At 33.2% G+C, this 57,671-nt stretch carries 59 protein-coding genes (2 of these 59 cut by a window edge); 27 read left to right on the top strand and 32 right to left on the bottom strand.

The genetic code is table 11. The annotated features are described in order from the left end of the window. From AC6CH4_RS08205 to AC6CH4_RS08195, 3 genes are all read left to right on the top strand, one after another. On the top strand, positions 1-319 hold the 3' portion of the coding sequence (locus AC6CH4_RS08205; RefSeq protein WP_498101936.1) for a SusD/RagB family nutrient-binding outer membrane lipoprotein. It extends 1,127 nt beyond the left edge of the window; only the last 319 of its 1,446 coding nucleotides appear in the window; the start codon falls outside the window, past its left edge; it ends in the stop codon at positions 317-319. Positions 320-405: 86 nt separating this feature from the next. Continuing rightward, positions 406-1,140 carry a 23S rRNA (guanosine(2251)-2'-O)-methyltransferase RlmB gene (rlmB, locus tag AC6CH4_RS08200; RefSeq protein ID WP_072974815.1) on the top strand — a complete coding sequence of 245 codons (735 nt, stop codon included), beginning with the start codon at positions 406-408 and terminating at the stop codon, positions 1,138-1,140. Positions 1,141-1,189: 49 nt separating this feature from the next. Then, positions 1,190-1,993, top strand: coding sequence for a DUF2490 domain-containing protein (locus AC6CH4_RS08195; protein ID WP_498101934.1), 804 nt, complete (start codon positions 1,190-1,192; stop codon positions 1,991-1,993). Here the strand turns inward: AC6CH4_RS08195 and AC6CH4_RS08190 are convergent. Together AC6CH4_RS08190 and AC6CH4_RS08185 are read right to left on the bottom strand one after the other, a co-directional pair. Then, positions 1,990-2,502, bottom strand: coding sequence for a hypothetical protein (locus AC6CH4_RS08190; protein ID WP_498101932.1), 513 nt, complete (start codon positions 2,500-2,502; stop codon positions 1,990-1,992). The two genes, AC6CH4_RS08195 and AC6CH4_RS08190, sit on opposite strands and share 4 nt — an antisense overlap. A gap of 71 nt (positions 2,503-2,573) precedes the next feature. After that, positions 2,574-3,338, bottom strand: a complete 765-nt coding sequence (locus AC6CH4_RS08185; RefSeq protein ID WP_498101930.1) for a rhomboid family intramembrane serine protease — start codon at positions 3,336-3,338, stop codon at positions 2,574-2,576. Between the two features lie 154 nt (positions 3,339-3,492). Here AC6CH4_RS08185 and AC6CH4_RS08180 point away from each other — a divergent pair, with 154 nt between their 5' ends. Then, positions 3,493-4,770, top strand: a complete 1,278-nt coding sequence (locus AC6CH4_RS08180; protein WP_498101928.1) for a replication-associated recombination protein A — start codon at positions 3,493-3,495, stop codon at positions 4,768-4,770. Between the two features lie 16 nt (positions 4,771-4,786). Here AC6CH4_RS08180 and AC6CH4_RS08175 read toward each other — a convergent pair whose 3' ends face one another. From AC6CH4_RS08175 to AC6CH4_RS08160, 4 genes are read right to left on the bottom strand one after another with little or no spacing between them, the layout of a single operon-like run. Beyond that, positions 4,787-5,569: a hypothetical protein gene (locus tag AC6CH4_RS08175; RefSeq protein ID WP_498101926.1), complete on the bottom strand. Its 783-nt coding sequence runs from the start codon at positions 5,567-5,569 to the stop codon at positions 4,787-4,789. A 2-nt stretch (positions 5,570-5,571) separates the two neighbouring features. Then, complete coding sequence (locus AC6CH4_RS08170; protein WP_498101924.1) at positions 5,572-6,258, bottom strand: YjjG family noncanonical pyrimidine nucleotidase; 687 nt, start codon at positions 6,256-6,258, stop codon at positions 5,572-5,574. Positions 6,259-6,261: 3 nt separating this feature from the next. After that, entirely contained in the window at positions 6,262-6,951 is a 690-nt protein-coding gene (radC, locus tag AC6CH4_RS08165; protein WP_498101922.1) for a RadC family protein, read from the bottom strand. A gap of 4 nt (positions 6,952-6,955) precedes the next feature. Then, entirely contained in the window at positions 6,956-7,420 is a 465-nt protein-coding gene (locus AC6CH4_RS08160; RefSeq protein WP_498101920.1) for a GNAT family N-acetyltransferase, read from the bottom strand. Positions 7,421-7,521: 101 nt separating this feature from the next. Here AC6CH4_RS08160 and AC6CH4_RS08155 point away from each other — a divergent pair, with 101 nt between their 5' ends. After that, positions 7,522-8,148 (top strand): DUF1287 domain-containing protein, encoded by a 627-nt coding sequence (locus AC6CH4_RS08155; protein WP_498101918.1) that lies wholly within the window; start codon positions 7,522-7,524, stop codon positions 8,146-8,148. 85 nt (positions 8,149-8,233) lie between these two features. Here AC6CH4_RS08155 and AC6CH4_RS08150 read toward each other — a convergent pair whose 3' ends face one another. Both AC6CH4_RS08150 and AC6CH4_RS08145 read right to left on the bottom strand, forming a co-directional pair. Then, complete coding sequence (locus AC6CH4_RS08150) at positions 8,234-9,589, bottom strand: UDP-N-acetylmuramate--L-alanine ligase (RefSeq protein ID WP_498101916.1); 1,356 nt, start codon at positions 9,587-9,589, stop codon at positions 8,234-8,236. A 66-nt stretch (positions 9,590-9,655) separates the two neighbouring features. Then, positions 9,656-10,342, bottom strand: a complete 687-nt coding sequence (locus AC6CH4_RS08145) for a tetratricopeptide repeat protein (protein WP_498101914.1) — start codon at positions 10,340-10,342, stop codon at positions 9,656-9,658. 130 nt (positions 10,343-10,472) lie between these two features. Here AC6CH4_RS08145 and AC6CH4_RS08140 point away from each other — a divergent pair, with 130 nt between their 5' ends. Next, complete coding sequence (locus tag AC6CH4_RS08140) at positions 10,473-16,856, top strand: alpha-2-macroglobulin family protein (protein WP_498101912.1); 6,384 nt, start codon at positions 10,473-10,475, stop codon at positions 16,854-16,856. Positions 16,857-16,979: 123 nt separating this feature from the next. Here AC6CH4_RS08140 and AC6CH4_RS08135 read toward each other — a convergent pair whose 3' ends face one another. The 5 genes from AC6CH4_RS08135 to AC6CH4_RS08115 all read right to left on the bottom strand — a co-directional run bounded on the left by AC6CH4_RS08135 (position 16,980) and on the right by AC6CH4_RS08115 (position 23,001). Then, positions 16,980-19,124, bottom strand: a complete 2,145-nt coding sequence (locus AC6CH4_RS08135; protein ID WP_498101910.1) for a S46 family peptidase — start codon at positions 19,122-19,124, stop codon at positions 16,980-16,982. A gap of 175 nt (positions 19,125-19,299) precedes the next feature. Continuing rightward, on the bottom strand, positions 19,300-20,301 hold the full coding sequence (gene obgE, locus AC6CH4_RS08130; protein WP_375033727.1) for a GTPase ObgE: 1,002 nt from the start codon (positions 20,299-20,301) through the stop codon (positions 19,300-19,302). Positions 20,302-20,450: 149 nt separating this feature from the next. Continuing rightward, the gene (locus AC6CH4_RS08125; protein ID WP_498101908.1) at positions 20,451-21,725 is read right to left on the bottom strand and encodes a hemolysin family protein; all 1,275 of its coding nucleotides are present in this window, start codon (positions 21,723-21,725) and stop codon (positions 20,451-20,453) included. 97 nt (positions 21,726-21,822) lie between these two features. Beyond that, positions 21,823-22,395, bottom strand: coding sequence for an adenylate kinase (locus AC6CH4_RS08120; RefSeq protein ID WP_026982979.1), 573 nt, complete (start codon positions 22,393-22,395; stop codon positions 21,823-21,825). Positions 22,396-22,470: 75 nt separating this feature from the next. Further along, complete coding sequence (locus AC6CH4_RS08115) at positions 22,471-23,001, bottom strand: phosphoribosyltransferase (RefSeq protein ID WP_498101906.1); 531 nt, start codon at positions 22,999-23,001, stop codon at positions 22,471-22,473. A 185-nt stretch (positions 23,002-23,186) separates the two neighbouring features. On the opposite strand from AC6CH4_RS08115, the gene AC6CH4_RS08110 reads away from it, so the two are divergent. From AC6CH4_RS08110 to purE, 7 genes are all read left to right on the top strand, one after another. Then, a complete protein-coding gene (locus tag AC6CH4_RS08110) occupies positions 23,187-24,461 on the top strand; it encodes a PQQ-dependent sugar dehydrogenase (RefSeq protein WP_498101904.1) in 1,275 nt (424 codons plus the stop codon). Between the two features lie 213 nt (positions 24,462-24,674). Further along, positions 24,675-26,771 carry a TonB-dependent receptor gene (locus tag AC6CH4_RS08105; protein ID WP_498101902.1) on the top strand — a complete coding sequence of 699 codons (2,097 nt, stop codon included), beginning with the start codon at positions 24,675-24,677 and terminating at the stop codon, positions 26,769-26,771. Between the two features lie 22 nt (positions 26,772-26,793). Further along, a complete protein-coding gene (locus AC6CH4_RS08100) occupies positions 26,794-27,345 on the top strand; it encodes a HEAT-like fold family protein (RefSeq protein WP_498101900.1) in 552 nt (183 codons plus the stop codon). 180 nt (positions 27,346-27,525) lie between these two features. Beyond that, a complete protein-coding gene (locus AC6CH4_RS08095) occupies positions 27,526-27,774 on the top strand; it encodes a DUF6364 family protein (protein ID WP_498101898.1) in 249 nt (82 codons plus the stop codon). After that, positions 27,764-28,183: a type II toxin-antitoxin system VapC family toxin gene (locus AC6CH4_RS08090; RefSeq protein ID WP_498101896.1), complete on the top strand. Its 420-nt coding sequence runs from the start codon at positions 27,764-27,766 to the stop codon at positions 28,181-28,183. The genes AC6CH4_RS08095 and AC6CH4_RS08090 overlap by 11 nt, the downstream gene beginning before the upstream one ends. A 5-nt stretch (positions 28,184-28,188) precedes the next feature. After that, entirely contained in the window at positions 28,189-29,343 is a 1,155-nt protein-coding gene (locus tag AC6CH4_RS08085; RefSeq protein WP_498101894.1) for a 5-(carboxyamino)imidazole ribonucleotide synthase, read from the top strand. A gap of 119 nt (positions 29,344-29,462) precedes the next feature. Continuing rightward, entirely contained in the window at positions 29,463-29,945 is a 483-nt protein-coding gene (purE, locus tag AC6CH4_RS08080) for a 5-(carboxyamino)imidazole ribonucleotide mutase (protein ID WP_057114953.1), read from the top strand. 65 nt (positions 29,946-30,010) lie between these two features. Here the strand turns inward: purE and AC6CH4_RS08075 are convergent, their stop codons facing one another. Next, positions 30,011-30,679 (bottom strand): hypothetical protein, encoded by a 669-nt coding sequence (locus AC6CH4_RS08075; RefSeq protein WP_498101891.1) that lies wholly within the window; start codon positions 30,677-30,679, stop codon positions 30,011-30,013. A 219-nt stretch (positions 30,680-30,898) separates the two neighbouring features. Here AC6CH4_RS08075 and AC6CH4_RS08070 point away from each other — a divergent pair, with 219 nt between their 5' ends. After that, complete coding sequence (locus AC6CH4_RS08070) at positions 30,899-32,926, top strand: M3 family metallopeptidase (protein ID WP_498101889.1); 2,028 nt, start codon at positions 30,899-30,901, stop codon at positions 32,924-32,926. Between the two features lie 121 nt (positions 32,927-33,047). On the opposite strand, the gene AC6CH4_RS08065 is transcribed toward AC6CH4_RS08070, so the two are convergent. The 3 genes from AC6CH4_RS08065 to AC6CH4_RS08055 form a co-directional block, all read right to left on the bottom strand. Next, positions 33,048-33,773, bottom strand: coding sequence for a hypothetical protein (locus tag AC6CH4_RS08065; protein WP_498101887.1), 726 nt, complete (start codon positions 33,771-33,773; stop codon positions 33,048-33,050). A gap of 84 nt (positions 33,774-33,857) precedes the next feature. Then, positions 33,858-34,574: a hypothetical protein gene (locus tag AC6CH4_RS08060; RefSeq protein WP_498101885.1), complete on the bottom strand. Its 717-nt coding sequence runs from the start codon at positions 34,572-34,574 to the stop codon at positions 33,858-33,860. Between the two features lie 113 nt (positions 34,575-34,687). Next, positions 34,688-34,909 carry a hypothetical protein gene (locus AC6CH4_RS08055; protein ID WP_498101883.1) on the bottom strand — a complete coding sequence of 74 codons (222 nt, stop codon included), beginning with the start codon at positions 34,907-34,909 and terminating at the stop codon, positions 34,688-34,690. 566 nt (positions 34,910-35,475) lie between these two features. On the opposite strand from AC6CH4_RS08055, the gene AC6CH4_RS08050 reads away from it, so the two are divergent. The 7 genes from AC6CH4_RS08050 to AC6CH4_RS08020 all read left to right on the top strand — a co-directional run bounded on the left by AC6CH4_RS08050 (position 35,476) and on the right by AC6CH4_RS08020 (position 39,719). Then, on the top strand, positions 35,476-35,979 hold the full coding sequence (locus AC6CH4_RS08050) for a GbsR/MarR family transcriptional regulator (protein ID WP_498101881.1): 504 nt from the start codon (positions 35,476-35,478) through the stop codon (positions 35,977-35,979). 202 nt (positions 35,980-36,181) lie between these two features. Next, entirely contained in the window at positions 36,182-37,120 is a 939-nt protein-coding gene (locus AC6CH4_RS08045) for a YqjF family protein (RefSeq protein WP_498101879.1), read from the top strand. A gap of 18 nt (positions 37,121-37,138) precedes the next feature. Next, positions 37,139-37,486: a hypothetical protein gene (locus tag AC6CH4_RS08040; RefSeq protein ID WP_375033741.1), complete on the top strand. Its 348-nt coding sequence runs from the start codon at positions 37,139-37,141 to the stop codon at positions 37,484-37,486. A gap of 18 nt (positions 37,487-37,504) precedes the next feature. Beyond that, complete coding sequence (locus AC6CH4_RS08035; protein WP_056189128.1) at positions 37,505-37,891, top strand: hypothetical protein; 387 nt, start codon at positions 37,505-37,507, stop codon at positions 37,889-37,891. Between the two features lie 60 nt (positions 37,892-37,951). Then, a complete protein-coding gene (locus tag AC6CH4_RS08030) occupies positions 37,952-38,863 on the top strand; it encodes a TIGR01777 family oxidoreductase (RefSeq protein ID WP_498101877.1) in 912 nt (303 codons plus the stop codon). Then, the gene (locus AC6CH4_RS08025; RefSeq protein ID WP_498101875.1) at positions 38,860-39,264 is read left to right on the top strand and encodes a hypothetical protein; all 405 of its coding nucleotides are present in this window, start codon (positions 38,860-38,862) and stop codon (positions 39,262-39,264) included. The genes AC6CH4_RS08030 and AC6CH4_RS08025 overlap by 4 nt, the downstream gene beginning before the upstream one ends. Next, positions 39,261-39,719, top strand: coding sequence for an SRPBCC family protein (locus tag AC6CH4_RS08020; RefSeq protein ID WP_498101873.1), 459 nt, complete (start codon positions 39,261-39,263; stop codon positions 39,717-39,719). Before AC6CH4_RS08025 ends, AC6CH4_RS08020 begins: the two co-directional genes overlap by 4 nt. Here AC6CH4_RS08020 and AC6CH4_RS08015 read toward each other — a convergent pair. Both AC6CH4_RS08015 and AC6CH4_RS08010 read right to left on the bottom strand, forming a co-directional pair. Continuing rightward, on the bottom strand, positions 39,716-40,141 hold the full coding sequence (locus AC6CH4_RS08015) for a hypothetical protein (protein WP_498101871.1): 426 nt from the start codon (positions 40,139-40,141) through the stop codon (positions 39,716-39,718). The genes AC6CH4_RS08020 and AC6CH4_RS08015 overlap by 4 nt on opposite strands. A gap of 37 nt (positions 40,142-40,178) precedes the next feature. Beyond that, the gene (locus AC6CH4_RS08010) at positions 40,179-40,985 is read right to left on the bottom strand and encodes a UbiA prenyltransferase family protein (protein ID WP_498101869.1); all 807 of its coding nucleotides are present in this window, start codon (positions 40,983-40,985) and stop codon (positions 40,179-40,181) included. A gap of 216 nt (positions 40,986-41,201) precedes the next feature. On the opposite strand from AC6CH4_RS08010, the gene gcvP reads away from it, so the two are divergent. The 6 genes from gcvP (at position 41,202) to AC6CH4_RS07980 (ending at position 49,035) form a co-directional block, all read left to right on the top strand. Further along, positions 41,202-44,051 (top strand): aminomethyl-transferring glycine dehydrogenase, encoded by a 2,850-nt coding sequence (gcvP, locus tag AC6CH4_RS08005; RefSeq protein WP_498101867.1) that lies wholly within the window; start codon positions 41,202-41,204, stop codon positions 44,049-44,051. 700 nt (positions 44,052-44,751) lie between these two features. Then, positions 44,752-45,810: a 3-oxoacyl-ACP synthase III family protein gene (locus tag AC6CH4_RS08000; RefSeq protein WP_498101865.1), complete on the top strand. Its 1,059-nt coding sequence runs from the start codon at positions 44,752-44,754 to the stop codon at positions 45,808-45,810. 167 nt (positions 45,811-45,977) lie between these two features. Continuing rightward, positions 45,978-46,499: a class I SAM-dependent methyltransferase gene (locus tag AC6CH4_RS07995; protein ID WP_498101863.1), complete on the top strand. Its 522-nt coding sequence runs from the start codon at positions 45,978-45,980 to the stop codon at positions 46,497-46,499. Positions 46,500-46,598: 99 nt separating this feature from the next. Further along, entirely contained in the window at positions 46,599-47,447 is an 849-nt protein-coding gene (locus tag AC6CH4_RS07990; protein ID WP_498101861.1) for a glycosyltransferase family 2 protein, read from the top strand. Positions 47,448-47,527: 80 nt separating this feature from the next. Further along, complete coding sequence (locus AC6CH4_RS07985) at positions 47,528-48,274, top strand: MlaE family ABC transporter permease (RefSeq protein WP_072974880.1); 747 nt, start codon at positions 47,528-47,530, stop codon at positions 48,272-48,274. Beyond that, positions 48,274-49,035: an ABC transporter ATP-binding protein gene (locus AC6CH4_RS07980; protein WP_192187038.1), complete on the top strand. Its 762-nt coding sequence runs from the start codon at positions 48,274-48,276 to the stop codon at positions 49,033-49,035. Before AC6CH4_RS07985 ends, AC6CH4_RS07980 begins: the two co-directional genes overlap by 1 nt. Positions 49,036-49,123: 88 nt before the next feature. Here AC6CH4_RS07980 and AC6CH4_RS07975 read toward each other — a convergent pair whose 3' ends face one another. The 13 genes from AC6CH4_RS07975 to AC6CH4_RS07915 form a co-directional block, all read right to left on the bottom strand. After that, positions 49,124-49,849 carry a hypothetical protein gene (locus AC6CH4_RS07975; protein WP_498101859.1) on the bottom strand — a complete coding sequence of 242 codons (726 nt, stop codon included), beginning with the start codon at positions 49,847-49,849 and terminating at the stop codon, positions 49,124-49,126. A 145-nt stretch (positions 49,850-49,994) separates the two neighbouring features. Beyond that, entirely contained in the window at positions 49,995-50,597 is a 603-nt protein-coding gene (locus AC6CH4_RS07970; RefSeq protein ID WP_498101857.1) for a SprT-like domain-containing protein, read from the bottom strand. A gap of 12 nt (positions 50,598-50,609) precedes the next feature. Beyond that, positions 50,610-50,978 carry a four helix bundle protein gene (locus AC6CH4_RS07965; RefSeq protein WP_498101855.1) on the bottom strand — a complete coding sequence of 123 codons (369 nt, stop codon included), beginning with the start codon at positions 50,976-50,978 and terminating at the stop codon, positions 50,610-50,612. A 27-nt stretch (positions 50,979-51,005) separates the two neighbouring features. Further along, positions 51,006-51,683 carry an SDR family NAD(P)-dependent oxidoreductase gene (locus AC6CH4_RS07960; protein ID WP_498101853.1) on the bottom strand — a complete coding sequence of 226 codons (678 nt, stop codon included), beginning with the start codon at positions 51,681-51,683 and terminating at the stop codon, positions 51,006-51,008. A gap of 122 nt (positions 51,684-51,805) precedes the next feature. Beyond that, on the bottom strand, positions 51,806-52,783 hold the full coding sequence (locus AC6CH4_RS07955) for a M20/M25/M40 family metallo-hydrolase (RefSeq protein ID WP_498101851.1): 978 nt from the start codon (positions 52,781-52,783) through the stop codon (positions 51,806-51,808). Between the two features lie 25 nt (positions 52,784-52,808). Continuing rightward, a complete protein-coding gene (locus AC6CH4_RS07950; RefSeq protein ID WP_498101849.1) occupies positions 52,809-53,465 on the bottom strand; it encodes a hypothetical protein in 657 nt (218 codons plus the stop codon). 2 nt (positions 53,466-53,467) lie between these two features. Next, complete coding sequence (locus AC6CH4_RS07945) at positions 53,468-54,502, bottom strand: D-alanine--D-alanine ligase (RefSeq protein ID WP_498101847.1); 1,035 nt, start codon at positions 54,500-54,502, stop codon at positions 53,468-53,470. An 11-nt stretch (positions 54,503-54,513) separates the two neighbouring features. Then, on the bottom strand, positions 54,514-55,224 hold the full coding sequence (locus AC6CH4_RS07940) for an NRDE family protein (protein ID WP_498101845.1): 711 nt from the start codon (positions 55,222-55,224) through the stop codon (positions 54,514-54,516). Further along, complete coding sequence (locus AC6CH4_RS07935) at positions 55,212-55,700, bottom strand: DinB family protein (RefSeq protein WP_498101843.1); 489 nt, start codon at positions 55,698-55,700, stop codon at positions 55,212-55,214. The genes AC6CH4_RS07940 and AC6CH4_RS07935 overlap by 13 nt, the downstream gene beginning before the upstream one ends. Positions 55,701-55,702: 2 nt before the next feature. Further along, positions 55,703-56,089 (bottom strand): DoxX family protein, encoded by a 387-nt coding sequence (locus AC6CH4_RS07930; RefSeq protein ID WP_498101841.1) that lies wholly within the window; start codon positions 56,087-56,089, stop codon positions 55,703-55,705. A gap of 6 nt (positions 56,090-56,095) precedes the next feature. Continuing rightward, on the bottom strand, positions 56,096-56,554 hold the full coding sequence (locus tag AC6CH4_RS07925; protein ID WP_498101839.1) for a YHS domain-containing (seleno)protein: 459 nt from the start codon (positions 56,552-56,554) through the stop codon (positions 56,096-56,098). A gap of 6 nt (positions 56,555-56,560) precedes the next feature. Further along, positions 56,561-57,157 (bottom strand): peroxiredoxin-like family protein, encoded by a 597-nt coding sequence (locus AC6CH4_RS07920; protein ID WP_498101837.1) that lies wholly within the window; start codon positions 57,155-57,157, stop codon positions 56,561-56,563. 91 nt (positions 57,158-57,248) lie between these two features. Continuing rightward, a protein-coding gene (locus AC6CH4_RS07915; protein ID WP_498101835.1) for a Crp/Fnr family transcriptional regulator crosses the window boundary here: on the bottom strand, positions 57,249-57,671 show its 3' portion. It continues 255 nt past the right edge of the window; only the last 423 of its 678 coding nucleotides appear in the window; the start codon falls outside the window, past its right edge — the gene reads right to left on this strand; it ends in the stop codon at positions 57,249-57,251.

The following is a 57,671-nucleotide window of genomic DNA, read 5'->3' as shown; positions in this document are numbered from 1 at the left end:
GGGTGGTACAGCAACAGAAGCTACAGCTTATCTTTTGACGAAACCATACGACGCAATTAATTGGAAAAAATCAATTGGAGAGCAAGCTTGGGTAGCGATGTATAATCAAGCTTTAACTTCTTGGAATTTCTGGAGAAGATTAGATTTCCCAGTTCTATTGGCACCTCCTACAGCTATTAATAATGCTGGCGGTAAAGTTCCTGTAAGAATGACTTACCCAGTTCTTGAACAACAAACAAATAGTACAAACTGGAAAGCTGCTTCAACGGCTATCGGTGGAGATTTATTGACAACAAAACTTTTCTGGGATAAAAATTAATTTATACTAGAAAAATAAATACTAAAGCCACTCTGTTCATTCAGAGTGGCTTTTTTTTATATAAACATTATACCTATATTTGCCGTATGGAAAAAGAACATCAAATATTTGGAATTAGAGCCATTATTGAAGCAATACAGGCAGGAAAAGAAGTTGACAAAGTATTTATACAAAAGGAAATTTCTGGTGAGTTAATGAAAGATTTAATGAAGGTGATGAAACGTGCCAACATAAATTTTTCCTACGTACCTGTTGAAAAATTAAATCGTCTAACACCAAATAATCATCAGGGTGCAGTTGCAACAATCTCTCCTATTGGTTTTATCGATTTAGAACATTTAGTTGAATCAACTATTGCATCCGGATCTAAACCATTATTTTTAATATTAGATCAGATTTCTGATGCCAGAAACTTTGGCGCCATTATCAGAACCGCAGAATGTACCGGAGTAAACGGAATTATTGTTCAAAAAGCAGGTTCCGCTCCTGTAAACGGAGACACAGTAAAGACTTCTGCCGGAGCTGTATTTAACGTTCCTATTTGTAAAGTTGAGCATATTAAAGATGCTATATTTTATTTGCAAGGATCTGGAATAAAAACTGTTGCTGCTACTGAAAAAACAGATCAAAACATATATGACATAGCTTTAAATGAACCTGTTGCAATTATCATGGGATCAGAAGACAGAGGTATCAATCCTTCAGTTCTTAAGATTGTAGATGAAAAAGCAAAGTTGCCAATGTTTGGAACAATAGGATCATTAAATGTTTCTGTGGCTTGTGGAGCATTCTTATACGAAACTGTTCGTCAAAGAAGTTAAATATCTTTGAGAATTAAGATGACGAAATAAATATTCTAATTATGAATTGATGTCTTCCAAATCTGCTCAAAACATATCATTCAAAAAGAACTGTTGTATACTTGCAATATTTACAATTGCAGGCATTAGTCATGCACAAACTAAAAAATATGGACAGTTCTGGAATGAAATACAATTTAACAGAACTATAAATGAAAAATGGTCAACTGAATTAGATCTGGCCGCCAGCTATAGTAGTACTGAATCTTCTTCAAATATTTTTCATAAAAACATTCAACGATCATTCAGAGGGTGGGGACATTATTATCTTTCACCTCGATGGAAGCTTTCTTCATTTGTGGCTTACTTCAACAATAAAGATGTTCCTGAGATAGGGCAATTCGAATCTCCCGAATGGAGATTTGCATTACAAAGTATTTATTATTTTCATAAAACCGGATATACTTTAAGTACCAGAATGAGAATGGAACTTAGACATATGAAAAATCAAGATGATGATTATGAAAATGTACTTAGATATCGTCAACAAATTAAGTACATAAAACCAATTAACAGTAAAATTTTACGAGCGAAGGTAGTCTATGCAATTGCCTCAGACGAATTATATTTTAAATCAGGAACAAAAGTAACCGGCGAAAGTTTTTTTGATCGTAATAGATTAAACCTTGGTGGCGGTTATTTATTTACAGATGATCTTCAGGTTGAATTGACCTATGCAAATGAATTTCTTCCAAGAAATAGTGGAAATCAAGTTGTAAATGCTGCCTCCCTGACTATTACATTTAATAATCTCTTCGATAATCTCAGTAAAAAGTTTCTCCACAAAAATGAGGAAGTGATAAACGAAGACTAGTCCTTACTTTCTTCTTCCTTTTTCAAAAAACAATTCAACTGATCTATTATAGCGTTTTTATGTAATTTGAAGTTATAATCACGTATAAATTCTGTTCCCTCCATATTAATTTCGGCGACGATGGCTTCAAACTTAGAAAAAGCATCTATATCTTTTTCATCCATCAAATATAAAACCTGCATGATAGAATCATTACGCATATATTGTGTATCATAATGCGTTAATTTGTATGACTTATGATCAGCCAAACGAACAATTAAATCGTCTTTTATTTTCTTGCCATCTTTTTTATCAGGAAATGGTATAGGCTGTAAAGCAATGAAATAATGTTCTTTATCGGTTACTATATTAATTTTTAGTGATTTTAATTTTGTTGTATAAAAAACAGCGGGATCAAAATAATACACCATTGTTCCATCAGCCAGCAATTTGTTCTTTATATCACATTGAGCAACCATTTTGGAACTAATTACTAATAAAATAACAACCAAAAAACTTATCTTTTTCATAGCAAATTAAGATAAAATTAGAATGTGTATAGCAAAAATAATCTTTTTAAGTCACACCAAAATATTCACACCTACCTTTTATCATCTGATTCTGATTTCGTTACAGAGTAATTAACTAATTGATCAGAACTAAAATAAAGTGAAATAAATTCTATCTCCTCTTCTTGTTTCTCTACAGGAGCAAAATTTCCATTTTCATCAAAATGCTTCATAAAAGGATCTTCTTCGGGATTAAAATCTGGTTTTTGCCAATCATAAACTATTGCTTTTTTGTATTCCGGAGTTTTATATAACAATGTCAATACAAATCCGGTGATAAAACCTGCCAGATGACCTTCCCATGAAATTGTGGCATCTACGTCTGGAAAAACATACCAAATCATTCCTCCATAAAGTAATATTACCGATAACGAAAGAGCAACTAATCTATAATAACCTGTTTGAATTCCTTTAAAGAAAATAAAACTGACTAAAACATAAATCAGACCACTTGCCCCAATATGATAATTTGCCCTGCCAATAACCCAGGTTATTAAACCAGAAAAAAGGATTCCATATAAAATAACCGAAACACACTGCTTGGGATAGAAATATTGCAATGCAGCGAGCAAGACCAAAAGAGGAATCGAATTGTTATACAAATGCCCTAAATTCTCATGAATAAAAGGACTAAACAAAACACCTTGTAAACCAGAAAAATCGCGAGGATAAATTCCGTTTTGATAAAAATCAAAATCAAATCTAATTTGAAACCAATATATTATCCATAAAAAAAGGACAAAAAATACCGGAAGACCAATAACAGCATTTGAAAATTTAAAATGGTTGTCGTTCATGTTTTTAGAATCTATAACTGAATGAACATCAAAAAACTATCCAAATACAATTTACTGATAATTTGTCAGTTACTTTATTTAATATGAACATGTTTTTATGAGTAATTAACTTTTAAAAATTTATAATTAAAATTGAAAATAGTAATTTTACAAAATGGAAGCACCGTTAGCCGAGCGTATTCGCCCACAGAAATTAGAAGATTATATTAGTCAAAGCCATTTGGTTGGACCAAACGGATCCCTGACGCAACAAATTTCGAAAGGAATTATTCCATCTCTGATTTTCTGGGGACCTCCGGGAACCGGTAAAACCACTTTGGCACAAATTATTGCACAAGAATCTAAACGTCCATTTTATATTTTAAGTGCCATAAATTCAGGTGTAAAAGATATTCGTGATGTAATTGATAAAGCCAAACAAAGTGGAGGATTATTTACAGCTAAAAACCCAATTTTATTTATTGATGAGATTCATCGATTCAGCAAATCACAACAAGATTCCCTATTGGCAGCAGTAGAAAAAGGCTGGATCACCTTAATTGGGGCTACAACTGAAAATCCGAGTTTTGAAGTTATTCCCGCACTATTGTCTCGTTGCCAGGTTTATGTATTAAACGCTTTTACAAAAGCAGATCTCGAAGCCTTATTACATCGTGCGATGAAAACTGACACCGAATTAGCTTCGAAAAATATTATATTAAAAGAAACAGAGGCTTTATTACGACTTTCTGGCGGAGACGGCCGAAAGCTTCTTAACATATTCGAATTAGTTGTCAATGCTTCTGCAGATGATGAAATCATTATTACAAACGATCGCGTTTTTGAATTGGTTCAACAAAATACGGTTCTATATGACAAAAGCGGCGAACAGCATTATGACATCGTTTCTGCTTTTATAAAATCTATTCGCGGAAGTGATCCTAACGGAGCAGTCTATTGGTTAGCCCGAATGATTGAAGGCGGTGAAGATGTAAAATTTATTGCAAGAAGAATGCTTATTTTATCAAGTGAAGATATTGGAAATGCGAATCCAACTGCCTTTATTATGGCTAATAATACCTTTCAGGCTGTCACCACTATCGGCTATCCTGAAAGTCGCATTATTTTGAGTCAATGTGCTATTTACCTTGCTACTTCTCCAAAAAGTAATGCTTCATATATGGCCATCGGAAATGCGCAACAACTAGTTAAGCAGACTGGAGATTTACCCGTGCCAATTCATTTAAGAAACGCACCAACCAAACTTATGAAGGAATTGGGGTATGGTGATGATTATAAGTATTCGCACGATTATGCCAATAATTTTGCAGAACAGGAATTTTTACCCGATGCCATAAAAAAAACGGTTCTTTATAATCCTGGAAACAATTCTAGAGAGAACAGTAACCGCGAATTTTTAAAGAACCGTTGGAAAGATAAATATGGTTATTAAAACCTTATTTTATGTTTTAGAATTTAACTACAACTTTTTCAGATACTAATTTATCATTTTGATAATATTCAAAAAACCATTGATTGTCTTTTGCATTCAATGTACCCTGTACCCCATCTTTTATAGCTATAAATGAATCTGGACGAGATGTTTTTAGCAATTTCATTACCACTTTTGGTGTTTTGTCAATCAATTGATATCCATTTTCTGTTGGCTGAGCATATAACAAATTTGGATCAGAAACATCTGCAACCGGAGTAGCAACTGTTGCTGTAGGTGTTACTACTGATGCTGTTGTTGCCGGAGTCATAACTGCTACTGCTGCCGGGTTCATAGCTCCGGTTCCAACTCTGTTACCAGTTGGTGAAACAGTTTTACCGCTGTATTTGTAATGTAAAGCCGTTACAGATATAAATGCCATATTAAGGCTTTCTCTGTATGCAGCTTCATAATCTTTTTCTTTGCTTTTTCCGACTTCAGAAGTATAAACCACTTTTCCATAACAATCTTTAAACTCTATAAAAAGTTTCGTTACCAAAAAAGCATTATCTTTTTTTACATCAATATACAAAAGCTGACAACGATCGCTAAATTCAGCAGGGATATCTTCATTTGCATAAAAGGCTTGAAAGCCAGCTTTATTTAAATTAGATTTAGTGACTGTAGCCATTCTATATTGATTTTCAGATTTTAGAAAATCGTACTTCAAAGGCACAATAACAGCTTTATAATCATTAATAGATTGTGCAAATCCTATAACCGAGCAAAAAAGTGTAACTAATAATAATTTAATTTTCATCTCTACAAATATTTTTTAAGTTCTAATAAATGGTTTATTTGTTTAATATTATCCGGAGCTTCTATTTTCTTTTCATTAAAAAAAATAGCATCCAAACCTGCATTCAGTGCTCCATTAACATCAGCATCAAGACAGTCTCCAATCATAATACTATTTTCTTTTGAAGCCTTAGCCGAATTAACAGCATAATCAAAGATAATACTATTTGGCTTTTTTACACCCGCCAATTCTGAATTTGTTATTGTATTGAAATAACCTGCAAGCAAAGCATTATTAATCTTTCTTTCCTGAACATTCGCAAAACCGTTGGTAATAATGTGGAGTTTATACTTTGGTTTTAGATATTCTAATACTTCGATTGCGCCATCAAAAAGATGATTGTTATCCGTTAAATATTCGATATAATCATTTGCAATTTCATTGATATTTTCATCTGAGATTTCAACATTTAAAGCATCAAAAGAAAACTTTAATCTGTTGTAGCGAAGTTCTATGTGTGTTATCTGATCATTTTGATATAGCTTCCAGCAAGCTTGATTGATCGGAGCATATTTCTCAATAAAATCTTCGATTCTAATTTCTGGAAATTTACTTTTAAAAATTCGATCAAAAGCCATTTCTGAATTTTTATCAAAATCCCAAAGTGTATGATCTAAATCGAAAAAAACGTCTGTAATTGTGGTATTCATAATCTAAAAAATTCCTTCATCTACAAAACTATAATATTTTGTTTCAGTAATAATCAAATGGTCCAAAACTTTAACATCTAAACTATCACCTGCCTGTTTGATTTTTTTAGTAATTTTTCGATCAGCTTCACTTGGCTGTAAATTTCCTGAAGGATGATTATGACACAAAATCAAGCTAGTAGCTCCGTTTTCAAGAGCCAATTTAAAAACCAGCCTAACATCGACAATCGTTCCGACAATCCCACCTTTGCTTAGTTGTGATTTAGAAATTACTTTGTTAGAATTATTCAGAAAAAGTACCCAAAATTCCTCATGAGCTAATTCACCAATTATAGGCTGCATGATCTCGAATACTAATTTACTCGATGTAATTTTAATCAGTTCAACAGCCTCTTCTGCTCTTCGGCGGCGGCCAAGTTCTAAAGCCGAAATAATAGTAATTGCCTTGGCCTCCCCTATTCCTTTAAAATTCATTAACTGCGAAATGGACATTTTTCCTAAAACATTTAAATTATCTGCGCTGGCTAAAATTCTTTTACTTAAATCTACAGCAGATTCGTTTCGGCTTCCTGAGCCAATCAAGATTGCGATCAATTCTGCATCGCTTAAAGCACTTTTGCCTTTGAGCATTAATTTTTCACGTGGACGATCGTCTTCAGACCAGTTCGTAATGGGAAAATGAGTAGTTTCCATAATTCTAAATAATAGATTTACGCATACAGACACTATTTGTAAAACCTATATAAGGTTCGTAGTTTTCTACAATTTCAAAACCAACTTTTTGATAAAGATTAATTGCTTCGTTTTGTTTGTATAATGTTTCTAAAATCATCGTTTTAAAACCTTGCTTTCTTGCTTCGGTTTCTAATTCTTTAATAACCAACTGCGCCAATCCAAAGCCTCTTGCTTCTGGAGAGACAAACATACGTTTTAACTCCACAGCCCATTTGTCATATTTTTTGAAACAGCCGCATGCAGAGGCTTTCCCGTCCAGATAAACAAGGAAAACATTATCATTAAAAACTTCAATTATGTTATTACTCCAATACTCTTGTTTTAATTCTGGATAACGATCCCATAAATATGCATCAAAAGTTTCTATTAAAAGTAAAAAGTCGGGATTTCTGTTAGTTGTTTTTACAACTTCTAATTTTGCATTCATATAAAATATCTATCTGGCTAAACTACACAAAAAACAAGAAAAATCATTCAAAAAAAAATCAATTCTTATTGAAAAATATATTCTAAATTTAAAGAAAAAAGATGAAATATATTTCTCTTCTATTGCTTGTGCTATTATCCTATTCTTGCCAGGAAAAAGGCAGAAAGGGAATTGCTACGTTTTCAGCCAGTCAAATCTCAAAAACCTTTGAAGAAAAATTATCAGATGCGGCGATTTCAATTATTGATCCATCAATAGATTATGATCCTGCTTATTTTTCAATTAAATATCCAAATGGTGATATTCCAAAAAATAAAGGGGTTTGTACCGATGTGATCATTCGTTCTTATCGAAAATTAGGTATTGATTTACAGAAAGAAGTTCATGAAGATATGATTTCCAACTTCTCTCAATATCCGAATTTAGAAAAATGGGGCATGACGAAAACTGATACTAATATTGACCACAGAAGAGTTCCGAATTTAGAAGTGTTTTTTGAAAGAAAAGGAACCAAACTGCCCGTAACACAAAATGCAAAAGATTATAAAACTGGCGAAATGGTAACCTGGATGATTAATAATAAATTGCCTCACATCGGAATTATTACCAATAAAAAATCAAAAGACGGACAACGAAATTTGATCGTACATAATGTTGGAGGCGGACAAGTTCTTGAAGATTGTTTATTCGAATATAAAATCGTCGGACATTATAGTTATACAAATTAAATTAGATAATTAGATAATTTTAAAAAAAATGCCGACTGCATAAACGCAATCGGCACATTATCTAATTTTCTAATTGACACATTATCTAATTAATCAAGCCTTTAACTTCATCAAAATTCAAACCTCCATAATTTCCTGAACTCATCAATAAAAGTGCAGAATTTTCAAGGTCTAAATTAAATAAATATTCTTTGAATTCATTTGGATTCGTGTAAATAATCAGATCTTCTCTATTGAAAGAATTAGCGATTTGTTCGTACGTTACTTCTTCCAATTGTTTAATTTTTACAGCATCCGGAGAATAGAAAACTACAGCAACATCTGCATATTCTAACGCACCTTCATATTCCTTTAAAAATTCGGCATTTAAACTGCTATACGTATGCAACTCTAAACAGGCTACTAAAGTCCTATTTGGATATTGTTCTTTTACTGCTTTTGTTGTGGCTGCAACTTTACTTGGCGAATGCGCAAAGTCTTTATAAGCTACTTTCCCTTTTCCTTCTGCAATTTTTTCTAATCGTTTTGAAGCTCCTTTAAAACTTGCAATTGCTTCATAAAAATCGGCTTCGTCAACGCCCATATTTTGGCAGATCCATTTAGCTCCAGCTAAATTATTTAAGTTATGCGCTCCAAAAACTTCGATTGGCATATCGCCTTCGGGAGTTTTTAATAAGGTCACACCATCACTTACTGTATATTCGGGAGTATGATAAGATAATTTACGAATCGGATTTGTTGCTGCTTCGGCAACACGTTTAACTTCAGGATCATTTTCGTTATAAACTAGAATTCCGCCATTCGTAATTTTTTGAATGAAAATTTCAAATTGCTCTACATAATTTTCATACGTTGGGAACACATTAATATGATCCCATGCAATTCCTGAAATTAAAGCAATGTTAGGCTGATACAAATGAAATTTTGGTCGTCTGTCGATCGGAGAAGATAAGTATTCATCACCTTCCAAAACCATGAAATCATTTTCTTCTGTAAGATGTACCATGGTATCAAAACCTTCTAACTGTGCTCCTACCATATAATCAACTTCAATATTATGATAATGCATTACGTGCAAAATCATCGAAGTAATTGTTGTTTTTCCGTGTGATCCTCCAATTACAACACGTGTTTTATTTTTAGACTGCTCATACAAAAATTCCGGATACGAATAAATTTTCAATCCTAATTCTTGTGCTTTTAATAATTCCGGATTATCCGCTTTAGCGTGCATTCCAAGAATTACAGCTTCAATATCAGCAGTAATTTTTTCAGGAAACCAACCCAATTCAGCCGGTAAAATTCCTTTTTTTTCTAATCTTGATTTTGAAGGTTCAAAAATAGCGTCGTCACTTCCTGTAACCTTATATCCTTTGTTATGCAATGCCAATGCTAAGTTGTGCATGGCACTTCCGCCTATAGCGATGAAATGTGTTTTCATTTAAAATTCCAATTTTTTAAGTTCCAAATTCCAAATTTAGATGGAATTTAATTTTGAAGTTTTCAATTATGCTTCAAATTTTCGTTTCAATTCCTGTGCTTTTTTAGCATCTTTTAATTTGTTCAAATATAAATTATATAATTTTTGAAAAGTGACTTTTGATTTACCAATTTCATTTGCTTTTATATAATTTTTTTCCGCTGATGCATATCTTTTAAAGTATTCGTCAATTCTTCCTTTTGACATATATCCATCAACTGGAGAAATTTGCATTAATTCATTAGAATATCCAATTGCCTTCGATTCACTTCCACCCAAAATTCCCGGCAATTGTAAGTAGATCTCAATCAAAGCCCATCTTGCGGGAATGTGTTTTGGATTTAGAATTATTGCTTTTTCGAATGCCTGTTTCATGTCGTCTACCATTCCGAAAGCTTTTAATTTGTTCACTTCCATGGCTCGCATTGCCAGACAACCTCCATATTTATAAAAATAATCTGCTTCTGTATGTTTTAGCTCTTTCAGTTTTTTGTAATATTCTGCTCCTTTTACCCAGGCTTTTTGATGCGCGGCAATGTCTCCTAAATATTCGAGTGTTTTTATATCTGAAGGCTTGGCTTTTAAAACTCCTTCAAAAATAACTTGTGCCTCGTCATATTTTTTAGCGTGAAATAATTTTTCGCCTTTCTCAAAATTCGATTGTGACCAAATTAAAATTGGTGTGAATAAAAAAAGAAACAGGAGCTTTTTCATATTTCAAAAATAGCGAAATATAAAATGCATTATTTGGTTTTAGAGATAAATTAGTAATTTGTACGAAAATTATTTAAACACTTTCCCAACCTTTACTAAAAAACAATACTCTATATACCAAAACTGACTTATGAAAAATATCTTATTTGTTTTCTTATTGTTCACCACAGCCTTATTTGCACAACAAACGGACAAGAAATGGGCTAAAGTTGCATCCTATGAAAATGACGGTAAAATAAAATCGGCTAGCAAGATTGTTGACCAAATTTACAAGAAAGCAGTAAATAGAAAAGACGAAGTGCTAATGATAAAATGCTTTTTTTATCAATCAAAATATCTTCAGGTTGTTGATGAAAATGCAAAGAAAAAAATCTTAACCAATTTAAAAACTGATATCAATCGGGTTTCAATTCCATCAAAAGCAATTTTGAATTTAGTTTATGCAAAATGTCTGAATAATTATTCTAATTATGATTATGATTACGCTGTTATGGTTGTAGATAGTGCAGCCGCAGTTGTGGACGAAGCTGCGTATATGGCGTCGGATAGTGTCGAAGTTCCTTCGTCTGAGGATTTTAAAATTAATCCACCAAGTGAAATTACTCATGAAGAGGAAGTCATTGCCGTTTTCGAAAAAACATTAGAAAATGAAGCAATTCTAAAAGCAACGCCTTTAACAAACTATCAATCTATATTCGAATTTTTAAGTATAATAAAACTACAAAACGAAAACTTATATGATTATCTGCTAAAAGAAAATATCGAGTTTTTTACCCAAAAAATACAGAGATGGCAAATTCAAAATAGTGAAATAACGGTACATAAAAAAGAACTTTTAGGAAGTTCAGAAGCATTTTTGAAACTTGACTTAAGTTTTATAAAAGATGAAAATCTTAGAAAAGTTATTTCTCTATATCAAAAGTTAGAGATAAGTAATCCTTCTTTAGAAAATCAATTTAACCGAATTATATTTTGCAGTGATTTTATACCAGAACCTAATGATGATTTAATGAAGTACTTAAATGAACTTCAACAACAGACCAATGAAACAATTCTAACTCAAAAAATTCTGCTAAAAAAAGCTGAACTTCTTCTTACTCAAGCTTCAAAGGAATTACATCCCGATTATAAAATTGAGGCTGTAAAAATATATGACCAAATTATCAAGATCAACGATAAAACCAATGCAGCTCAAAGCGCTTTACAGAAAAAACAAAACGTTGTTTCTAAATCAGTAGGTGTTCGCCTTCAAAAATACAGTTATAATAAAGAAAACACCAGAGCTTTTATCAATTATAAAAATATAGATAACTTAAAAATATCATTTTACAAAATATATCAAAAAACACTCAGAAAATTTTCAGACTCAGAATTAATCTATAAACAAGATAGTTTAACTGCCATAGTTGTAAAAACCCGGAGTAAAATTGCCACTAAAGATTATCAGCTTCAAAATAAAAATGATCATTTTGAATATACAACAGAGGTTTTGCTGCCACAGTTAGAAACAGGAAGTTATTTAGTTTATTTTGAAAGCGATTCGGGATTAAAAGACAAAAAAGCTTTTGCATATGAAACTATGACAGTTTCTAACTTAAGTATTCTGGCATCTCAAGGCGACAATAGAGAAAACTTTCAAATTCTTGATCGAAAAACAGGTAAACCTCTTGAAAATGTATCCATAAAATCATCCAATTATACAATTAAAACAGATTCAAACGGATTAGCCTCTTATGTTGGAAGCAAAAACCATTCTTATAATGATCACATTGAGTTTTCTTTAGAGAATGACACTATTTCACCAAACCGAAATTATATTCGCTATACTCAGCCATATACTGCCAACGAAAACAAAACCTTAAACGCTAAAGTCGAATTTTATTTGGATCGGGCTATATATCGTCCGGGACAAACTGTTTATTACAAAGGAATTGCATTTCAAAAGCAAGAAAATAAAACAAGCATTGTTGCCAATACTTCTTTCAAAATAATAGTTAAAGATGCTAATTCTCAAAATTTCAAAGAATTTGAAGTTACCTCAAATGAATTTGGTTCATTTTCAGGAGAATTCGTTTTGCCAAAAAATGGCGTAACTGGCACTTTCTATATTTTTGCAGGAAAACCTGAAGATTATACAAAAGGAGATATTTACATAAAAAAGAAACCAAATGAATCATTCTGGAAAGCTGCAATACTTGAATTTCATGAAACTTATTTTAGAGTTGAAGAATACAAACGCCCAAAATTTAAAGTAGATTTTGATCCTAAAAAAGAAAGCTTTCAGGTAAATCAGTCGATTAAAGTAAAAGGAACAGCAAAAGCATTTGCAGGAAGCAATATTTCTGACGTAAAAGTGACTTACACCGTTAATCGATTCACAAGTTATTTTAGAAATTATTACGGACAGGAACAAAATGAAACTATTGCAACAGGCGAAACCAAAACAGATGCCTCAGGGAAATTTGCAATTGAATTTCTAGCCGAACCTTCAAAAAATGCAATAAAAGAACAATTGCCTGTTTTTAATTACAGAATAACGGCTGATGTTACAGATATCAATGGAGAAACCCACACCTCAGAAACAATCATAAAAGTAGGTTATCATGATTTGATTATCAATGCAAGTATTCCCAATCGTATTGAAACTAAAAACAAGAATGAAATCACCCTCACAAGTTCCAACTTAAACGGAGAATTTTTAGCTGCTAAAGGCGAAATTAAATTGTATTTCGTTGCTCCATTTAGGAATAAATTCAAAGAGCAAGTTTGGCCAAAACCAGAAATCGAAACTATTTCTGACCCTGATTTTGAACGATTGTTTCCTTATGAAATCCGAGAAATTAAAACTAATAAAACAAATGAAACTTTATTATTTTCAAAGAAAATAGATACTGAAAAAGATAAAAAAATCACTTTAGATTTTATTTCAAATTATAAATCCGGAAATTATAAAATTGTTTTTTCTGCAAAAGATACTTTTAATAACCCTATAGAATCTGTTTCAACTTTTGAAATCAAACAGAGTAAAGACAAGTTTGATCCAGGTAAATTATTTACTGCAGAACAAATTAATAGTGATCCTAAAAAAGACGGTTTTGTCGAAGTCAAACTTTCTTCCGTAATTCCAGATCTTTATATCACTACAAACGGAAACTATGGGAATCAAATCTATTTTGAAAATACGTATCATTTACAAAACAATGAAATAACAGTCAAAATTCCGCTAAAAAAAGAATTTGAAAAATCGGTACGTTTGGGATTTCAAAGCATTTTTGAGAATGAAGTTTTTAATGATGAAATAGATGTTCCTTTAAAAACAACGGAATCTAAACTAGAGTTGATTGTTGAAAGTTTTAGAAGTAAGATAGAACCTGGAAGTAAAGAAAATTGGTCATTTACACTAAAATCAATCAACGCAAAAATTGAGGCCGAAGTGTTAGCCTCTATGTATGACAGTTCTTTAGATCAGTTTACAAAAAGAGATTGGAATATTTTAAATATAAATAATTATCGTTACAACTCCTCCAATCTTAAATCTGGTTTAGGTTTTGAAAAAATAAATACTACATTGGAAGACCTGAATGAAGAACTGCCAATTGGTAAATTCTATAAAGAAGAAACAAAATTAAATTGGTTTGGTTTCGACTTTTACAATAGCCGATATGGAGATTCACTTGGTTTAACAATAACTGAAATTAAAGATAAAAAATTAGGAAGTGAAACTATTAAAGGAGATCCTGATGCTGTTTTAACTGTTGACAGTCCCGTTGGCGCTGGAACTGCCGCTGCAGTAGTTGAGGAAGATAATCAAGTTTATAATACGGCAGCAGCACCCAAAGCAGACAGTGTTCGATTTGTAAAACCTGTGGTAGCCAAAGCTTCAGAAACTACAGATGATCCTGAATACTATTTCCAAACCAATAAAGTAAAATTTATCCCTGGGAAGAAAATTATAAGCGGCATGACCTCAATGGTAGTTGATGGATCAACTCTATATATAATTGATGGAGAAATATCCTCTGAAAGTAATTTCAAAAAGATAAATCCTGATGATCTTGTAGACATAGAATTTTTAACTGGAGTTAAAGCCACAGCACTTTATGGAAGCAGAGCAGCAAACGGTGTAATAATCATTACAACCAAAAAATCCTTAGAAGCCTTAACCCAGGTAAAAGCGAGAAAAAACCTTTCTGAAACTGCTTTCTTTTTACCTAATTTAAAAACCGATGCCACCGGAAAAGTAAGCTTCAATTTTACTTCTCCAGAAGCTTTAACCGCCTGGAAACTTCGTTTATTGGCACACAACAAAGATGCTGTTTCAGGTTATTTGGAAAAAAGCGTTGTAACTCAAAAAGAATTGATGGTATTACCGAATTTCCCACGTTTCTTAAGAGAAAAAGACACCATTGTTATCTCGGCTAAGATTTCAAATATTACCGATAAAGCCAAAACCGGAATCGCCATTTTACAATTCTTTGATGCCACAACAATGCAGCCAATTGATGCAAAAATGCTGAACACAAAAAATATTCGAAATTTTAATGTTGGCGCTTTCGGAAATACAACCGCAACCTGGACCATTTCAATTCCCGAAGGTTTGCAAGGCGTTCAATATAAAATTTTAGCAAAGTCCGGTAATTTCTCTGATGGGGAAGAAAACATACTTCCGGTATTAACAAACAATATGTTGGTTACAGAAAGTATTCCGATTTGGGTTCGTGAGAATTCAACGAAAGAGTATACGTTTGAGAATCTAAAAAACAATACTTCTTCGACTTTAAAAAACCATCAATTTACATTGGAGTATACTTCCAATCCCACCTGGATTGCGATTCAGTCTTTGCCTTATTTAATGGAATACGAACATGAATGCGCTGAACAAACTTTTGCTCGTTTTTATGCCAATGCTTTGGCTTCAGAAATTATTTCGAGTAATCCGAAGATTGCAACTGTTTTTGAAGATTGGAGAAAAAATGGAAAACTGAATTCTAAATTAGAAGAAAACGAAGAATTAAAATCGATTATTCTGGCAGAAACACCTTGGCTAAATGACGCACAAAGTGAGGACGAAAAGAAAAAGAATTTGGCCCTTTTATTTGATTTGGAGAAAATGAAAACTTCGCGAGAAGCTACTTTCGAAAAATTGAAACAAAAGCAAAAAACATCCGGAGGTTTCGCGTGGTTTAACGGAGGCGACGAAAACGAATACATAACCCGACATATCCTGGCTGGATTCGGTCATTTATCCAAACTGAATAAAACGGAAGATACCAACACAAAAATTGATGCAATTGCCAAAACGGGAATTCCATTTTTGGATAATAAATTCCTGGAATATTATAAAGGTCAAACTAAAAACTTAAAAACAACTGATAAACTAATATGGATCAATCCGTATTCTGATTTGCATTATTTATATACTAGAAGCTTCTATTTAGACCGATATCCGCTCTCAGATACTTTAAAAAAGGCAACTAAATTGTATTTAGAGACAACTAAAAAAGATTGGTTAACGTATTCTCTTTACGAAAAAGGATTAGCTGCATTAGCTTTAAATCGTTTTGGAGAAAATGAATTGGCAAAGAAAATTATAGAAAGTTTAAAAGAAACTTCATCCAATAATGAAGATTGGGGAATGTACTGGATTGCGAACAAATCTGGCTGGTATTGGTATCAGGCGCCAATTGAAACTCAGGCTTTATTGATTGAGGCTTTCGCCGAAGTGACGCACGATACCAAATCGGTTGATGCGATGAAAGTCTGGTTGTTAAAAAACAAACAGACCAAAAACTGGCCTACTACAAAATCAACCACGGAAGCCATTTATGCTTTATTAATGCAAGGCAACGATTGGCTTTCTGTAAAAGACAATACAATCATTAAAATAGGAGATGAAAAAATCCTAACCAAAAAGTTATCTGAAAACCAAAAAGAAGCCGAAACCGGTTACATCAAAATGAACTGGAAAGCTGATGAAGTTAAAAAAGAAATGGCCAATATTTCGATTCAGAACAAATCTAAAGTTCCGGGTTTTGGCGGTGTTTATTGGCAGTATTTTGAAGATTTGGATAAAATCAAAACGAATTCTGGAGCTGTTTTATCTGTTTCGAAAGAATTATATCTAAAAAAGAATTCTATGAAAGGGGATCAGTTAGAAAGAATCACCTCTAAAAATCCATTAAAAACTGGAGATTTAGTTACCGTTCGATTGATTATTACTTCTAAAGAAGATACCGAATATGTTCACTTAAAAGATATGAGAGCTTCTTGTTTTGAACCTGTAAATGTACTTTCAGAATATCAACACAAAGATCGATTGGGTTATTATATGAGTACAAAAGATGCTGCAACACATTTCTTTTTTGACCGAATCAACAAAGGAACTTATGTTTTAGAATATGATATTAGAGTAAACAACAGCGGGGAATTCTCAAACGGAATCACAACAATTGAAAGTATGTATGCACCGGAATTTTCAAGTCATACTAAAGGGATTCGAGTAAAGGTTCAATAACAACTTTATATAAAATTCCCATAAAGAAATTCCAAATTCCAAAATATACCTTTAGATTTTCTGCCATAAAAAAACCCGATAGATTAAAAATCTATCAGGTTTACTTTTATAAATAAATTGAGATTATTTTACAATCGTCATTTCATCAATAATGTTTTTTGCTCCTGCGTATTTGTCAATAATCCAAAGTACATAACGAATATCTACGTTGATTGTTCTTTGTAATTTAGGATCAAAAATAACATCTCCGGCCATAGCTTCGATGTTTCCATCAAAAGCAATTCCGATTAATTCTCCCTTTCCGTTAAGAACCGGAGAACCTGAATTTCCACCTGTAATGTCATTATCTGTCAAGAAGTTTACTGGCATGTATCCTGCTTTATCTGCATATTGACCATAATCTTTTGCTTTGTTTAATTCTAACAAACGCGCTGGTAAATCAAATTCCTGATCTCCGGCTTTATACTTTTTAACCATACTTTCCATGGTTGTATAATTGTTGATTGTAGCATCGTTACGTGGGTCTGTTGGCAATGCACGAACTTTTCCGTAAGTCAGTCTCAAAGTAGAGTTTGCGTCAGGATATTTTATTGCATTTAATTTAGATTCTCTCAAACCTTCAACTAATTTGCGGTACGCCACTGCAAAACCATCATCAGCTTTTGCCTGATCATCTGTTTTAGCACGGTATTTTGTCATCAAATCATTAGAAATAATATACAAAGGATCATGTACAATTGCTAATGGTTTTGGATTAGCCATAAATGCCAATACTTTTTCTTTAGAAGTAAAATAACTTATTTCAGTTGCTTTTGCTACATCTGAAGTGAAGTCACCATTATTTGCTGTTTTCATTTTAGCAATTTGTGGAGCCAAACCATATTCTGCAGCTTTAGCAGCGTATAAATTCAATTGCGCAGTTAACACGTCTTTTTCCAACGGCGCATAAAATTCACCATAAATGTTATCGATCATAGCGTTGATCTTAGGTAACATTTCTGCTTTTTTAGCATCGTTTTCATTGTAGTAAGCAATTAATGCATTTCCTAAATTTGCTGGTCCGGTTGCATAACTTGACGTACGTAAAACCTGAGATAAATAATTATCGTGACGCGCTTTTAAATTCGTTTCCTTGTAATAATCGTTAATCGTCGGAATTACATTTTCGTACTTTTCTTTGTTAGCTGGTTTAGCTGCCCATTCGTAGAATTTATCTTCCTGTTCAGATTTAGCAGCTGCAGTTCCGGCTTTCGTCAAAGCATCAATCATTCCCTGACGGTTTTTCCAGTAATTGGCTGTAGAAGCATATTTAGATGCATATTGCAAACGAACTGTTGCATCTTTGTCCATATACTTTTTCATTTGGTCCATTCCGGTTTTTGCACCTTCAACCCACGCAGGATAAGCAAATTTTACGTTTTGCTCGATTCCGCCCGCTGGCATCCAACGGTTGGTTCTTCCTGGATAACCCAAAATCATTGCGAAATCATTTTCTTTAACTCCTTTGATGCTTACAGGCAAATAGTGTTTTGGCTGTAAAGGCACATTCTCTTTTGAGTATGTTGCAGGGTTTCCAGCTTTATCAGCATATACTCTAAACATTGAGAAATCTCCCGTTTGACGAGGCCATTCCCAGTTATCAGTATCTCCGCCAAATTTACCGACACTTTCCGGTGGTGTTCCAACTAAACGAACGTCTGTGTAATCCTGATATACGAAATAGTAATATTCATTTCCCTGAAAGAAAGGACGAACAGAAACCGTATATTTTCCACCTTCGTTATTTTCCTTTTCAATCAAAGCAATTTCCTGCTGAATGATTTTGTTTCTTTCTGTTTCTGTCATTGCATCATTTACTTTTGACAAAATTCTTTTAGAAACATCGTCCATACGAACGAAAAAACGAACATATAAAGATTTTGGTTTCATTTCGGCACTTCTTTCTTTTGCCCAAAAACCATCTTTCAGGTAATTTTGTTCTGCAGTAGAAAGTTCAGCAATTGCGTTATAACCACAATGGTGATTGGTTAAAACTAATCCGTCTTTCGAAACGATTTCGGCAGTACATCCTCCATTGAACTGTACAATTGCATCTTTTAAACTATGATGATTGATACTGTAAATTTCTTCGGCTGTTAATTGCAAGCCCATTTTTTCCATATCTCTATGGTTCAATCTTTCGATAAACATCAAAAACCACATTCCTTCGTCAGCTCTTGCAGGAAAAGCCATTAAGCACATGGTAAAGAATAAAACTATTTTTTTCATATTATTTTGTTTAAGTCATGCGAATATAACGCATTTTCGCAATTATTATATCTTATAAACTCTTAAAATAAAATATACTGTTTCTTTTTTATTGTTTTTTTACGAATTTAACATTCGCACTAATAAAAAAGGCGTCCGCTGCAGCGGACGCCTTTTAAAAATATTTTTAAGCATTTTAATCGTTAAGCATTTTCCAAAGTTTGTCTTTCAATTCTGTCAAACCCTGTTGCGCAACCGATGAAATAAACATATACGGAACATCTTTGAAAGCGACATCAAGTTCAACTTTCAATTCTGCCTTCAATTCGTCATCCAACATATCGCATTTTGAGATCACCAAAAGACGCTCTTTATCTAACATTTCAGGATTGTATTTAGTCAATTCATTAACCAAAATATCATATTCTCCTTTAATATCCGGAGTATCAACAGGAACTAAAAACAACAAAGTTGAGTTACGCTCAATATGACGTAAGAAATAATGTCCTAGCCCTTTTCCTTCAGCGGCACCTTCAATAATTCCGGGAATGTCAGCAATTACAAACGATTGATAATCTCTGTAAGCAACGATTCCTAAGTTTGGTTTTAAAGTTGTAAAAGGATAATCGGCAATTTTTGGTTTTGCAGACGTCAATACAGACAACAAAGTTGATTTCCCGGCATTTGGAAAACCTACCAATCCAACGTCAGCCAAAACTTTAAGTTCCAGAATCACATCCATTTCTACACCTGGTAAACCTGGCTGTGCATAACGTGGTGTTTGATTGGTTGAGCTTCTAAAGTGCCAGTTTCCTAATCCACCTTTTCCTCCTTTTGAAAGAATTTGTTTTTCACCATCTTCAGTAATTTCGAATAAGGTTTCTCCGGTTTCTTTATCTTTTACGACAGTTCCTAAAGGTACTTCGATAAATTTATCATCTCCATCAGCACCGGTACTACGGTCTCCTCCTCCATCTCCACCATGTCCGGCTTTAATGTGACGCGCAAATTTTAAGTGAAATAATGTCCACAAACCTTTATTTCCCACCAAATATACGTGTCCACCACGACCACCATCACCACCGTCCGGGCCTCCTTTTTCAATAAATTTCTCTCTATGTAAATGCGTAGATCCTTTTCCTCCTTTTCCGGATGAAACATATATCTTAACGTAATCTACAAAATTTCCTTCTGTCATTGTTTTTAGTATTCAGTCGCAGTCGCATTTTTCAGTGCAAACCGCGACTGAAAACTGTGACTGGAAACTATTTTATTTTTAGTATTCTAGTCCAGTCGCAGTTTACAGTGCAAACTGCGACTGAAAACTGTGACTGAAAACTATTTTATTTACTCTTTTAGTGCTTTTACCAACACTTTGTCAATCTTTACACCGTCCATGTCCAGCACTTCAAGCACAAATTTTTGCCAATATAATTTTTCGCCTTCTTTTGGAATATGCGAAAGCTCGGTCATAATCATTCCGCTTACGGTGTTTACTTCGTAATCGTTTGTCAATTCGTCTAACTCAAAATAAGTTAAGAAATCGTGCAATGAATAATGTCCGTCAACTAACCATGAACCATCTTCTCTTTCGATTAACTGGAATTCATCTTTATAAAAATCAGATGCATCTCCAACTAAAGCTTCCAGAATGTCATTCAAAGTAATAATCCCCTGAAAAACGCCATATTCATCAGAAACCAAAGCATAATGAACTCCTGTTCTCTTGAAATTTTCCAAAGCTTTGTAAGCCGTCGTCTGTTCCATTAAATAAGGAGGATCTGTCATAATTGCTGACAAATCAAAATGCTCGCTTTCGATGTTTGCGAATATATTTTTAAGCGTTACGATTCCGACAATATCATCATAGTTGTCATTATAAACCGGATAAACGGTATGTAAATCTTCTAAAACCAATGTTTTGATTTTGTCTTTATCTGCGTTTAACGGCAACATATCTACCGATTTACGGTGTGTCATTAACGAATTTACTTTTCGGTCGCCAATATGAAAAACACGCTCCACGATATCTTGCTCAATTTCCTGAACTTCTCCGCCTTCGGTTCCTTCTTTTATAATGGCTTTAATTTCTTCTTCGGTTACTTTTCCGTCAGCTGAAGGTTTTATCTGTAAAACATTCAGTAAAAAATCAGTTGATGATGTTAACAACCAAATAAATGGAGCTGTCACAATCGAAACTATTTTCATCGGCAGGGCTACCGCCTTTGCAATTGCTTCAGGATAATTTAAACCGATTCGTTTTGGCAATAATTCTCCTAAGACTAAAGAAAAAAACGTTAAAACTACTACCACAATTCCCACGGCAACTGAATGTGCATAGGGTTTTAAAATAGTAAACCCCGCAACAAAAGTCTCAACATCCATTGTTATTTTATCTCCACTATAAATACCTGTCAAAATTCCGATTAAGGTAATTCCGATTTGTACTGTGGATAAAAACTTGTTTGGAGAATTGGCTAAATCCAATGCAATTTTTGCGCTTTTATTTCCTTTTTTTGCAGCAGTTTCCAATCTGTTTTTTCTAGCCGAAATCAATGCGATCTCTGACATCGAGAAAACTCCGTTTAATAGTATTAGAAAAAATATTATTAGTATTTCCATTTTTAAGTTTAAAGTTAAAAGTCAAAAGTTAAATGTTTTTCAGAACTTATTTCAAATTTCCTTCTAACATTTAACTTTTAACTTCAAACAAGTTTTATTACAAATTATCTATAACTGACGTTAATCGTTCTGTAATTTCTTCGATAGTTCCGATACCATTTACGGCGTGAAACTTATTTTGTGCTTTATAATATCCAATCAATGGAGCTGTTTTTTCGTTGTATTCCTGATATCTTACACGAATTTTTTCTTCGTCCTGATCATCCACTCTTCCGCTTGTTTTTCCTCTTTCAAGCAAACGAGCTACCAAAATCTCATCATCAGCTTCTAATGCGATAGTTGCTGTAACACTTGATCCGATTGTTGGTAAAAATTTATCTAAAGCCTCAGCCTGATCTAAAGTTCTTGGATAACCGTCGAACAAAAATCCGTTTGAATCTAAATGTTTGTTCACCTCATCAATTAACATTGCAGTTGTAACTTCGCAAGGAACCAATTCGCCATTGTCCATAAAAACTCTTGCTCTTTTACCTAAATCTGTATCATTTTTTAAATTAAAACGAAAAATATCCCCTGTTGAAAGATGTGTTAATTTGTATTTCTCTTTTAAAAATTCTGCCTGAGTTCCTTTTCCTGCTCCTGGCTTTCCAAATAAAACGATGTTAATCATAATGTGAGTGTTACTTGACTTCTTGATTTTATCTAAGAAGTTTAAAATGAATATATAGTTGTGTTTTGTTTAATGTTATTCGGCTAACTTATATACTTCGGTTAAATTTCTTCCTAAACCATCGTAGTCTAAACCGTAACCAACGATAAATTTATTTGGAATCCTGATTCCTATGTAATCAATTTTAATATCTTTTTTATACGCTTCAGGTTTAAAAAACAAAGTCGCAATTTTAAAATGCTTTACATTTTGTTGTTTAAACAAATGTTTTAATTCCTCGATTGTATTTCCGGTGTCAATAATATCTTCAATTATGACCACGCTTCTGCCTGAAAGATCCTGATTAATTCCGATTAATTCTTTAACAACATTAGTCGTTTCTGTACCTTCGTAAGATGCCATTTTGATAAATGAAACCTCGCACGGTTTTTTGTATTTTTTCAGAAAATCGCTTACAACCATAAACGCACCATTCAAAACGCCAATAAAAATTGGGGTATCATCTCCAAAATCATCTTCTACTTGTGCAACTATTTTGGTTAAAGCAAAATCAATTTCCTTAGCCGAAATAAACGGAACAAATTGTTTATCGTGAAGTTGTATCATTATTTTTGATTTTAAAATAATGCGCAAAGATACAGAATTACAACCAAATTGTTCGTATCAAATTATATGGATACGATGACTTTTTTAAGAATGTTAAATATCACTTAATATTTACAAATCTTTTGTTAAGGTCATTTTTAATTTTATTAAATTGTTGTCTATTAAAATTTTAACTCAAAAACATAATGAAAACTACAATAAAATTATTATCCCTGTCGTTATTAACCGTAATGACGGCCTGTCAAGGACAAGTAAAAAAAGAAGAAAAAGAAGCCCTGGCAAAACAACCGCCAACTGTTGTAAAAACTGCAATTGGAGACCTGACCTTGCCTCCGCCTTTTGCAACGGAATCTACATCTAAAAATAGCAAAGTAATAGGATGGCCAGAAGGCAAAACGCCAACAGCGCCAGAAGGTTTCACCGTTACGAAATTTGCAGATGGCTTCGAAAACCCGCGTTGGACTTACATCGCACCAAACAATGACATTTTTGTTGTGGAAAGCGGAACAAGAACAAGTAAAAATCAAATTACCGTGCTTCGAGATAAAGACAAAGATGGAAAATTTGAAACCCGTGAAGTTTTTATAAAAGACTTAAACAAGCCTTTTGGAATGCTGGTTTTAAAAGACTTTTTCTATATCGCCAACACTGATGGTTTATACAGATATCCGTATAAAAATAATCCGCTGAAATTAGATACTAAAGGTGTAAAGATTCTTGAACTTCCTGCCGGAGGATACAACAATCACTGGACAAGAAATATAATTTCAAACACAGACGGATCTAAAATTTATGTTTCCGTTGGTTCCGGAAGTAATGTTGCCGAGCACGGAATTGACAAAGAAGTTCGCCGTGCCGATATTCTGGAAATTAATCCTGATGGAACTGGTGAAAAAATATATGCATCCGGACTTAGAAATCCGGTTGGGATGGATTGGAATCCGGTAAATAAAGAACTTTGGACCGCTGTTAACGAGCGTGATGAATTGGGAGATGACTTAGTTCCTGATTACATTACAAGTGTCAAAAGAGATGGTTTTTATGGTTGGCCGTATTCTTATTTCGGAAATATTTTAGATCCGAGAATGAAAGGCGAACGCAAAGATCTGGCAGCAAAAGCAATTGTTCCCGATGTTCCGGTTGGCGCGCATACGGCTTCGTTGGGATTGGCATTTTATACTAAAGATAAATTTCCGGCAAAATATAAAAATGGCGCTTTCGTTGGCCAGCATGGTTCGTGGAATCGTGCCAATATTTCTGGTTATAAAGTAATTTTTGTTCCTTTTGCGAATGGAAAACCTTCCGGAAAACCTGAGGATTTTTTAACTGGTTTTATTTCTGATGCCGACAAAGCTCAGGTTTACGGACGTCCGGTAGCGGTTACCGTTATGAATGACGGATCGCTTTTGGTAAATGATGATAGCGGAAATACGATTTGGAAAGTAACTGCTAATAAATAAAATTCCATTTTTTTTAAAATTCCAAATTCCAAACTTTATGCTAATTTTTTAAACACATAGAATCATAGTATTCTGGAAACTAAAAAAGAGGTGTTTCACTTGTTTTAAAACACATAGCTATGTGTCTTGTAGCAAGTGAAACGGCTTTATACACAATCCAAAACTATGTTTCTATGTGTTTAAAATTAAGGCCTAAAACTAAACTGTCTTTTTATGCTTTTAAAAAAATATTGCTTTTTTCTTCTTGTTCTAATTGTTTCTCAAAACACTTTTGCACAAGAAGAAAAAAACAAATCTATTGATTCTGTGAAAACAGAAAAACTCGAAGAAGTTATTATCAGTTCCTTTCATATTAATGACAGTTTGCAGAATGCACCGGCTTCGATTGGAATTTTATCCAAAAAAGAACTGACGCAAAATAATACTACAGATGTTACGACTGTTGTCAATACGATTCCGGGAGTTTTTATGCAATCTTCCAATTTTACAACCACCCGAATTTCGATTCGCGGTATTGGTGCGCGAACACCTTATGGAACCAATAAAATAAGGGCTTTTTACGGCAGTATTCCGTTAACTTCTGGAAATAGCGAAACGGTTATTGATGATATTGATTTGGAAAACCTCAACCAGATTGAAATTATTAAGGGACCACTTTCGAGTATTTACGGTGCAGGTCTGGGCGGAGCGATTTTGATTTCGTCTCAACTTTCTAAAAGTAAAGGACAGACTGCAGGAATAAGTTCTACTTTTGGTTCTTTTGGATTATTGAAAAATACTTTGAATTATAGTTTAGATGAGAAAGATGCAAGCTTGAATTTAAGTTATCACAATCTGAAATCAGATGGCTGGCGCGAAAACAGTTCTTATAAACGAGAAGGAGTCACGATTGCCGGCGAATTATTCAGAAGACGAAACAGCAAACTGACTTATTTTACCAATTATACTTATCTAAAAGCTTTTATTCCGAGTTCGATTAGCAAGGAAGTTTACGATTCAAATCCGCAATTGGGTGCGCCAACTTGGGTGGCTTCAAAGGGATTTAAAGAATACAAATCGACTTTAGCAGGATTGGCTTATGATTTTAAGATTACTGACAATCTGAATAATTCAACATCTGTTTTTATCAATTATAAAGACAGTAACGAACCACGACCTTTTGATATTTTGCGTCAATATACTTTTGCGACTGGAGCGAGAACGCAATTTTCAGGGAATTTCGAAATTGGAAAACTGAAGAATCAATTCATTTTCGGAATGGAATATTTTACCGATAATTACAATGGAAATACTTTTGAAAATTTATACAAACAAAACAACGGACAAGGCAGTTTACAAGGAAATCAATTGACAGAAAGCGATCAAAAAAGGCATTTTTATAATCTATTTTCGCAAATCAGATCGTTGCTTTCTGAAAAATTCGAACTTCAATTTGGTTTAAATTATAATGAAACGCATTTTGAACTAACGAACTTTCTTCCTCAAAAAACGGCGACTGAAAAATACAGCTATGATGGCATTTTTTCGCCTCAACTTTCTTTATTATTCAAACCAAATCAACAACAAACGATCTATTTTTCAGCAAGCCGCGGATTTTCATTACCAGCAACCGAAGAAACTTTAACCAGCAATGGAACTATCAATCCGGATATTAAACCTGAAAATGGTTATAATTTTGAATTGGGCGGAAAATTCTATTTCTTCAACAAAAATCTTTATACAGAAATTGCCTTGTACCGAATGGAAATTAAAGATTTATTGGTGGCCAAAAGAATCGGCGATGATCAATACGAAGGTGTGAATGCCGGAAAAACATTGCATGAAGGAATTGAAATTACGCTGAAACACAATTGGCAAATTAATCGATTTTTTAATCTGAATTCTTATATCGGAATTTCCATCGGTAAATATGAATTTAAAGAATTCGTTGATAGCGGAAATGATTATTCGGGAAATAAATTAACCGGAGTTCCGGCGAATAAATTCAATGCCGGATTAATTTTAAATACCCGTTTTGGAATTTATTTGAATGCCGATTATCAATTTGTGGATGAAATTTCGATGAACGATGCTAACTCGGCCTTCTCTGATTCTTATAATATTGTAAACTTAAAAACCGGTTATCGTTTTGAAATTCTTCATAATCTCAATACCAATTTAGCTTTTGGAATTAATAATGTGACGAATGAAAAATATGCTTCTTTAATTCTACCAAATGCGCTTCCGGCTGGCACTTCATCTCCAAGATATTATTATCCAGGTCTTCCTGTAAACTACTACGGAAATATCTCATTAAATTACTTATTTTAGTCGCAGAATTAAATCGATTAAGATGATATCTGAACTACAAAAGAAACTTGAATACGTTAATGCTTATAGAGAAAACCGTCTGAAAGTGGCGCAGGACATTTTAGAAAATCCCAGCTTATTTGACGAATTAGTTTCGATTTGCCTTTCTCCATCGGACAAAAACAACCATAAAGCCTGTTGGATTTTAGAATTTGTGTCTTACGAAGAATTGATTTGGCTTCAGCCTCATCTTGATTTTTTCTTCTCCAATTTAAAGAATTTAAAAGATGAAAGTTCGATTCGGCCCATTGCAAAAGTGACGCAGCTTTTAGTAAAATCACATTATAAAAAAGATGAAAACTGCATAATTCTATCCGAAGAAAATCTTCAGGATTGCATCGAAGCCTCTTTTGACTGGCTGATAAACGATGTGAAAGTAGCTACAAAAGCCTATTCGATAAGAACTTTATATGTTTTAGGAAACCATTACGACTGGATTCATCCTGAACTAAAAATTATTCTAGATAAAGATTATGGCGATCATTCTGCTGCGTATAAAGCGGTTGCACGCGAAGTTTTGAAGAAAATAAAATAGTTTTTAGTTTGCCACGAATTTTCTCAAATTAAATTTTTAAAATACTTAGATATATTAGTCTATTTAACAACAAAAGAATTAATGGAAATTCGTGTAATTCGTGGCAAACGAAAATCAAATATTTTATACAAAATTTTCTAAAATAATTATTTTACGTACATTTGTAAAAACTTTACGTACATGAATACTAAACTCACTTTATCGTTAGAAAAAGAAGTCATCGAGCAAGCGAAATTGTATGCAAAAAAAACAGGCAGAAGCTTATCTGAGCTGGTAGAAAGCTATTTTAAAAATTTGACTGAGAAAACAGAAACTTACGATGACATTCATCCAAAAGTAAAAAAGCTGATTGGAAGAATTACGCTTCCGCCAGATTTTGACCAAGAAAAAGTAAAAGAAGAACATTACAGAGAAAAGTATGGATTTTAAACATATCTTTCTAGACACCAATATATTAGTCGATATTGTTGCGAATAGATTTCCGTTTTCAAAAAATGCAATTTCAATTTTCGATTACTGTCAACGCCATAAAATCAAAATGTATTCGTCGTCACATTCAATTGCTACAATGCATTATATTGCAAAAAAAGTGGTTGATGAGAAAGAATTACGATCTATTATTGAGGATTTATTAGATACTATTTCAATAATTGCCGTAACAGAATCTATTTTAAAGAAAAGTTTAAAATCCAATCATAAAGATTTTGAAGATGCGATTCAAATTACATCGGCTCAATCAATAAATTCAATGGACTGCATTATTACTAGAGATATAAAAGATTTTAAATTCTCAGAAATAAATGTATTCACACCAGATGAATTCTTAAATACACTATAAAGACAATGAATTATTTTTCTTCTGATTTTAAATTAGGAATATTGGGCGGTGGACAATTAGGCAAAATGCTTTTGTTTGACACCCGAAAATTTGACATACAAACTTACGTTTTAGATCCGAGCGATGAAGCTCCGAGCAAAATTGCCTGCAACAAATTCTTTCAGGGCGATTTAATGGATTATGACACGGTTTATAATTTTGGAAAACAAGTTGATGTTTTGACTTTCGAAATTGAATTGGTTAATCTTGAAGCTTTAACACAATTAGAAAACGAAGGCGTAAAAGTGTATCCTTCTCCAAAAACCTTAAAAGGAATTCAGAATAAAGGAATTCAAAAACAATTTTACGCAGACAGCAATATTCCAACAGCATCATTTTTACGATTTGATTCGCCAGAACATTTACAAAAATCAGTCGGAAATAATGAAATAACAATTCCATTTGTATGGAAATGTACGGAGTTTGGATATGACGGAAATGGCGTAAAAGTAATTCGTCAGATTTCTGATATGGATGATTTACCAAATGTGGAATGTATTGCAGAAACGATGGTTCCGTTCAAAAATGAATTGGCCGTTATCGTTTGCAGAAATCCATCAGGAGAAATAAAAACATATCCGGTTGTTGAAATGGAATTCCATCCAGAAGCTAATCAGGTAGAATATGTAATTTGCCCGGCAAGAATCGACGAAAAAGTAGCTGAAAAAGCCAGAGCAATTGCTTTGAATGTTTCAGAGAAATTCAATCACGTTGGACTTTTGGCAGTTGAAATGTTCCAAACCAACGACGATGAAATCTTAGTAAACGAGGTTGCTCCTCGCCCACACAATTCAGGACATTATTCTATTGAAGCCAGTTATACGTCACAATTCGAAAATCATTTACGTGCTATTTTAGATCTTCCATTAGGAAACACAGACAGCAAAGTTGCCGGAGTTATGGTAAACTTAGTTGGTGCGGAAGGTTTTTCAGGAGATGTAGTGTACGAAAATATCGAAACCATTTTAGGATGGAACGGCGTTACACCACATATTTACGGTAAAAAGCAAACAAGACCTTTCAGAAAAATGGGTCACGTTACTATTGTAAATGAAGATATGCAGGAAGCGAGAAGAATTGCGGAAGAGGTTAAGAATACTATTAGAGTAATTAGTGCTTAGTTATTAGTCCTTAGTTCTCACAACTAAAATAAATAATAGTTTTCAGTCACAGCAAAACCTGAAACCTGACACGAGGCTTTAGCCGAATTGGCGAAGCAAACAAAATAAACAAAAAACAAATGAGCAAAGTAGCCATCATAATGGGAAGTATCTCTGACATGCCAGTCATGCAGGATGCCATCGACATCTTAAAACAATTTAATGTTGAAGTTGAAGTAGATATCGTTTCGGCACACAGAACGCCGGAAAAATTATTCGATTTCAGTAAAAATGCACATACTCGCGGTATTTCGGTAATTATTGCCGGAGCTGGTGGCGCTGCGCATTTACCAGGAATGGTTGCTTCAATGTCACCGCTTCCTGTAATTGGGGTTCCGGTAAAATCAAGCAATTCAATTGATGGCTGGGATTCGGTTTTATCGATCCTTCAAATGCCAGGCGGAGTTCCAGTTGCAACAGTTGCTTTGAACGGAGCAAAAAATGCTGGAATTTTAGCTGCTCAAATTATTGGAAGCCATGATAAAAAAGTACTTGACACTATTATCTCCTATAAAGAAGAATTGAAGGCTGCGGTTAATAAAGCGGCTGAAGGATTGAAATAGTTTTCAGTTTTCAGTCACAGTTTTCAGTGTAAACTGTGACTGAAAACCGTGACTGAAAACTAAAATTAAGCCTCATCTTCAACCTCTTCCAAAATAGATTCAAATTCAGATGCTGTTACATCATCCTTATTTATCCAATTCTCTGAAGTAACCAAGTTATAATTTACATCATCTTCTGTTGTCAATTCCCAAATAATACTTTCTGCTTCAGGAAACGGAATATTTTGAGACATTTGATCTTCAAATAATCTTTTAATAAGATTTCTGTCAGACAAACCTTTATTCAATAATTTCAATATATTTTCGGCTGTCAGTTTTTGTACTTCACCATTAGTTGGTGTCATAGAAAAATGAACAACAGACGCTTTTGCATTTGGAAATTTCCCATTGTAAGCTTTAAAAAGCAATTGATTGACATGAAATAATCTGCCTTGCATGTGTATTTCCGGATATTCCTCACAAACTTTGTCTATCAGCATATTGTTTGATATCTGCTCAATTTGTCCTGCACTTAATTCATCTCCCAATTTATATTCTAATACAATCTGTGCGGCTTCGTTAGGCTCGTAATCCGAAATGGCCATCTCTAGTAATTCCGGCAAACTGCTTTTCTCTGCTGTAGCCCCATCCGGATAATTGAATTTTTGCAATAACACAACCAAATCTTCATCTGACCAATATCCTTCAACTTCATTAACTGTGTCAATATTCTTTATTACAATTTGATAATTCATAGTGTTTTATTTAATTATGATTAGTGACTTATAATTCTAATCGTATTTTTTCAATTTACGCTTTTAATATTTCCTACAGCAATAAATAACATATCTATAACACAATTTAAGAGGATTTTATGCCAAGAATCAATTCCATATAGCCGATTAAACTTTTATAAATTGTTATCTTTGAAATTCAAAAATTAGACTTCAATTAATAAAAAATAATATATCATAATGAGCATTTTACTTTCAAAATTTACTACCAAACATAATACAGCACCTTTTTCGCAAATTAAGATAGAAGATTACATTCCTGCTTTTAAAGAGGGAATTGCTCTGGCTAAAGCCGAAATCGATGCCATTGTAAATAATTCTGAAGCACCAACTTTTGAAAACACAGTTGTAGCAATGGATTTTTCCGGAGATATTTTAGATCGTTTGTCTAGTATTTTCTTTAATTTAAATTCGGCTGAAACGAGTGACGAAATGCAAAAAATTGCTCAGGAAGTTTCGCCTTTATTATCTGAATTCGGAAATGACATTACTTTAAACGCTGCTCTGTTTGCAAAAATAAAAGCCGTTTATGAGCAAAAAGGAAGTTTGAATTTAACTCCAGAACAGACAACACTTTTAGATAAAAAATATAAGAGTTTTTCCAGAAACGGTGCTAATTTACCCGAAGACAAAAAAGATCAGCTTAGAGAAATCGACAAAGAATTATCAAAATTGAGTCTTCAGTTTGGCGAAAATGTTTTAGCAGAAACCAATGCTTTCGAATTAAATTTGACTAACGAAAGTGATTTAGCAGGATTACCGGAAGGGACAATCGAAGCTGCAAGGTTATTGGCAAAAAGCCAGGAAAAAGAAGGATGGATTTTCACTTTAGATCATCCAAGTTATGTTCCGTTTTTGACCTATGCAGATAATCGCGAATTGCGTAAAAAAATGGCCATTGCTTTTGGTGCAAGATCATTTCAAAATAATGAATTTGACAATCAGGAAAATGTATTGAAAATTGCCAAATTACGTTTTGAAAGAGCCAATTTATTAGGTTATAAAACACACGCGCATTTTGTTTTGGAAGAAAGAATGGCTGAAAGTCCTGAGAAAGTTTTCTCCTTCTTAAATGATTTATTAGCTAAAGCAAAACCTGCTGCTCAAAAAGAATTTGCAGAATTAACTGCTTTCGCAAAAGAGTTAGACGGAATCGGACAATTAGAAAAATGGGACGGCGCTTACTATTCTGAAAAATTAAAACAACAGCTTTTTAATTTAGATGATGAAAAACTGAAGCCTTATTTTCAGTTAGAAAAAGTTTTAGACGGAGCCTTTACGGTTGCTAACAAACTATTTGGTTTAACCTTTACCGAAGTTTTTGACATCGATAAATACCACGAAGAAGTTACGACTTATGAAGTTAGAGATGCTGATAACAATTTAGTTTCGATTTTCTATGCCGATTTCTTCCCAAGAAAAGGAAAACGAAACGGTGCCTGGATGACTTCATTCAAATCGCAATCTATAAAAGATGGCGTAAACGAAAGACCACATATTTCGAACGTTTGCAACTTTACAAAACCAACAGAAACGAAACCTTCGTTATTGACTTTTAATGAAGTGACGACTTTATTCCATGAATTTGGTCACGGTTTACACGGCATGTTAGCGAATACAACATATCCAAGTTTATCAGGAACTTCTGTTTTTTGGGATTTCGTAGAATTACCAAGTCAAATTATGGAAAACTGGTGTTATGAGCCAGAAGCTTTGGCTTTGTTTGCAAACCACTACGAAACCGGAGAAATTATTCCAATTGAGTATGTTCAGAAAATTAAAGAAAGTGCGAGTTTTCAGGAAGGATTGGCGACTTTGCGTCAATTGAGTTTTGGACTTTTAGATATGGCTTGGCACGGGCAAGATCCAACAAACATTACTGATTTAAAAACTTTCGAAACCGAGCAATTTGCCAATACCCAATTGTATCCGGACGTAAAAGAAAATGCGATGAGTACTGCTTTTTCACATATTTTTCAAGGTGGATATTCTTCTGGATATTACAGCTACAAATGGGCGGAAGTTCTGGATGCAGATGCTTTTGAATATTTCCAGGAAAGCGGCATTTTCAATAAAGAAGTAGCTACAAAATTCAAAGACAATGTACTTTCAAAAGGAGGAACAGAACATCCGATGATTTTGTACAAACGTTTTAGAGGCCAGGAACCTAAACCGGAAGCTTTGTTAAAAAGAGCGGGACTACTTTAGGTTTATTATATATTTGAAACCGAGGTAGAAATACTTCGGTTTTTTTTTAAATAAATTGTTTTTTTGTGAAGATAAACTCAACAAAAAACATAGCTCATAGTATTAAAAAAGTTCCCATATATTAAGAAACTAATATCGTTCTCAGATCCGTAACGCTCGGATATTGTGTAGCCCAAGCTTGTTCATTTGAATTCCACCCAGTATTAATATCATAAGAGATCGTTAGGGAATTATCTTGACCCGCATTTAAATCGACCAATATTCCTGGATTCTCAGAATAAAAAATGACAGTGTTATTTTGAATATCCTGACTACTAAACATTAAAAATGCTTTATTGACAGGGGCAACTCTAATATTATGATTCCCATAAGTATTAAAAACACAATTGCCATAATATTGTTCATCGGTATTATTGTAGACGCAGATTCCCGTAGCATACGCAGTATTTGAATCATTTTGAATTAATATATTTTCTAAAGTATTTTTAGCATCAATTGAAACGCTGCCATAATTCTCAATTAACATTCGTTGTTGCAACGCTACCTCATAAGTCGAGCTCGTAACACTTTTAGACTTCGCTGTAGATTTAGATATTAAAGCCTCTAATCGAGCAATATATATAATTTTATTGTCTGCAATTACACTGGTAGATAAATAGGAACATAAATTAAATTCCCATTCTATCAAAACAGATTTCAAAAACTCTTTAGTAACATTCCAGCATAAAGGCGTAAATGACGAAGCGTTTACAGACTCACACGCAAGAAAACAACATAAGGTGTATTTTTCCCTATTTAAAAGTTCTACAGTTTCCTGAGAAAAATTTATTGTTAATGAATTCTTCATTTTCAGTTATTTAAATTAATTTATAAATAAAGAATTACTCTTCATCCGACAAGATGAAGAGTAATTCAACCCCCAATACAATAACTAGACTGCAGCGTATTTCTCGCTAATTGCTCTTTCTTCTGAACTTACGTTTTCAATTAACAACTTTTTTAAGTCAGTAAAAGCATTAAAGTTTTTCAACCATGTAGCTCCGCCAGCACTCCAACCGTCGTTTACATTATAAGTAGTTTCTCGTGAACTAACACCTGTAAGGTTAATAAATGCACCAGCAGACATTGCTTTAGTGATTACAGTTGCAGTTAAGATTTGTTCTGTAGAAAAAATCAAAGCAATTTTTGTAATAGGTGTAATAACTCTCGATGAGCCGGCTCCTAAAATTGGAAATGCACATAAAATATTTGAACTTCCGTTTACTACCTGATTAATTCCAACTGTAAATCTTTGACCGTCATTGTTAAGAAAAGAAACAGCTCCTTCAACACCGTCTGTACTAGAATCTAAATTACCTGAACCTTTTTCTATAGTTACTAATTGTCCTAAATCAGTATCAATAGTATTACTGGCTTCGATTTGAATCTTTGGTGCTATTGTAGTTGTAGAATTGTAAGCCTGAAAATCTTCTTCCCAGGTAATTTTTGTTTTTCCCAATAATTTTTCAGCTGGTAAATTAAACCAAACTGTAGGAGAACCATCGCCAGATGCAGCTACTGATTTGAATCCATATAAAGAATACCCTTCACTTTTTAAAATTTTTACATCGTCCGGGCTAATGTTGATTGTTGTACTAAAAGTTGCCATAATATATGTTTTTGATTTGTTTATCCTTACTCATAAGGCTTTTCAGGTTACACCTTGCATTATTTCCTGAATGCAAACAGTTTGTTTTTTATTACTATGAAACCAACTTTTATTTATCTGGTAAATGTTGCGTTAGTTCCAGCTTTTGCAGTACAAGTACGAGGTATCATATTTGTACCATCATCCAGACCTACCATATATTCTGTCCCTATTGCAATTCGTGCTGCCGGGTCAAGATTCGTTACACGCAGATCATTGGCTCCTACTGGATCATTACTTCTCGCAGTGGCTAATGGAGAAGTACCTAATTCATTTCTAATTAATATATCATTCATCATTAAGTTTTTTAAATTAAACATAGTGTTTATTATGAGGTCTCCTTAATTTCTTATAAAATACCCCAAAATAATTGTGGTTTATATTCCTCTTAAAATTATATTAGTAATCAAACAGACAATCCCTATCAAACAAGCTGTACTTTCGTTTATGTTTGAGATAAAAATCTCATTTACATCGTTGAACAGAATTATATTTTTAATACTAAATGGTTTTCTCATTTTCCGATCTGCAGAATCAGTTAATGAGTTTTTAGATTCTAATTGTACAATTATCAATTCTATTAACTTTTGAATTTTCCTACTCAAGAAACTTTTCAGAAAAACCTTAAATAATAGATTTTGACTTTATTTCTATTTCAAAACTATATCAAATAAAAAAGCTTATTTATTAAAATGTCACAGAATGGAAATTATTAGGTATGAATAAGATAAACAATGACATAAAGCAATTTTCCATTTTAAAAACACCTCATTTAGCCAAATTGAAAATAATTATTAAGAAACAACACAATAAACTTTCATTTATTTTTGAAAGTTTAAAAACTTTTGCTTACATTTGACCTATGGAATTCAAAGAAGCAAAAAATAAGTTCGTGCAAACCTGGGGAGCGTTAGGTTCTCAATGGGGAATTAATAAAACCATGGCGCAAATCCATGCTTTATTAATGGTCTCGAACGAAGCTGTTTCGATGGAAGACATTATGGATGAATTGCAGATTTCGCGCGGAAATGCCAGCATGAATCTTAGAGCTTTAATGGATTGGGGAATTGTCTATAAAGAATACAAAGCCGGAGAAAGAAGAGAATTTTTTACTGCCGAAAAAGATCTAGACGAATTAGCATCCAAAATTGCCAGAGAAAGAAGTAAAAGAGAAATTAAACCTGCTCTCAAAATCTTAAAAGAAGTTTCAACTATTGAAGCAAAGGATTCTGCAGAAGAAAAACACTTTGTAGATCAGACTTCTAAATTGTATGACTTCGTTTTAAAAGCCGATAATATGTTAGATAAAATGACAGAATTCAATGAAAACTGGTTAGGTCGTTTGGTTCTAAAAATCATGAAGTAAAAAAATTTAAACAAAACTTTCATTTTTTTCTGAAAGTTTAAAATAAACAATAACTATGATAACTTTTACCAACCTACACAAAATCAACAAAATATTTTATTTTACAGCTCTTGGACTTTATCTTTTTGTATACTTTGGAATGTTATTCCAAATAGTCTTGGGGATTGTCCAAATAACAATAGCAATTATTTTACTTGCAAAAATGAAGGAACTCAGCAAAGAGAAAAAGAGAAAAATTAAACTTTACTGGCTTTTAGTTGTAATAACTTTTTTACTTATCCTGACCAATTCTGTGTACGGAAATGATTTAGGAAATTTCATTTGTCTCTTTCTCTTTCCGATGTTAATAGCAACATACTTCTACTTTTTGACAGCAAATATTACTTCTGATTCATTTCTGAAAGCAGAATGGAAAAACCTCGCACTTTTCAATTATGAAGTTGATGCTAAAATCTTAGAAAAACATCTTCCAAATGGCACTGAAATAGATTTATGGAACAACAAATGTTACGTGAGTTTAGTTGGTTTCATGTTCAAAAACACCAAGGTTTTAGGATTGAAAGTTCCGTTTCATATAAATTTTGAAGAAGTTAATTTGAGATTTTATGTCAAACGTTTTGAAAATGGAGAATGGAAACGAGGCGTTGTTTTCATTAAGGAAATTGTTCCTCAAAAAGCCATCACTTTTATTGCGAATAGTTTGTATCAGGAAAATTATGAAACTCAAAAAATGAGACATGAAATCATTGAAAACGAAAACACAAACACTTTTGTGTATCAGTGGAAAAACAAAGAACAATGGAATACAATTCAATTAGAGACTGAAAAGAATCCAACAGAAATTGAAATCGATTCTGAAGCTGAATTTATTACGGAACATTATTTTGGATATACTAAAATTGATAAAGAAAGCACTTTCGAATATGAAGTTCAGCACCCAAGATGGGAACAATTCAAAGTTCTCACTTATAAAGTTGATATTAATTTTCAGGAAAATTATGGTAATGACTTTGAGTTTTTAGAAACTACCATTCCTACTTCAGTTTTTCTTGCAAAAGGATCAGCAATTGAAGTAAAAAACAAACGCACACTAGCAATTGAAGATCTTTTTATACCACACGGTTTAAATTATGAATATTAACCCATAAAAATAATCGTCATGAATCTCAACATCATTGGATATTTCATCTATCTCAGTATTACGATTTTCATCATTCTGAAAGTTGGAAAAATATGCTACAAGAACGGAAACATTTATGTAGCAGAACTGATTCCAAATCATGCTGATATCTGCCAAAAAATAAATCAGGTTTTGCTTTTGGCTTATTATCTTCTCAACATTGGTTATTGTGCAATGACTTTAATTTCGTGGCAAAAGATCTCAACCTTGCCCAATCTGATAGAAACAATCGGGATAAAAACAGCCATCATCATTTTCATCATTTCAATATTACATTATCTCAACATCATTATTCTAACCAAGTACATTCATAAATTAATTAAATAACATCTTAAATCAAATATCATGGAAACTACAAAAATCTTAATCGGTTACGCCATTTATTTACCAATTGCTTTATTTCTTACCTATTATGTTTCTAAAACACTTTTCAAAAACGGAAAAATCTTTATGCTGGATATTTTCAAAGGAAGAGAAGACATAGCAGAAGCAACCAATAAACTTTTCGAAACCGGATTTTATCTTTTAAATATTGGCTTTGCTCTAATGATTCTGGAAATGCACTTATATGACAACAATTATCAGGAATTAATTGAAAGATTAAGTTACAAAATTGGCGGATTTTCTATCTATCTTGGTATCATGTTATTCTTCAACTTATACTTTTTCTTTAGAGGAAAAAGAAAAGCAAAAGAAGCTCAACAAGAAGAAAGATTGGTTTTTAAAGCATAATTTCATCCAAAACCCGACAGGTTTTAAAAAACCTGTCGGGTTTAACATTCAACTAAAAAAATGAAAAAACTCGTAATCGCAGCCGGAACAGGATTTTTAGGACAGGTTTTAGTCCATCATTTCAAAGATAAATTTGAAGAAATTGTAATTCTGACTAGAGGAAAATCTCAAACAATTGACGGAATAAAATATGTAAACTGGAATGCCCGAACATTTTCTGGTTGGGAAACCGAATTAGAGAACGCGACCGTTTTAATCAATCTTGCCGGAAAATCTGTTGATTGCAGATATACCAAAGAAAACAAAAAAGAGATCTTATTATCTCGAATTGAAAGCACAAAGATTTTAAATAAAGCCGTTTTAAATTGTCAAAATCCGCCGAAACAATGGCTGAATTCATCGACTTCAACCATTTATCGTTTTTCTTTAGACAAACAAATGGATGAAATGGATGGCGAAATTGGAAATGACTTTTCAATCAATGTCGCACTTTCCTGGGAAAAAGCATTCTTTAAAACCGAAACACCAAATACTTTAAAAACCGCTTTGCGAACTTCAATTGTTTTAGGAAAAGATGGCGGTGCTTTTATTCCGTTAAAGACTTTGGCTAAAATTGGTTTTGGAGGAAAACAAGGAAAAGGAAATCAATTTATAAGCTGGATTCACGAAGAAGATTTTGCAAATGCAATTGATTTCATCATTCAAAAAGAAATCGCAGGAATTATTAATATTGTTTCTCCGGAACCTGTTCGTAATGTTGATTTTATGACGAAACTTCGAAAAGCAGTTGGTTTTCCTTTCGGAATTCCGATGAACACTTTCTTATTAGAAATTGGATCTTTTTTCATTCGAACAGAAACTGAGTTAGTTTTGAAAAGTAGAAATGTAATTCCGAAACGGCTTTTGGAGAATGGGTTTCAATTTAAGTTTGGGAATATTGATGGTGCTTTTGAAAATTTATTGAGCAAATGAAGACTAAAGATATCAACTGGCAATATCTATTTAAACATTGGATTTTCACGTTATTGTTAGGTCCTGTAATTTCTCAAGTAATAATGTATTTTTACATTTTAGATCCACACCAGATTGTCGGACTCTTAGAAGTTTATCCTATTGCTTTTCTCTTCAGTCTAATCTTTTCTATACCAACCTACTTGTTTTGCAGTTTTATATATGCATTTTTAGCAAATAGAGACATAAATAATAATTTATCAAAAGCCATTTTAATTTTAATACCGATAATTGGGATTTTTACAACCGCTGCAATTATAAAAGGAACTGCATGGCTAGATATTGCTTTATCTTATTCAATATCATCTTTCATTACAGGATTAATATTTAAGCTGAATTTTAAATACGAAGAAGAATCATGACAACCATAAACCTGACAACAAAAATAAAAGCATCAAAACAAACCGTTTTCGACGCTTCACGAAATATCGACATTCATCAACAATCTGCAAGTAAATCAAATGAAAAAGCAATTGCAGGCACAAGTTCCGGATTAATCAATTTAAACGAAACCGTAACTTGGCGTGGCAAACATTTCGGATTTTATCTCACACATAAAAGTCGAATTACGGCAATGAGATTTTACGATTATTTCGTAGATGAAATGGAACGTGGTAAATTCAAAACCTTCAAACACGAACATTTTTTTGAAGAAGAAAACGGAATCACAATCATGAAAGACAAATTGCAATATGAAACGCCGTTTGGAATTTTCGGAGAATTATTTGACATTTTATTTCTGGAAAAACATTTGACGCAATTTCTTACAGAAAGAAACAAAACCTTAAAAGAAGTTTCTGAAAGTCTACTTCATTAATTATCATCATCCAAAGTAATAATCTCATCTTCGATACCGCCTTTTTTGAAGAAAAAGTCATGGATTAAAAAAACAGTAAAAGTGTTAACTACAAGATGCGCCATATAAGTATAAAAATTCATGGGCACAAAAAGACTGTAAAGCAAAGTCGTCAAAATAGACGTAAGTACCATCATGAAATTTTGATAATATCTAATTAGTGATTTATTTAAAAAATAAAATAGCAGGAGCAATAATCCAAATAAACGGTTAAGCAAACCAACAAAAAGAATAGAAAGTCCGCAAATCAAAACCGACATTCCGAGATAAGAACCTATAATAAATGGCCAGATAAATGCCAGGAAAAACATCCATCCGAAGAAAAACAAAATAAATTGCAGTTGTGTAAACTTCATTCCAAAAAAGGAAACATCTTTTTGCATATAATGGTATTTGCTTTCAAATATAGAATTAAAAATCTTAAAGAAAAACAATCATAAGCCACCAAAAAATCGGAACACTTTCTACCCAGAAAGAAGTATAATATTTAGAACGATTTGGGTTTGCAAATGCAATAAACAACATGAGCATAATAACCATAATAAGGTTTATGATAAGCTCATGAAAAGTAAAGCTTAATATACCCACAATCCAAAACGGAATCAATAATAAAAAACCTAAAACTTTGGTTTTCTTAACTCCAATTGTCTGTGGAACGGTTTTTAAATGAGGATCATCATTTGCCAGATCTAGAATTTCAAAAACCAAAATCAGCACAAAAACCAAGACAAAACGCTGAATACATTTGATGAAAAAATTTGTTGTAAAAGGAATTTCGGCATTTATTATGGGTAAAACTAATGTCGCCCCTACCCAACAAAGTGCGACAATATATATTTTTACACCGGCCCAGTTTCTGGCATTTTTTCGATTTGGAAAAAACGGAAGTGTATAAAGTGCCGTTACCGCAAAAATCCCAACAGAAACAATTTGAGTAATTCGTTGTAAATGGAAAAAATAATAGCCTACTAAAATCAAAGAAATGAAACTCAAAACGGCTATAATTTTTAACTGAATTCCGATTGGTTTTTTTTTAACGCGGACTAATGCGTCATATTTAACGAAATTATATCCCACAATTGTTCCAAAAAAAACGAATAACGCCATCGCTTCATCATACTGAATATGAAACACATGAAACGAAACCCTGACCAAAGCATAACATGATAAAGCCACATGAATACTGCTATTCAGATAAAAATCTAATATCTGTTTCAAAAATTTCATATCTCAAATCTAATCAATTATTAACAAATCAACTCTTTGGTTATAAATTTCATAAAAATTGAAGTTAAAAATACCCATTAAATTATTAATAATACTTAATTTTGCGCCACAAAAAAACAACACATTTACTATAAAATGTAATAAACCCTTGTAATTCTTGTTTAATCGAGAATTTATTTTGCTAATTACATTGACTAAAAAACTAGATAGCTACAAATGAGAACAGATGCTTTTGCTTTAAGACACATTGGCCCAAGAGAAACAGATCTTCAACACATGTTACAAACAGTTGGTGTTGAATCTATTGAACAACTTGTTTATGAAACACTTCCGGACGATATTCGTTTAAAAGCGCCTTTGAATTTAGATCCTGCAATGACAGAGTACGAATTCGCAAATCATATTCAGGAATTAGGAAAGAAAAATAAAGTATTCAAATCCTATATTGGGTTGGGTTATCATCCAACTATCGTTCCTGCTCCAATTCAAAGAAATATCTTCGAAAATCCAGGATGGTATACAGCTTACACACCTTATCAGGCAGAAATTGCTCAAGGTCGTCTTGAAGCTATTTTAAATTTCCAAACTACTGTTATCGAATTATCAGGAATGGAAATTGCAAATGCATCTTTATTAGATGAAGGTACTGCTGCAGCAGAAGCTATGGCTTTACTTTTTGACGTTCGTACACGTGATCAAAAGAAAAACAATACAAACAAATTCTTCGTTTCTGAAGAAATTTTACCTCAAACTTTATCAATCCTGCAAACACGTTCAACTCCGGTTGGAATTGAATTAGTTGTTGGAAATCACGAAACCTTTGATTTTTCAAATGAGTTCTTCGGAGCCATTTTACAATATCCGGGAAAATATGGTCAGGTAAACGATTATACTGCTTTTGTTGCTAAAGCAAAAGAAAATGAAATCAAAGTTGCTTTTGCTGCTGATATTTTATCACTAGCTACTTTAACTTCTCCTGGAGAAATGGGAGCAGCTGTAGTTGTTGGAACTACTCAGCGTTTTGGTGTGCCAATGGGTTACGGAGGTCCTCACGCTGCTTTTTTTGCCACTAAAGATGAATACAAAAGATCTATGCCAGGTCGTATTATCGGAGTTTCTATCGATGTAAACGGGAACCGTGCTTTACGTATGGCCTTAGGGACTCGTGAGCAGCACATTAAACGTGAAAAAGCAACTTCAAATATTTGTACAGCCCAGGTTTTATTAGCGGTTATGGCCGGAATGTATGCGGTTTACCACGGACCAAAAGGATTACAATACATTGCAGGAAAAGTTCATGCATCGGCAGTTACTACTGCTGAAGCTTTAAATAAAATAGGAGTTTACCAAACCAACACAGCTTACTTTGATACTATATTGGTAAAAGCAGATGCTCAAAAAGTAAAAGTTATAGCTGAGAAAAACGAAGTAAACTTCTTCTATGTTGATGCCGATACAATTTCTATTTCATTCAACGAAACAACTTCAATTGCCGATATCAATCAAATTATCGCCATTTTTGCTGAAGCCTTAGGAAAAGAAACTTTTACCGTTTCTGAATTAAGTACTGCAAGTCAATTACCTGCTTCATTAGAAAGAACGTCGCCTTTCTTAACGCATGATGTATTCAACAATCATCATTCAGAAAGTCAGATAATGCGTTATATCAAAAAATTAGAACGTAAAGATTTATCATTGAATCATTCAATGATTTCATTAGGTTCTTGTACGATGAAATTAAACGCAGCCTCAGAAATGTTGCCTTTATCAATGCCAAACTGGAACAGCATTCACCCGTTTGCACCAGTAGAGCAAGCTGAAGGTTATATTACAATGCTTAAAAAGTTAGAGGAGCAATTAAATGTAATTACCGGATTTGCCGGAACAACATTACAACCAAACTCAGGAGCTCAGGGAGAATATGCTGGTTTAATGGCTATCCGTGCTTACCATTTATCAAGAGGCGATAGCCACCGTAATGTATGTTTAATTCCTTCATCAGCTCACGGAACCAATCCTGCTTCTGCAGCGATGGCCGGAATGAAAATCATCGTTACTAAAACTACTCCTGAAGGAAATATTGATGTAGAAGATTTAAGAGAAAAAGCGATTGAACATAAAGATGATTTATCTTGTTTAATGGTAACGTACCCTTCTACTCACGGAGTTTTCGAATCTTCAATTATCGAAATCACAAAATTAATCCACGATAACGGCGGATTAGTATATATGGATGGTGCCAATATGAATGCTCAGGTAGGTTTAACCAACCCGGCTACAATTGGTGCTGACGTTTGTCACTTAAACTTACACAAAACATTCGCTATTCCTCACGGTGGTGGTGGACCTGGAGTTGGACCAATCTGTGTAAACGAAAAACTAGTTCCGTTTTTACCAACAAATCCAATCCTAAAAGTTGGCGGAGAACAAGCTATTACAGCTATTTCATCCGCACCTTACGGATCAGCTTTGGTATGTTTAATTTCTTACGGTTACATCACAATGATGGGTGCTGAAGGATTAAAAAGCGCTACAGAACATGCTATTTTGAATGCTAACTATATGAAAGCCCGTTTCGAAGGACACTATCCAATTCTTTATACAGGAGAATGCGGAAGAGCTGCTCACGAAATGATTTTAGATTGTCGTTCGTTCAAAGAAAATGGAATTGAAGTAGGTGATATCGCTAAACGTTTGATGGATTACGGTTTCCATGCTCCTACTGTTTCTTTCCCGGTAGCAGGAACTTTAATGATTGAACCTACCGAGTCTGAAGATTTAGCAGAGTTAGATCGTTTTTGTGATGCTCTTATTTCAATCAGAAAAGAGATCGAAGCTGCAACAGCCGAGGACAAAAACAACGTATTGAAAAATGCGCCTCATACATTAGCAATGTTAACTACTGATACTTGGAATTTTCCTTATACCAGAGAAAAGGCAGCTTACCCATTAGAGTACATCGCTGAAAATAAATTCTGGCCATCTGTTCGTCGTGTAGATGATGCATACGGAGACAGAAATTTAGTTTGCAGCTGTGCTCCTATCGAAGCTTACATGGAAAACTAAAAAATAGTTTTTCTTTAAATATCAAAACCCGACAGGTCTCAAAACTTGTCGGGTTTTCTGTTTTAAATCCCAATTTTCAAACTCCAAACTCCAAACTCCAAAAATCTAAAATCTAAAATCTAAAATCTAAAATTATAAGGGCGTGCCAGTATTTAAAAAAAGCCCTAATCAACTTTGCGCTTATGAGGCCTTTTCTTAAATACTGTCGGGCTATCCACACTGCTTCGGCAGTTAGCTCCTATCCCTCACGCAAAAGAAGTGACGGGTTTTGAAGAAGAATAGTTTTTACATTTTCATAAAGTGTCTTCATTTCTTGACAAACTGTACTTGGAACGTTTTATTAATTAAACATAAAGTATGTCATTTCGACGAAGGAGAAATCACACACATAACTCGACAAAGATTGACGATTTACAAGGCGGATCTTCTAGCGTGATTTCTCCTTCGTCGAAATGACAAGATCATGAATTCACGATGTGCCAAAACTTGGAACCTGAAACCTGAAACAAAAAAACTTTCCCCAACATTCGATTTCAAACGTTTGAAATCTCGGTAAAACATAATTTTCATTAAAAAATTAACAATATATCTATTAAATAATTATTATTTGATAATTATATGCATGCATAGTATTTTTTATGACAGTTATCATAATTTTATTTATAATTTAGCAATAAATTTATCGGATAATTAAGGAATAATGAAAATAAAAATAATAGGTATAGGAAGTTATATTCCAAATAAGGAAGTAAGCAATACTGATTTTGATAAACATGTTTTTTTAAATGAAGACGGAACTCCTTTTGGCTACCCAAATGAAGTTGTAATTAAAAAATTCAAAGGCATTACCGGAATCGAAAACCGCCGTTATGCTGAAACTCAACATAACGCCTCAGATTTAGCCTTTTTCGCTGCTGAAAAAGCAATTGAAAACGCGGGAATCGATCGCGAAACTTTAGATTATATCATTTTCGCCCACAACTTTGGAGATGTAAAATCAGGAACGCATCAAACGGATATTTTACCAAGTTTAGCGACTCGCGTAAAAAACAAATTGGCTATTAAAAACCCAAAATGTGTAGCTTATGATATTCTTTTTGGATGTCCGGGCTGGATTGAAGGTGTTTTGCAAGCCAACGCATTCATCAAATCCGGAATGGCAAAAAGAGTTCTGGTAATTGGAGCCGAAACTTTATCAAGAGTTGTTGACGATCACGATCGTGATTCAATGATTTATTCTGATGGCGCCGGAGCTTCAATTTTAGAAGGTACAGAAGGCGAATCGGGATTATTATCTTATGAAAGTGCCACTTTTGCCAGTGAAGAAGCAAACTTTTTATACTTCGGAAAATCATACAATCCAGATTTAGATCCGGACATTAAATACATCAAAATGTATGGTCGTAAAATTTACGAATTTGCATTAAGCCAGGTTCCGTGTGCCATGAAAAGCTGTCTAGATAAAAGTGGTATCGGTATCGACGAGGTGAAGAAAATCTTAATTCACCAGGCCAATGAAAAAATGGATGAAGCGATTATAGAACGTTTCTATAAATTATACGACAAAACAGCTCCAAAAGACATTATGCCAATGAGTATTCATGACTTAGGGAACAGCAGTGTGGCGACCGTTCCAACTTTATACGATCTGATCCTAAAAGGAAAAATAGAAGGTCATAAAATCAACAAAGGTGATGTGATCATTTTTGCTTCAGTTGGAGCCGGAATGAACGTTAATGCTTTTGTATATAGACATTAGAAAGTCGCAGTTTTCAGTCGCAGTCTCAGTTTAGCTAGTCAAGACTGAAAACTGAGACTGAGACCGAAAACTAAAAAGTCCGCATTCTAAAATGCGGACTTTTTAGTATATTTGCGACCTAATATAAAAATCAAGAACGACAGCTTGCTTCGTTCCTCGCAAAGACTATGTACGAAAAAACGTTTCCCAATAAAAGATTCAAACTTACTTTAGAATTTTTACAAAAGCATATCAAAACTTCTGAAACAATCCTTGATTTAGGAGTTGAAAATCCGTTTTCAAAAATCATGAAGGAAGCTGGTTATTCAGTAAAAAATACCACTGGCGAAGATTTAGATTTGGATCAAAATGTTTTAAAAACTGACACGCAAGATGTGGTTACAGCTTTCGAAATTTTCGAACATTTATTAAATCCGTTTACAATTTTAAACGAAATTAAATCTGACAAACTTTTAATTTCAATCCCGATGCGTTTATGGTTTTCGCCGGCATACCGTTCAAAAACAGATATGTGGGACAGACATTACCATGAATTTGAAGACTGGCAATTGGACTGGCTTTTAGAAAAAACAGGCTGGAAAATCATAGACAGACAAAAATGGACAAACCCGGTTAAGAAATTTGGTCTTCGTCCTTTTTTAAGAAGTTTCACTAATAGATATTATATTGTTTACGCTGAAAAAGTTTAGATTTCAGATTGTAGATTTTAGATCAACGATTTTTGATTTCTGATTTTAGATAAAGTAAAACTAATCTAAGATCTAAAATCTAAAATCTAAAATTTTTATATGAAGTACTATATTGTCATTCCCGCACACAACGAACAGGATTTAATTGGCCTGACTTTACAATCTTTGGTTTCGCAAACAGTTTTACCTTCAAAAATTGTTGTGGTAAATGACAATTCCACAGATAAAACAGAAGAAGTTGTTTTGGGTTTTGCTAAGGACAATCCGTATATTTCTGTTGTAAACAAAACTTCAGATGCGATTCATATGCCGGGAAGTAAAGTAATTCAGGCTTTTCAAAAAGGTTTTGAAACTTTAGATACTGAATACGATATTATAGTAAAAATTGACGGCGATTTAATTTTCCCTCCCAACTATTTCGAAACGATTATAAAACACTTTGAATCCGATCCAAAAATCGGAATGGCTGGTGGATTCTGTTATATTGAAAAAAATGGTGATTGGGTTTTAGAAAACCTGACAGATAAAGATCATATTCGTGGTGCATTAAAAGCGTATAGAAAAGCAACGTTTCAGCAAATTGGAGGCTTAAAGCCTGCCATGGGATGGGACACGGTAGATGAATTGCTATGTAAATATTACGATTGGAAAGTAGTTACAGATGAATCTTTACACGTAAAACACCTAAAACCAACAGGTGCAAATTATAATAAAACAGCACGTTACAAACAAGGAGAAGCTTTTTATACTTTAGGATACGGTTTCTGGATCACGGCAATTGCTTCGGCAAAATTAGCCATGATGAAGAAAAAACCTTTTCTGTTTCTGGACTACATCAAAGGATTCTGGAAAGCTAAAAATGCTAAAACTCCTTTATTAGTAACTACTGAACAAGCTAAATTTATAAGAAATTATCGTTTCAAAAAAATGAAAGAAAAGTTAATTTGATTCGGAAAACAGCCGAAAATCGATAACTTATAACCCAAAACTCGTAACTTCTTTTTACCTTAGCCAATATTTCAAAAACTATGATGCTAATTCGTTATTTATCTCAAATAGGAAGATATTTTTTAATGTTGAAAGAGATTTTCAATAAACAGACTAAATGGTCTGTTATGAAAAAATTGATTTTTAAAGAAATCGATGATCTAATAATCGACTCTCTTGGCATCGTTTGCTTTATCTCCTTTTTTATCGGAGGAGTTGTAGCCATTCAAACTGCACTAAATTTAACCAATCCTTTAATTCCAAAATATCTAATTGGTTTTGCTACACGTCAATCTGTAATTTTGGAGTTTGCTCCTACTTTTATTTCGGTAATTATGGCCGGAAAAATGGGATCTTACATCACTTCGAGTATTGGAACAATGCGTGTTACCGAACAAATTGACGCTTTGGAAGTAATGGGAGTTAATTCATTAAACTATCTCGTTTTTCCAAAAATAGTAGCCTTATTAATGTATCCATTTGTAATTGGAATTAGTATGTTTCTGGGTATTTTTGGCGGATGGCTTGCTTGTGCCTATGGAGGTTTTTCAACTAGTCAGGATTTTATTCAGGGTGCTCAAATGGAATTTATTCCTTTTCATATTACCTATGCCTTCATTAAAACTTTAATTTTCGCCATGTTATTAGCGACAATTCCATCTTTTCATGGATATTATATGAAAGGTGGTGCACTTGAAGTGGGTAAAGCAAGTACAGTATCATTTGTATGGACATCTGTTTGTATTATTCTTTTTAATTATATATTAACTCAATTATTATTAGGATAATGATCGAAGTAAAAAACATAGAAAAATCATTTGGTGACAGTAGGGTTTTAAAAGGCGTATCGACCGTTTTTGAAACTGGAAAAACCAACCTGATCATTGGACAAAGTGGATCCGGAAAAACAGTTTTATTAAAAACGCTGTTAGGAATTCATACACCGGATTCCGGTACAATTGAGTTTGACGGACGTGTTTATTCTGATTTAAATCCGGATGAAAAAAGAGAATTAAGAACGGAGATTGGAATGGTTTTTCAGGGAAGTGCTTTATTTGATTCGATGACCGTTGAAGAAAATGTTGCTTTTCCATTAAGAATGTTCACCAACGACAACAGGGCTAAAATTAAAGAGCGTGTTGACTTTGTTTTAGAAAGAGTAAATCTCGTTGATGCCCATAAAAAATTACCTTCTGAAATCTCCGGAGGAATGCAGAAACGTGTGGCCATTGCGCGAGCAATTGTAAATAATCCAAAATACTTATTTTGTGATGAACCTAACTCAGGTTTGGATCCAAACACATCAACTTTGATTGATAATTTGATTAAGGAAATTACTGAAGAATATAACATTACAACCGTAATCAACACACACGATATGAACTCCGTGATGGAAATTGGTGAAAACATCGTCTTCCTGAAAAAAGGGGTAAAAGCCTGGCAGGGAACTAAAGAAGAAATCTTTAGAACGGACAATAAGGATATCGTTAAGTTTGTGTATTCTTCAAATCTGTTTAAAAAAGTAAGAGAAGCTTATTTGAAAGGCTAAAACCTTTTAAAATTCCAATAAAAAAACCCAAATTCCAATCTTTATAAAATTGGAATTTGGGTTTTTTTATTGGAATTTTTATTGGAGTTTATTTCTTTAGATCCTTAAAATCAGTTTCTTCAACAGAAATAGTCTGATAGGTTACTCCTTCTATATTACTTGCCGGAAACTCATATGTAGCACTCTGTATATTTCCATTTTTAGTTCTATAGAGATTAACGGTTTCCTTAAGATATTTCTGAATATATATAGTCTGTACAGAAGTGCCATTAGCGGTTATGCTCTTCAAATTGTAAGTATAGGTCCATTCATGAGAAGGAGTAATAGGTAATGTTTGCAGATTATTGACTTTAAAAGTTATTTGGCAAGGATATAATTCAATAAAATTATTGGTATTGTACTCAAATTCCTTACCGATATACGTCATATCATTTGAACTGTGTGTAATGTCAATAAAAAATGGATCCCATATAACTTGTGGCTCATTTTCTTTGGTCCCTTCACTAAAAAAAAGTCGGTAATAATTCCCTTTCCCACTTGTTTTAAAAACAAAATCATAATTGCCATTCGTATCCGTATTAGTCGAATCAACCCACTTTATAAATTCATAATCTTCATACGATACAATATAACTGCCAGTATTTGTTACCTTATATTCAGCAACTTTAATTTTTAAATTAGAAATTGGTTTAGCATGATAATCTTTAATCTTACCAAAAACCCTGGTTTCAATTCCGGATTTAATTAAGACAGTATCTTTTTCACAACCCATTAACGTAAACAACAATACAAATAGTAATAGTTTATTTCTCATAAAAACAGTTTTTCTAAAAATACAATAATTTCCTAAACCAAAGACAATCTACATATTAAGATTTCGTAAATCCAAATTCCAAAAAAGAAATCCCAAGCTCCAACTTTTAAAATTGGGATTTGGGATTTTTTATACTGGATTTTTTCTATTGAATATTTATCAACTCTACCTCAGCATTTGGATTAAAAAGATACGTTTTACCGGAGCTGATTTCGATACATTCAAAACGTTTGGTGCGAACGGCTAGTTTCTTAAATATTTTGCCATTTTTAATTCGGAAAACGCTTCCATACGGAATTTCAAAAACATAGTGTTTATCATTTTGTGCATCGTATTGCTTCAATGCTAAAGACAAAGTAGTATCGGTATCACTACTTGCGGATGGGTTTTTAAAATGCCTCGCTAACAACGGAAGTAACTGCCCAGGGAAAATCTCAGGCCGTATAAACGGAACCATCAAACGTTGAAATGTAAATTTCCATTCTTCTCCGTGCGGTTTTATATTTCGTCCAAATTTTTCAAAAGCAACCAAATGTGCAATCTCATGAATTAACGTAATTAAAAATCGATATTTATTTAAACTCGCATTTACGGTAATTTCATGCTTACCAGTATGCCCGCGTCTGTAATCGCCATGACGCGTCTGGCGCTCATTTACGATTTTCAGATGAACCTGATTGGCCACAATCAAATCAAAGACAGGCTTTACAGCGTGTTCCGGTATATATCTTGCAAGTGTTTCGTTCAAAATAATTATGAATTATGAGTTTTGAGTTATGAGTTTTTTCTTTGAAGTAATTATTATACTTTTTATAATTTTCAATACCTCTCCGCATTGATTATGCATCGACTCAAACTCAGTCTTAGAAATATAATTTGTTCCAATTAGTATTTCTAGCCAATACATTGATTCATCACATTCTTTTTGAGAAATAGATAATTTATGAATAAAATCAGCTTTGCTTTGTGCATTCACAGCTTCGCGAACATTTGCTCCAACCGATGTTACAGAACGTAAAAATTGCTTACTCATTACAAACTCCTTTTTTTCAGAAACTAACCATTTATAAAAATTAACACCTCTTATTGCCAATTCAAAACTCTTAGTTTTCACAATACTCTCACTCATAATTCATAACTAATAATTCATAACTAACTAAGGATTAGTCGAGGAAACCTCAAGTACCTTTCCATTATAATATTTATTCCCATTCAAGGTAAAATCATAAATATAAGTTGCCATTCCTTCAGCAGAAATTGGCGCCTGATAACCCGGAAAAGCTTCATTTAGCATTTCTGTCTGCACTGAACCTAAAGCGAGAACATTAAACGAAATTCCTTTTTCTTTATATTCTTCTGCTAATAATTCGGTTAAAGTAATAACAGCACCTTTACTTGAGCTATAAGCAGCCAATCCGGCAAATTTCAAGCTTCCTCTTACACCACCAATTGAACTGATCGTTACTACGTGACTTCCTTTTTGAAGATAAGGCAAACAAATTCGGGTAAGATTGGCTACGGCAAAAACATTTACTTTGTAAATACTTTCAAAATCAGCCTGAGTTGTTTCTGCAAAAGGTTTCAAAAGCAGAGCTCCTGCATTATGCACGACGGCATCTACTTTTTTCCAGGTTGAAGAAAGAAAATTTTCCACTTCCTGCAAAGCACTTTCATCAGACAAATCAACTGAAAGGCAAGTAACATTTTGATGCGCTAAAAGCGTCTGAGGTATTTTTCTCGAAATCGCCAAAACCTGATGTCCGGCATTCGCAAACTGCAAAGCCAATTCATATCCAATTCCTCTGCTGGTTCCGGTAACAATAATATTTTTCATATGGAGATACTATTTCTTTTTTTAATGGAATATGGAATCGCCATTCTTAGTCCAGTTTTTTATTTGGAATCATGGCGATTTCATGAAGCAAAAATAAGCAAATCCAATAAAAAGAAAGATTATTATTTCATCGTAATTTCCTCTGTTGCTGTCGACGAAATTTGTGTTACAGCCGGCAATAATTCCTGTGTAAAAGAAGTCATATGCGGTATATCCATTACTTTAAATTCATCTGAAACATGGTGATAGAAATCGAAATTTTCAAAATCAAAAGTACTTATCGACTGACAGGGCTTTTTGAATGCTTCATAAAAAGAATAATTATCAGATCTGTAAAACAATTTATACTCGGCTTCTTTTGGTAAAAAGCCAATCGTGTTTTTTCCTGTATACTGATTTATTTTTTCTGCCATATTCGATTTGTCAAAACCTGTTATGTAGGCCAAATAATCGCGTTTCATTGGCACTCCAACCATTTCAATATTTAATTGGGTATAAATATTAAAATCTTGCTTTTTCAACTTCTCCACTAAACTTTTAGAACCTAAAAGCCCTTTTTCTTCTCCGGCAAAAAACACAAAAAGAATACTGCGTTTGTTCGATTTGGTCTCTGCAAAATATTTGGCGAGCTGTGCTACAACCGTTACTCCAGAAGCATCATCATTTGCACCGTTGTTAATTACATCAGCCTGTTTCTTCTTCTCCACGCCAATATGATCGTAATGTGCACTTAAAACCACAAATTCTTTTTTCAGTTCGGGATCATTTCCTTCTAAAACCCCGACAATATTGTAGGCCGGTGATTTAAAATTAGTCAATGTATCACGATAGGTTTTAAAATAAGGTTTTACATTGTTCTTCTTAAAGAAATCTTCTAAAAAAACAGCTGCCTTTTCAATTCCTTTTGTTCCGGTTTCGCGGCCTTCCAATTCATCTGAAGACAGGTATTTTAAGAAATCTGAAACTTCGGATTCTTTTACTTTATAGGAAATCTCTAAAGGTTTTGAATTTGATTGGGACGATTTTTCAGTTGCCGCAGAAGGATTCGTTTTACAACTTAATAAAACTAACGGAAAAAGAAGAAAGCAAAGTCTTTTCATAATTGAAGATTTAGACTTCAGAACACTATATCTCTAAAGCCGCAGGTTTAAAATATTTTTTATACACTTTAAATACCTGAATGCTCCCTAAAACAATAAAAAACAGCGGAATAAAAACAGGCATAACATACTTTGATAACTGATTTGCTCTTTGAAAAATAGTCTGTAATACAATAATCAGACTTAACATTCCTAAAAAAATACCAATCAAAGTTCCTGCAATATAATAATATTTTAACTTTCTTTCGATGGTAATATACTTTCCGTTAAGCAAATATAAATTCCAGCTGGTCCAAAAAGGCAGTTGTAAAAAATTAAACCCATTTAAAACTAAGCCAATTACAAAAGGAGAATACATTACATAATCGTGTAAATGAGAATCAGTTCTTGTTGCCTGATTAAAACTGGAATAAAAAAAATAGGCCAAAACAAACATAAATCCAACTGAAAATAAATCTATTATCATCATTAATTTTTTGTTTTTCACTAGTTGTTTTGCAAAAAGCAACGTGAAATAAATGACAAAAGTCTCGACAAAAATGACTCCAAACAAAAAGTAAATTAAATTATGAAGTCCGGATTTGGAATAAATTTCCAATCCGGCCAGGTTTAAATATCCCAACGGAATTGATCCCAAAAAGCTCACCACAAATCCCACTGATATATTTTTTAACCGTTTCATTTTTAGAAATTCATTATTTTATTATTCTGTGCCAAATGCAATCGGTATTCCCGCATCCCAACTTTATAATCTAAATACGGAACGCCCTTTTTATGATTTTCAACACTTATTTCATACATATAGGTAATATGTCTCGCCAGTTCTTTCCAGGCAAACCAAACCGAATGTTTTGGATCGTAAATATGTGTAGGTTCGCTCGCCGCGCCATTGAGTTCAACAATTTGAAAATTTTCTCCTCGTTCTAATTCTTCAAAAGTATTGTACATGATATCAAAACGTCCAAAATAGAATTCGGGAATTTGAGTAGCAATCTCATTCATCATTGCGGTTAATTTAGACGTAATCAAATTACTTCCATCAAGAAATTTTGCGCCTCGGCAATGATTCCCAAACGGAACCAAATTGAATGTTTCACCTTTATGTAAAATATGATGTAACTGATCTCCATATTCTTCTTTTAAAACATCGTACTGCAGCTCAAATCTGGGCGTTTGTTTGATTAGCTCTTCAATGGTTGATTTTCCATCACCTTTAACAATCAGAAATTCTTTAGAAACAATACCGGTTATTTTTCCGGTTTTTTGAAGTGGATGACGCACGTAAAAGATTCCAACCTCATTTTGAAATGGAATCAAATCCTGTATCAAAAAATCAAAATTGGCTTTTTCAGCATATTCTTTTAGTTCTGAGACCGTTTTGATTTTTTTCACGCCTGAGCCACGTAAGCCAATATCCGGTTTTGCGATTAAAGGAAAATAAATTTCCTTTTCTACAACCAAATCCGCGATTTTCTTCAAATCAGTATTTTCCTTAATCAAAATGGTTTTTGGATAATATTTTTTGGGAAGCAAATCGTAAATCTGCTTTTTGCTTTCCATCATAAATCCGCCATTTTTTATTTTTGGATTTGAGGCATTAAAGAAGAAAATCGATCTTGCTCTGATCGCATAATACGCCCAAAGAAAATAAATAGGAACATACAAAACCTGAAAAGGCCAATACTCCCAATTACTGATTTTATGGATAAATAGTTTCATCGGTATAAATTTTAAATACTAATAAAAGAGGTTAAAAAATCTTGTGTTTTAACCAGATCATAATAACGTAAAACGCATTTGTTCTTTGCGATTACGGCTTGGGTTATGCTTAAAGTTTTCAATACATTTTCTCTGTTGATGATCAAACCATTTTCTGAATCGTCATGCTCGGTATTTCGATGGAAATCGAGCATTTCTGATGCCGAAATATCTTTTTTACCTTTCAGAAAATCAAAAAACCAATTTGATCTTCTCTGCCTGATTTCCTTTGGATACAAAGTCACAGATGACCAAATATGATTTTGATTATGATCCAATACTGTTTTTGTTTTTAAAAAACCGTCCCAGATCAATTCGTATAATTCTTTTTCCTGATATAAAACCAAAGTAAAAGGTTCGATATCTTCCAGATTAATCTGATTCCAAAAATCCTTTGGCGATTCACCTGAAATAATATCCAGTGCAATTATCCCCCGGCTTTTTCTGTAAAAAAGCCCAGGCACATGCTTAATTTTCCCGCCATTCAAAAGCACTAAAACAGTTCCGTTTTCATCAATTACAAACCATGTTCCTCCTGCTTTTGCATCTTTTGGATACATTATGTTTTTACCATTCTGGCAATAATTTTTAGGCGCAATAGCACCCGGACGAATCACTTTTTCATCACGGTTAGACGTAATAATTACACCTTGAGGGCTATTTACAAAACTTACTGTACACATTGTTTTCTGTATTCTATTGTGGAACGTGCTACACCAAAATTTTCATTAACCGAAATGTTTTCTAATTGCAAAACAGCGACTTTGATCAAGGCCTGATGATGAATGCAATGCTCCAGATTATAAAGCAATTCTCTGTAATAATTACTTTGAATTCTAATATTGAGTCCGTCAATGATTTGTTCGAGATAGATTGTTTTATTTTCACTTTTCAAGCCTATTTTTATGGTAACAATACATTGTTTGGCGAATTCGGTTTCGGTTTGAATCTGGTTATTTCGTTCGCGATTATCGTAATTTAAAATTCCTAAATCATAACTATTTTCAAGACATTGAAACATCTCCAAAATATGCCGGGTATGTTCGCCAATACTTGCACCGCTTAATGCGGTGCAAGATTGTGAATACTCATGATCAGACAGTTGATCTAATAGATAAAGTAATTCATCTAAACTATGGTGTATGGATTTTAACAACATAACTATTTTAAATTTAGAAGATTAAACAATTTATTTTTATCGAAATATAACAGCACAAAACAGCTTAATAAAGTAATCACGGCCAGGCTAAAAAGCAATCCTCCATCATTTTTAACTTCAATTCCTAAAACAAATAAATGCGATGCAATAGCACCGGTCATTATTCCGATTCCGCACAAAGCGCCGATCCACGTTGTCCTCGGAATTAAAATTAAAATCGCAGCAATCAACTCCGCTATTCCCGAACCAATTCTCCCATAAGGTTCTATTCCCAAGGTTGAAAATATATAAATACTTTCTTCTGCGCCGCTGAATTTAAAAAACAGCGTTTGCAATAAAATTCCCGAAGCCACTACTCTGAAAATCCATTTTATAATTTCCGTTTTCATAGCTTTTTATTTATACATTTTTTTCCAGTTATTATCTGCCTTCACTTTTAAATTAGCTTCATCCGGATTCCAGCTTTTTAAAGTATTATTAAAATAAGCATTATAAAATAAATAGAGTTTTCCATCAGTAATTTTAAAAGTCTCCGGATTTATTTCTACTTTTTTGTTGGCACTTCCCATCGCATAAGCGCACCATCCGCCATATTGCGGTTCATATTTTGAAGGATTTTTTAAGAACGTTTCTTTATTTCCGTTGGAAGAAAATTGATACGTCACACCCTGATAAGATGCCGAAATCTCTTTTTTTCCTTTAATTGCTTTTCCCTGAATAAAATAGCCAACAGGGTCATAACCCAAAATGGCCACTTTGTTTTCTAAATTATAATGGCTAATTCTTTTTGCATCATTTTGAGCAAATGAAATTCCTGAAATCAAAACCAATACTAATACTACTAACTTTTTCATCTTTATTTATTTTAAATTTTTTAATACTGAAACCAACAATTCTGCTGAAATACGCTGTTTGAAATCTGGCGAAATGTATTCGAACAGAATCTCATTCTCCGTGTTTACTACAAAAACAGAAGGTACCGGTAAGAAGTTAGTATTGACTCCATTAGAATTTACGTTAATTACTGATTTATAGTTTTCCGGAGCTTCATAAGCAATTCCGATTGCCTTAATTAATTCTCCTTTTGAGTCAGAAAGCAAAGTGTATTTTACTTTATCCTTTTCTACTGTAATTTTCAAATTTGCAGGCGAATCCAGGCTTATGGCAATAATTTGAAATCCCTGATCGAGAATTTGTTTTTCGGCTTCAGCCAAAGCCTGCAAGTGCAGATTGCAATACGGGCACCAGCCGCCCCGATAAAAAACTAAAACGCTCTTTTTCTTTTTAAGTAAATCAGAAAGTTGAACATCTGCATTTTCAGATGATTTTAAAATAACGTTTGGAATTTTCTCTCCTATTAATAAAGGAGCAATATCCGTCGCAGATTTGGGGACTGCATCTTGTGCATTAGCAACCGTAGTAATGGTTACCAAAAAAATAAAAAGTAATTTTTTCATAATTTAAAGTTTTACATCTTTTTTGATGATGTAAAACTAATTCACTATGAAAAAGCAAAATGTCGGCTAATTTACAATTGGCCTAAAATAATTATAATTTGGTAATATCCTGAATAACAATTTCTTTTCTGTTATAACTTAAAAGATGATTGGCCTCCATTTCATTAAGCAATTGCGTAGCTGTTTGTCTTGAAGTACAAATAATTTGTGCAATATCATTTTGAGTTAAATAATTTTCGAGAGTTATTGAATTTCCATTTACAATACCTTCTTTCTCTGCCCAATCTTTAAGAAACTGGTACAATCTGGTTTTGGCATCTTTAGAGATTAAATTGGAATAACTGTTTTTGATGCGTTTCATTTTCAAACCCACAAATTTTGTGTATGAAAGTGCCAAAGTTGGATTTCTCAATAATAAATCTTCAAAATCAGACATTAAAAAACTACAGATGGCAACATCGTCAGAAAGGACTTTTGCGTATTCCTCATTTTTATCATCGGTTTCTAAGGTCAA

It is taken from the genome of Flavobacterium sp. GQ95, assembly GCF_059758655.1.
The sequence above is the reverse complement of the archived record's forward strand: the minus strand, read 5'-3'. Positions and strand labels throughout refer to the sequence as shown.

Bases quoted from the DNA above. Each gene is read 5' to 3' on its own strand.
- AC6CH4_RS08150 (WP_498101916.1), bottom strand. From the start codon at position 9,589: ATGAAAACACATTTCATCGCTATAGGCGGAAGTGCCATGCACAACTTA.
- AC6CH4_RS07995 (WP_498101863.1), top strand. From the start codon at position 45,978: ATGTACGAAAAAACGTTTCCCAATAAAAGATTCAAACTTACTTTAGAA.
- AC6CH4_RS08040 (WP_375033741.1), top strand. From the start codon at position 37,139: ATGAATCTCAACATCATTGGATATTTCATCTATCTCAGTATTACGATT.
- AC6CH4_RS08195 (WP_498101934.1), top strand. From the start codon at position 1,190: ATGTCTTCCAAATCTGCTCAAAACATATCATTCAAAAAGAACTGTTGT.
- AC6CH4_RS08085 (WP_498101894.1), top strand. From the start codon at position 28,189: ATGAATTATTTTTCTTCTGATTTTAAATTAGGAATATTGGGCGGTGGA.
- AC6CH4_RS08170 (WP_498101924.1), bottom strand. From the start codon at position 6,258: ATGAATACCACAATTACAGACGTTTTTTTCGATTTAGATCATACACTT.
- AC6CH4_RS07965 (WP_498101855.1), bottom strand. From the start codon at position 50,978: ATGAGTGAGAGTATTGTGAAAACTAAGAGTTTTGAATTGGCAATAAGA.
- AC6CH4_RS08160 (WP_498101920.1), bottom strand. From the start codon at position 7,420: ATGAATGCAAAATTAGAAGTTGTAAAAACAACTAACAGAAATCCCGAC.
- AC6CH4_RS08075 (WP_498101891.1), bottom strand. From the start codon at position 30,679: ATGAATTATCAAATTGTAATAAAGAATATTGACACAGTTAATGAAGTT.
- AC6CH4_RS07955 (WP_498101851.1), bottom strand. From the start codon at position 52,783: ATGAAAAGACTTTGCTTTCTTCTTTTTCCGTTAGTTTTATTAAGTTGT.
- AC6CH4_RS07950 (WP_498101849.1), bottom strand. From the start codon at position 53,465: ATGAAACGGTTAAAAAATATATCAGTGGGATTTGTGGTGAGCTTTTTG.
- rlmB (WP_072974815.1), top strand. From the start codon at position 406: ATGGAAAAAGAACATCAAATATTTGGAATTAGAGCCATTATTGAAGCA.
- AC6CH4_RS08065 (WP_498101887.1), bottom strand. From the start codon at position 33,773: ATGAAGAATTCATTAACAATAAATTTTTCTCAGGAAACTGTAGAACTT.
- AC6CH4_RS08145 (WP_498101914.1), bottom strand. From the start codon at position 10,342: ATGAAAAAGCTCCTGTTTCTTTTTTTATTCACACCAATTTTAATTTGG.
- AC6CH4_RS08095 (WP_498101898.1), top strand. From the start codon at position 27,526: ATGAATACTAAACTCACTTTATCGTTAGAAAAAGAAGTCATCGAGCAA.
- AC6CH4_RS07985 (WP_072974880.1), top strand. From the start codon at position 47,528: ATGATGCTAATTCGTTATTTATCTCAAATAGGAAGATATTTTTTAATG.
- AC6CH4_RS08070 (WP_498101889.1), top strand. From the start codon at position 30,899: ATGAGCATTTTACTTTCAAAATTTACTACCAAACATAATACAGCACCT.
- radC (WP_498101922.1), bottom strand. From the start codon at position 6,951: ATGGAAACTACTCATTTTCCCATTACGAACTGGTCTGAAGACGATCGT.
- AC6CH4_RS08100 (WP_498101900.1), top strand. From the start codon at position 26,794: ATGATATCTGAACTACAAAAGAAACTTGAATACGTTAATGCTTATAGA.
- AC6CH4_RS07980 (WP_192187038.1), top strand. From the start codon at position 48,274: ATGATCGAAGTAAAAAACATAGAAAAATCATTTGGTGACAGTAGGGTT.
- AC6CH4_RS08030 (WP_498101877.1), top strand. From the start codon at position 37,952: ATGAAAAAACTCGTAATCGCAGCCGGAACAGGATTTTTAGGACAGGTT.
- AC6CH4_RS08110 (WP_498101904.1), top strand. From the start codon at position 23,187: ATGAAAACTACAATAAAATTATTATCCCTGTCGTTATTAACCGTAATG.
- AC6CH4_RS08010 (WP_498101869.1), bottom strand. From the start codon at position 40,985: ATGAAATTTTTGAAACAGATATTAGATTTTTATCTGAATAGCAGTATT.
- AC6CH4_RS08020 (WP_498101873.1), top strand. From the start codon at position 39,261: ATGACAACCATAAACCTGACAACAAAAATAAAAGCATCAAAACAAACC.
- AC6CH4_RS08135 (WP_498101910.1), bottom strand. From the start codon at position 19,124: ATGAAAAAAATAGTTTTATTCTTTACCATGTGCTTAATGGCTTTTCCT.
- AC6CH4_RS07975 (WP_498101859.1), bottom strand. From the start codon at position 49,849: ATGAGAAATAAACTATTACTATTTGTATTGTTGTTTACGTTAATGGGT.
- AC6CH4_RS08060 (WP_498101885.1), bottom strand. From the start codon at position 34,574: ATGGCAACTTTTAGTACAACAATCAACATTAGCCCGGACGATGTAAAA.
- AC6CH4_RS08025 (WP_498101875.1), top strand. From the start codon at position 38,860: ATGAAGACTAAAGATATCAACTGGCAATATCTATTTAAACATTGGATT.
- AC6CH4_RS08050 (WP_498101881.1), top strand. From the start codon at position 35,476: ATGGAATTCAAAGAAGCAAAAAATAAGTTCGTGCAAACCTGGGGAGCG.
- AC6CH4_RS08155 (WP_498101918.1), top strand. From the start codon at position 7,522: ATGAAATATATTTCTCTTCTATTGCTTGTGCTATTATCCTATTCTTGC.
- AC6CH4_RS08045 (WP_498101879.1), top strand. From the start codon at position 36,182: ATGAAGGAACTCAGCAAAGAGAAAAAGAGAAAAATTAAACTTTACTGG.
- AC6CH4_RS08125 (WP_498101908.1), bottom strand. From the start codon at position 21,725: ATGGAAATACTAATAATATTTTTTCTAATACTATTAAACGGAGTTTTC.
- AC6CH4_RS07990 (WP_498101861.1), top strand. From the start codon at position 46,599: ATGAAGTACTATATTGTCATTCCCGCACACAACGAACAGGATTTAATT.
- AC6CH4_RS08185 (WP_498101930.1), bottom strand. From the start codon at position 3,338: ATGAACGACAACCATTTTAAATTTTCAAATGCTGTTATTGGTCTTCCG.
- AC6CH4_RS08175 (WP_498101926.1), bottom strand. From the start codon at position 5,569: ATGAAAATTAAATTATTATTAGTTACACTTTTTTGCTCGGTTATAGGA.
- AC6CH4_RS08140 (WP_498101912.1), top strand. From the start codon at position 10,473: ATGAAAAATATCTTATTTGTTTTCTTATTGTTCACCACAGCCTTATTT.
- AC6CH4_RS08120 (WP_026982979.1), bottom strand. From the start codon at position 22,395: ATGATTAACATCGTTTTATTTGGAAAGCCAGGAGCAGGAAAAGGAACT.
- AC6CH4_RS08000 (WP_498101865.1), top strand. From the start codon at position 44,752: ATGAAAATAAAAATAATAGGTATAGGAAGTTATATTCCAAATAAGGAA.
- AC6CH4_RS08035 (WP_056189128.1), top strand. From the start codon at position 37,505: ATGGAAACTACAAAAATCTTAATCGGTTACGCCATTTATTTACCAATT.
- AC6CH4_RS07920 (WP_498101837.1), bottom strand. From the start codon at position 57,157: ATGAAAAAATTACTTTTTATTTTTTTGGTAACCATTACTACGGTTGCT.
- AC6CH4_RS08115 (WP_498101906.1), bottom strand. From the start codon at position 23,001: ATGATACAACTTCACGATAAACAATTTGTTCCGTTTATTTCGGCTAAG.
- AC6CH4_RS08090 (WP_498101896.1), top strand. From the start codon at position 27,764: ATGGATTTTAAACATATCTTTCTAGACACCAATATATTAGTCGATATT.
- AC6CH4_RS07940 (WP_498101845.1), bottom strand. From the start codon at position 55,224: ATGTGTACAGTAAGTTTTGTAAATAGCCCTCAAGGTGTAATTATTACG.
- gcvP (WP_498101867.1), top strand. From the start codon at position 41,202: ATGAGAACAGATGCTTTTGCTTTAAGACACATTGGCCCAAGAGAAACA.
- AC6CH4_RS07925 (WP_498101839.1), bottom strand. From the start codon at position 56,554: ATGAAAAAGTTAGTAGTATTAGTATTGGTTTTGATTTCAGGAATTTCA.
- AC6CH4_RS08105 (WP_498101902.1), top strand. From the start codon at position 24,675: ATGCTTTTAAAAAAATATTGCTTTTTTCTTCTTGTTCTAATTGTTTCT.
- AC6CH4_RS08180 (WP_498101928.1), top strand. From the start codon at position 3,493: ATGGAAGCACCGTTAGCCGAGCGTATTCGCCCACAGAAATTAGAAGAT.
- AC6CH4_RS07945 (WP_498101847.1), bottom strand. From the start codon at position 54,502: ATGAAACTATTTATCCATAAAATCAGTAATTGGGAGTATTGGCCTTTT.
- obgE (WP_375033727.1), bottom strand. From the start codon at position 20,301: ATGACAGAAGGAAATTTTGTAGATTACGTTAAGATATATGTTTCATCC.
- AC6CH4_RS07960 (WP_498101853.1), bottom strand. From the start codon at position 51,683: ATGAAAAATATTATTGTTACCGGAACCAGCAGAGGAATTGGATATGAA.
- AC6CH4_RS08055 (WP_498101883.1), bottom strand. From the start codon at position 34,909: ATGAATGATATATTAATTAGAAATGAATTAGGTACTTCTCCATTAGCC.
- AC6CH4_RS08190 (WP_498101932.1), bottom strand. From the start codon at position 2,502: ATGAAAAAGATAAGTTTTTTGGTTGTTATTTTATTAGTAATTAGTTCC.
- AC6CH4_RS07935 (WP_498101843.1), bottom strand. From the start codon at position 55,700: ATGTTGTTAAAATCCATACACCATAGTTTAGATGAATTACTTTATCTA.
- AC6CH4_RS08015 (WP_498101871.1), bottom strand. From the start codon at position 40,141: ATGCAAAAAGATGTTTCCTTTTTTGGAATGAAGTTTACACAACTGCAA.
- AC6CH4_RS07930 (WP_498101841.1), bottom strand. From the start codon at position 56,089: ATGAAAACGGAAATTATAAAATGGATTTTCAGAGTAGTGGCTTCGGGA.
- purE (WP_057114953.1), top strand. From the start codon at position 29,463: ATGAGCAAAGTAGCCATCATAATGGGAAGTATCTCTGACATGCCAGTC.